The organism is Saccharopolyspora rhizosphaerae (assembly GCF_003931915.1).
In the GTDB taxonomy this organism is placed as follows: Bacteria; Actinomycetota; Actinomycetes; order Mycobacteriales; family Pseudonocardiaceae; genus Saccharopolyspora; species Saccharopolyspora rhizosphaerae.
The window spans coordinates 226983-283311 of the sequence record NZ_RSAA01000015.1 but is presented as its reverse complement, the minus strand read 5'-3'; the positions used below and the strand labels follow the sequence as shown (position 1 = coordinate 283311).

Sequence of the window (56329 nt, the reverse complement as noted above, 5' to 3'; positions counted from 1 at the left end):
AGCCGCTGCCGGTCGTCCTCGTCGAAGCGCGCGACGGTCTCGGGGTCGAACCCGGCGAAGGCCTTCCGGAAGGCGGGCCGCTTGCGCAGGATCGTCAGCCACGACAGGCCGGACTGGAACGACTCGAGGGTGATCCGCTCGTAGAGCTCCGGGATGCCGCGCAGCGGGACGCCCCACTCCTGGTCGTGGTACTCGGCGTAGTCGGGCTGGCCGGCGCCCCACGGGCACCGGGCGCGGCCGTCCTCGCCGACGACCACCGCGCCGTCACCCATCCTCGGCACCACCCTGGGCGCGAGCCTTCTCCAGCTCCTGACCGGCGACGTCGAGCTGGCGCTCCAGGACCGCGATCCGGCCGTGCAGCTCGTCGAGCTCGCCGGCCAAGCGGTCCAGCACCCAGTCCACCTCGGTGGCCTTGTAGCCCCGCAGGACCTGCTGGAACCGGACCGCGCGCACGTCGGAGCCCTCGACGTCCGAGGCGGGCAGCCGAGTGGGCGTGGAGCCCGGCGGCAGCGGCGCGAGCTGCTCGCCCCGCCCGAAGACCAGCGAAGCCAGCAGGTACACGACGGCCGCGACCACCAGCACCACGAACAGGTAGATCAGCGCACTAGCCACGGCTCAATCGTGGCACGCCGCACCGACCGGACGACCGCGGACGGCCGATCAGGCCTTGGCGGGGGCGGTGAGCACACCTTCGATGGCGTGGGTGAACTCCCGCCAGGCGCGCCGTTCCGCCTGGAGGGTCTGGGTGCCGGCCTGGGTGAGCTGGTACGTGCGCCGCTGGCGGCCGCCAACGGTGCTCCAGGAGCTCTGCACGAACCCGGCTCGCTCGAGCCTGCGCAGCGCCGGGTAGACCGTGCCCGTGGGCAGGTCCAGGGCGCCACCACTGCGTTCTTGCAAAGCCTCGATGATCGCGTACCCGTGCAACGCCCTGCCGTCGAGCGTGGCGAGGAGCAGGGCGTCCAGGTGGCCGCGGAGCGCATCAGCCTTCACAGGTAGTGACTCTACGGATATTTCCGGGCAGTGTCACCGGCTGCGCACAAGAGGACCAAGGTCCTTTCTGGATCCTGACTCCCATGATGTGAATCACAGCGGCGTGAGTCGGCCGTTCGGGTGGCACGAACCCGAACGGACGCTCCCGATCGGCTGATCCGAGCACACTCGGAGATCGGGAAGCGGAGGCCCCCTCCCCTCCGGCCGGACCAGACCAGGAGCCGATACCCGTGCGTGACAGCCAGACCGACACGACCAGCGGCACCGACCCGCTCACCAGGGACGCGCCGCAACCACGAGCCACCTCCGGGCAGGAGGAGCGGCTGGCCGCCCTCGACCAGATCCGCGTCTACCTGAACTCGCTGGTCGAGGTCCTCGACCAGCACCCCGAGCCGAGCCTGGACCTGGAGGAGTCGAAGTGGCGGCTCGCCGAGCTCGTCGACGAGCTGGCCGTCGAGCAGCCCAGCCCGCCGCGGGTGCAGTCCCGCTGGATCCGGTTCGCCCCGGTGTTGCGCCAGGTCCGCCCGGACGTCCCGATCCCGGCGCTCACGCACCTGGTCCGCACCGCGGTCGGCGCGGCCTGATCAGGCCAGGCCGCGCAGCACCTGGTCCGGCTCCCGGGTCCCGGCGATGCTCGCGACCATGTCGAGCACCCGGCGCGTCTCGCGCACCTGGTGCGCACGGAACACCCGGGCGCCCTGCCACGCCGCCACGGCGGTCGCGGCCAACGTGCCTTCCAACCGCTCGGTGACCTCGGTGCCGAGCGTCTCGCCGACGAAGTCCTTGTTCGACAGCGCCATCAGCACCGGCCAGCCGGTGGCGGCCAGCTCACCGGCGTGGCGCAGCAGCGCCAGCCCGTGCCAGGTGTTCTTGCCGAAGTCGTGCGTCGGGTCGATGAGCACCCCCTCGGCCGGCACGCCCAGCGCCACCACCCGCTCGGCCCGCGCGACCAGCTCCTCGGTCACCTCGGAGACGACGTCGGCGTAGCGGGAGCGGTAGGCGTCGGTGCGCGGCTCCAGCCCGCCGGTGTGCGAGCAGACCACCCCGACTCGGTGCTCGGCGGCGACCTCGGCCAGCCGCGGGTCAGCACCGGCCCAGGTGTCGTTGACCAGGTCGGCACCGGCCGCGCAGACCCGGTCGGCGACCTCGTGCCGCCAGGTGTCGACGCTGATCACCAGGCCCGGGTGCCGTTCGCGCACGGCCGCCACGAACGGCACCACGCGCGCGGCTTCACTCTCGGCGTCGACACGTTCGCCCTGCGCACCGGCTCGCACTCCACCGATGTCGACGATGTCGGCCCCGTCCGCCACGGCCCGGTCGACCGCGGCGAACGCCGCCTCGGCGGTGAAGGTGCGGCCGCGGTCGTAGAAGGAGTCGCGGGTGCGGTTGACGATGGCCATCACCAGCGGCCGGTCCGCGGGCATCTCCTTGTCCCGGAACCGCAGTGGTCGTGCGCTCATGGGACCAGTGCGTCCAACGCCTCGTCGATGTCCGAGGTCACCGTGAGCACGTCCACCGAGTGCTGCGACGCGAACCCGCTCTCCACCAGGCCGCGGAGCCAGTCCAGCAGTCCCTTGAAGTGTTCGTCCGGGTCGAGCAGCACCACCGGCTTGTCGTGCATCCCCAGGTAGCGGGCGGTCCAGATCTCGAAGAGCTCCTCGCACGTGCCGATGCCGCCGGGCAGCGTCAGGAACGCGTTGGCGTGGGCGTCCATCAGGCCCTTGCGCTCGCGCATGGTGTCGACGACCAGCAGCTCGTCGGAGTCGGTGTCACCGACCTCCCGGTCCACCAGCGCGCGCGGGATGACGCCGATGGTGCGACCACCGTCGGCCCGGACCGCGCGGCCGATCTCGCCCATCATCGAGACCTTGCCGCCACCGGAGACCAGCGTCCACCCGCGCTTGCCGATCTTGCTGCCGACCGCTGCGGCCAGCTCCAGGTAGTGCTGCGGCACCGGCCCGGACGCGCAGTAGACGCACACCGACACGTTGCTCAATGGGTCGCCTCCCACGCTTCGTACGCCTCCGCCACGACCGACACCGCGTCGTCGATGTCGTCGGTGACGTGCAGCAGCGCCATGTCCTTCTCGCCGATCTTGCCGCCGGCGAGCATGTTGTCCCGGATCCAGTCGTAGAGGCCTTGCCAGTAGTCCTTGCCGAACAGCACGACCGGGAACTTGGTGACCTTCTTCGTCTGCACCAGGGTCAGGGACTCGAACAGCTCGTCCATGGTCCCGAACCCGCCGGGCAGGCAGATGAACGCCTGCGCGTACTTCATGAACATCGTCTTGCGGACGAAGAAGTACCGGAAGTTGACGCCGAGGTCCACCCACGGGTTCAGACCCTGCTCGAAGGGCAGCTCGATGCCCAGTCCGATCGACAGCCCGCCGGCCTCCGAGGCGCCGCGGTTGACCGCCTCCATCGTGCCGGGCCCACCACCGGTGATGGCCGCGCAGCCGATGCCCGCGAGGGCACGCCCGAGGGCCACGCCGGTGGCGTACTCGGGGTGCTCCCGCGGGGTGCGCGCGGAGCCGAACACGGTGACCGCCCGCGGCACCTCGGCCAGCGCGCCGAAGCCCTCGACGAACTCGGCCTGGATGCGCAGCACCCGCCACGGGTCGGTGTGCACCCAGTCCGAAGGTCCTCTGGAGTCCAGCAACCGCTGGTCGGTGGTGGTCGGCTCGCTCAGCCGCGAACGACGCAGCACCACGGGGCCGCGTTGCTTCTCGTGCGGTCGCTCCGCACCGTTGGGTTCACCCCACTGACCGTCGACTGTCATAGCGACGAGCGTACGCAGTTGCAGATCGCCGTCCGAGCCGCCCCGCCGCTGCGCACGCGGGACGAAAGGCCTGTTCACCTGGGATTCACAGGACGGCCTCGCGGCGTACGATACGAAGAAAAGATCTAGCGGCGCCGGCGACGCGAGCCGGGCGCGACACGCAGGTCTGCTCCACGATCTACGGAGGCGCTCCAGCGCCGTCGGGCCGTGTTCCTCCGCGAGCCCGGGAGCCGGTCATGCTCATCGAACTGCTCATCGCAATCCTCGTGCTCGGTGTCGTCTACGCCGCCTCCAGCGTCAAGATCATCAAGCAGTACGAGCGGGGCGTGGTGTTCCGCTTCGGCAAGTTGCAGGAACTCACCCGCGGCCCGGGCATCACCACGATCATCCCGGTCGTGGACAAGTTGCAGAAGGTCAACCTGCAGATCGTCACGATGCCGGTGCCCGCGCAAGAGGGCATCACCCGCGACAACGTCACGGTCCGGGTGGACGCGGTCGTCTACTTCCGGGTCCAGGACGCGGCACGTGCCGTGGTCAACGTCGAGGACTACCTGTTCGCCGTGGGCCAGGTCGCGCAGACCTCGCTGCGGTCGATCATCGGCAAGAGCGACCTCGACGACCTGCTGTCCAACCGCGAACGGCTCAACCAGGGCCTCGAGCTGATGCTCGACAGCCCGGCGCTGGGCTGGGGCGTGCACATCGACCGGGTGGAGATCAAGGACGTCTCGCTGCCGGAGTCGATGAAGCGCTCCATCGCCCGCCAGGCCGAGGCCGAGCGCGAACGCCGGTCGCGGGTCATCTCCGCCGACGGCGAGTTCCAGGCGTCCCGCAAGCTCTCCGACGCGGCCCGCGTCATGTCCGACACCCCGGCCGCGCTGCAGCTGCGGCTGCTGGAGACCGTCGTGGAGGTCGCGGCCGAGAAGAACTCGACCCTGGTCCTGCCGTTCCCGGTGGAGCTGCTGCAGTTCGTGGACAAGATCCAGGAGAAGACGGGCTCGGAGCAGCCCAGCGAGGAGCCCGAAGAACCCGAGGCGCCGGAACTCACCGAAGCCGAGCGCCACGCCGCCGAACTGCCGGAGGAGTCCACCCCGACCCCGGCACTCCCCAACCAACGCGCCCCGCACACCACGCAGGAGGCCACCGACACGGGAATCCTCGGCACGGCCTGACCTCCCCGGGCGGGCGGCCTCGGTGCTCGGGGTAGCGGATTGCCGGGGGGCGGGTTCGAAGACGGATCAGGCTGCCCGAGTACCGGGGTACTCCCGGATACCGCGGTGTCCAGGTCGGTCCGACCGAAGTCGCGCGGGACACCCGACCACCGCAGAGCTCCACTCCTGGACTGCTGGCCCGAGCACTCGACAACTCCACGCTTCCCCCAGCACCACACCGCAGAGCAGGACGGACAACCGCGGTGATCGGGGCTCGGCTCCAGGGACCTCGCGGTCAGCTGAGGAAGCGTTGGAGGGTTTCGGCGCAGTGGCGGATCTCGGGAGTGCGGACGTGCTCCTGCTGGGTGTGGGCCAGGGTGGGGTCGCCGGGGCCGAAGTTGACCGCGGGCAGGCCGCGGGCGGCGAAGCGGGCGACGTCGGTCCAACCGAGCTTGGCGACCGGCTCGGACTGCGAGGCCTCGACCAGTTCCGCCGCCGCCGGGGACGTCAGCCCGGGCAGGGCACCCGCCGACAGGTCGGTGACGGTGACCTCGTACCCCGCGAAGATCTCCCGCAGCTCCGCTTCGGCCTGCTCGGCCGACTTGTCCGGGGCGAAGCGGTGGTTGACGGTGACCACGCACGAGTCGGGCACGACGTTGCCGGCGACTCCGCCGGAGATCTTCACGGCCTGCAGGCCTTCCCGGTACTGGAGGCCGTCGATCACCGGGTTGCGCGGCGTGTGCTCCACCAGCCGCTGGAGGATCGGCTGCACGGCGTGGATCGCGTTCTCCCCCATCCACGCCCGCGCGGTGTGGGCGCGGGTGCCGGTGGTGCGGACCTCGACGCGGATCGTGCCCTGGCAGCCCGCCTCGATCGCGCCGTTGGACGGCTCGCACACCACCGCCAGATCGCCCTCGAGCCACTCCGGGAGCTCGCGCTCGATGCGCCCCAGCCCGTTGCGCTCGGCCTCGATCTCCTCGCAGTCGTAGAACACGAACGTGAGGTCGTGCCGCGGTTCGCCCAGCGTGGCGGCGAGGTTCAGCATCACCGCGTCGCCGCTCTTCATGTCGGTGGTGCCGCAGCCGTGCAGCAGTTCGTCCTCGCCGGAACCGGTGCGCCGGGACGGGAGGTTGTCGTTGACCGGCACGGTGTCGAGGTGCCCGGCCAGCACGACCCGGGTGCCGCGGCCGAGGTGGGTGCGCGCCAGCACGGCTTCGCCGTTGCGGACCACCTCCAGGTGCGGTGCCTGCGCGCGCAGCGCCTGCTCCACGGCGTCCGCGATGGTCTTCTCCGAGCCGGACACGCTGGGGATGTCCACCAGCGCGGCGGTCAGCTCGACGGGGTCCGAGGTGAGGTCCAACGAAGCGGTCACGCCCGGCAGGCTACCGCGCTGACCTGCAGGACAGGCATCGGCGGGACCGGATCACGACAGCCGCCACCACGGCCGAGATCATCGGACTAGGCTCGTGAACCGGTGGTGGCGGAGGCGACATGGGGTGCGGAGCGGGTCCGCGAGCGTGGCGCGCAGCCGGAGCGCAGGCCGAGCAGGTGCGCCTCCCGGGGGTTCTCCACGCCATCAACAGCTTCCGCGAAACCGGTTGCACGGTCCCGAGCGCGTGCACCCGCCACCACCTGCCTTCCGCGGACGGGATCGGGTCGTGGACGACGACGCCGACACCAGCGGCCGCACCGCCGCTGTGGTTCGCGGCTCTCGCGACGGTCGTGGCGGTGCCGCTGGCCGCGTTCACCGCGTTCGCGGGGGTCTGGAGCGCTGTGGTGCCCCGCCATCCCGGCGGGCACGGCGGCTGCACCCCGGCCGGGGTCGTCACGGGGCTCCGTGCTGGTGCTGCTGGCCGGGCCGGTCTTCCTGCGGTTCCGGGTCCGACGACCGAGGTCGACGGTCACGCGGTGGTCGTGGGCCTGCTCGCCCTGGGCATCGGGCCGGTGGTCGCCTTCGGCCTGATGAGCTTCGCGCTGAACCTGTTCGGCTGAGCATCGGTACTCGCACGGGTGCTCCCGCGGGTGCCGCGTCCGGGTCGCCTCGAGCGGTCCGGCATCATCTCTTGACGTCCGGAACGACGTCCGACTCTGACGGGGGTAGCAGTGTTGGACCCGCGAAGCGCGCTCCAGCAGCGCCCGAGCATCGAGCAGATCAGCGCGCAGTACGCGCAGATGCAGCAGCGCCTCCGGGACCTGCTGGACCACCTGGTCGGCCCGCTGAAGTGGGCGGTGTCCGCACCGGAGAGCAGGGTCGACTGCTCGGAGTTCGCCGGTGCCGACGCCGAGAGCAGGGTGCTGGAGTCGTGGCGGGGTGCCCAGCCGATCACCGACGCCGACTGGCCGGTCGCGGTGTCCATCGTCCGCTCGATCACGGCCGAGTACGGCTTCGGCGAGCCGGAGATCATCATCAACCGCACCCGCGACCACGAGATCACCGGCAACGACGCCTACGGCGCCGTCTACACCTTCGGCACGGCGGGGACCACGATCCTGACGTTGACCACCGGTTGTCACCTCCCGAGCGCCCTCAAGAGCTGACCCCCGTGCAGGCCGGGTGCGGCGTTGCCGATTACCGTTCCAAGGATGAGCGCGAACATCCCCGACCCGCAGACCACGGGCGCCCACGGCGTGGGCCTGGCGACCGTGACCGACGACGGCACGGTGCTCGACACCTGGTTCCCGACCGTCAAGCTCAGCGATTCCGGCGAGTCCGGTACGACGAAGCTGACCGCGGAGCAGGCCGCCGAATCGCTCGGCGAGGCCGGTGTCGCGCTGCTCGGGCGGGATGACGCCCGGGGTGTCGAGGTCATCGCGGTCCGCGTCGACATCGCCAAGCTGTCCGATGCGCCGGCTGACGCGCACGACGTCTACCTGCGGCTCCACCTGCTGTCGCACCGGCTGGTGCGCCCGCACGGGGTGAGCCTGGACGGCCAGTTCGGACTGCTCGCCAACGTCGTGTGGACCAACCACGGCCCGTGCCCGGTGGAGGGCTTCGAGGCGACCCGGCTGCGGCTGCGGGCGCGCGGCCCGGTCACCGTCTACAGCGTCGACAAGTTCCCGCGCATGGTCGACTACGTGGTGCCCTCCGGCGTGCGCATCGGCGACGCCGACCGGGTCCGGCTGGGGGCGCACCTGGCCAGCGGCACCACCGTGATGCACGAGGGCTTCGTGAACTTCAACGCCGGGACGCTGGGCGCGTCCATGGTGGAGGGCCGCATCTCGGCGGGCGTCGTGGTCGGTGACGGCTCCGACGTCGGCGGCGGTGCGTCGATCATGGGCACGCTGTCCGGCGGCGGCAAGGAGGTCATCTCCATCGGTGAGCGCTGCTTGATCGGCGCCAACGGTGGCATCGGCATCTCGCTCGGCGACGACTGCGTGGTCGAGGCGGGCCTGTACGTCACCGCGGGCACCAAGATCACGCTGCCGGACGGCACGATCACCAAGGCATCCGAGGTCTCGGGCAACGACGGCCTGCTGTTCCGCCGCAACTCCACCACCGGCGCGGTCGAGGTCGTCAACCGCACCGGCGGCAAGGTCGAGCTGAACGCGGCGCTGCACGCCAACGACTGACCCCAGCGCACTCGACGGGCCCCTCCCGCTCCCGGCGGGAGGGGCCCTTCGCTGCCTAGACGTGCCTGTGCGCGGCGACGGTGGCGGCCCTGGGCCGTCTTAGCATGGGGGGATGGCTGCATCCCGGCTGCTCGAAGACGTGCTGGCCTCCGAGCCGGTCGAGGTGGACCGCGAGGCCACGATCACGGCGCACGTCCGCGCCGCGCTGGACGCGCGGCTGCGGGCGCTGCTCGCCCACGAGGCCGGTGCGCGCCGCGGTGACGATCCGGAAGACCTCCACCAGATGCGGGTGCCGGTGCGCCGGATGCGGGCGATGCTGCGCTCGGCCCGGCCGTTCCTGGACCGCGAGGAGTCCGAGCCGCTGCGCGCGGAACTCGGTTGGCTGGGGCGGGCCCTCGGCCCGGTCCGCGACCTGGACGTGCTGCGGGAACGGCTCCGCTCGGAGTGCGCCGGCCTTCCCGACGCCGAGCGCAGCGCCGCGGAGCAGCTGATCTCCGGCCTGGACGCCGAGCACCGGAAAGCCAGGGCCGAGATGCTGGCGGCCCTGGACAGCGAGCGGTACCGGAAGCTGCTGGAGCGGTTGGCCTGGGCGACGCGGGAACTGCCCGGCGTGGACTCCGATGTGGACGCCGAGCCGCTGCTCCGCGGGCTCGTGCGGCGTCAGATCGCGAAGCTGCGGAGGGCCGTAGAGCGGCTTCCGGCCGAACCGACCGACGACGAACTGCACTCGCTCCGCATCGACGGCAAGAAGGTCCGCTACACCGCCGAGCTCGCCGAACCGCTGCTGGGTGCGCCGGTGACCCGGCTGATCAAAGCGGCCAAGGGGTTCCAGGACGTCCTCGGCGAGCACCAGGACGCCTGCTTCGCCGCGGAGCGCCTCCGAGCGCTGCTCGACGGCTTCGGACCGCGTCCGGAGGCCGGAACCGCTTTCGCCGCAGGGCGTCTCGTGGAACGCGAGGAAGTCCGCAAGGCGCACCGGCGAGCCCAGTGGCCCGCCGCCTGGGAAACCCTCACCACCGCCGCTAGCGCGGTTTGAGCACCAGCCGAGGAAGTTCCCCTGGAACCGCGGAACCGGCGACGGAGCCGCCGGTTCCGGGTGTGGGACTCAACCCGCCGCAGGTCCTGCTGCCCGCACCGCTGCGCAGCAGGAGTCCTCACCCCAGGCGCTTGGCGGCTTCCGCGACGCGTTCGTCGGTGGCGGTCAACGCGATGCGCACGTGCTCGGCTCCGTCCGGGCCGTAGAACGTGCCCGGCGCGACGAGGACACCTCGCTGCGCGAGCCGCTCCACCGTCGCCCACGCGTCCTCGCCCCGGGTCGACCACAGGTACAGCCCGGCCTGCGAGTGCTCGATGGTGAAGCCGGCGGACTCCAGCGCGGGCCGCAGCACCGCACGGCGAGCGGCGTAGAGCTCGCGCTGCTCGGCGACGTGCTCGTCGTCGCGCAGCGCGGCGGTGACCGCCTCCTGCACGGGGCGCGGCACGATCATGCCGGCGTGCTTGCGCAGCTCCAGCAGCCGCGCGACAAGCACCGGATCACCGGTGACGAACCCGGCGCGGTAGCCGGCCAGGTTCGACGACTTCGACAGCGAGTGCACCGCCAGCAGGCCGTCGCGCGCGGCGCCGACCGAGGGGTGCAGCACCGAGACCGGCTCGGCGTCCCAGCCCAGCGCCAGGTAGCACTCGTCGGAGGCGACCACCGCGCCCATGTCCTGGGCGGCGCGCACCATCCGGCCGAGCTCGTCGGCGGTGAGCACGCGGCCGGTCGGGTTGGACGGCGAGTTCAGCCAGAGCAGCTTGGTCCCGCCGGGCGGCAGCTCACCGGGGGCGAGCCGCACGACCTCGGCGCCGGCGATCTTGGCCCCGACCTCGTAGGTCGGGTACGCCAGGTCCGGGATCGCCACGACGTCGCCGGGGCCCACGCCCAGCAGCGTGGGCAGCCACGCCACGAGCTCCTTGGAACCGATGGTGGGCAGCACGGCGTCCGGTTCGAGACCGGTGATGCCGTACCGCCTGCGCAGCGACTCCACGGCCGCTTCGCGCAGGGCAGGCGTGCCGTGCGTGGCCGGGTAGCCCGGCACCTCCGCCACGGCGGCCAAGGCCTCCCGGAGCTGCGCGGGAACCGGGTCGACCGGGGTGCCCACGGACAGGTCGACGATGCCGTCCGGGTGGGCGTTCGCGGTCGCCTTGTGCGGTGCCAGCGAGTCCCAGGGGAAGTCAGGGAGCCGGGGCCCGGACGCCACCGCGCCCGGGCCGGTCGGGGAGCTCATTCGCCCTGAGGCGGCAGGCTCGTGATGGGCTCGACGTCCTTGTTGACCTTGCCCACCTTCGCGGCGCCACCCGGCGAACCGAGATCGTCGAAGAAGTCCACGTTCGCCTTCGTGTAGGCGGCCCACTCGTCCGGCACGTCGTCTTCGTAGTAGATGGCCTCGACCGGGCAGACCGGCTCGCAGGCACCGCAGTCGACGCACTCATCGGGGTGGATGTAGAGCATCCGCCCGCCCTCGTAGATGCAGTCGACAGGGCACTCCTCGATGCAGGCCTTGTCGAGCACGTCCACGCAGGGCTCGGCGATCACGTAGGTCACGGTTGCACTCCTGCTCGAAGCGTTGTCCAACGCGCGCGCAGGAATCTCCTGGCGCGACTGCTGACAGTATCTCTCGCACCCCCCTGCGCGCGTAACTGGTCCCACGGCTCGGGAGGTGTGACGACTCTACGTCGGTCCGGTTAACGGCGTAAACCGTTCCGCCGCACCCACTCCGCCCCCTTCCGGCCGATGCGCTTCAGGGCGGAACGTTCTCCCAGGTAACCCCCCACGACACCCACCACGGGGACGTTCCCCAGCAGCTGGTGGTGGAGCCGTCCCTGCGGCCTCTTGTCGAGCTCCGAGTCGATCTCCCAGAGCGCACGTGCCATCCGCCACACCGTGCGCACCACGGACTTCAGCGTCGCCTTGCCGTGCTTCCGCGTCGAGGCGTCGAGGTCCTCGGTGAGCTCCTGCGAGCGCGCCTCGTCCTCGACCCGGCCCGCGGCCAGCTCCGGGCTGATCTCGCGCCCGAGCAGCACCGAGGCGATCAGCTGGACCTGCACCGCCCGATCGGTCACCCCGTGCTCCCCGGCGATCGCGCACAGCACCAGGCTCTGCCCGGTGATGCCCAGCGCGTTGCGCAGCGGCAACCGTGAAGTGATCGCGCCGCCGAAGCGCGGCAGGCCCGCGGCGAGCGCGAGGAACCGGCCGACGCGCAGCGTCCACCAGTCGCAGCGCTCGTCGACGCTCATCGCGTCCCAGGTGGAGCTGCCCGGCACCTGCATCGAGTCGAGCTGCCGCAGGAGCTTGTGCAGCGTCCCGTCGCCGAGGGCGTCGATCTCCCGGCCCCGCAACCGGACCGGGTCGGCCTCCCGCAAGGCGGCCAGCACGGGCGTGGCGGCCCGGACGAACGGCCGCAGCACTCCGGCCACCCGCTCGTCGGTCAACACTTCAGCCATGGGTCCTCCCGGGCGCCCATTCTGCCGACCTCGAGGCAGGAGCCCCAGCAGAACTCGTCAGCGGCCCGGTTTGGCGAGGACCATGCCGAGCATCATCGCGCTGGGCAGGGCTCCGCCCCCGATGAGCAGCAGCGTCCGCCAGTCGCTGCCGAGCAGCACGACGTCACCGCCGGGGCCGAAGACGCCGAAGACGAGCACGACCGCGAACCACAGCACCAGCGGGGCGCCGGCGACGCGGCGGCTCCTCGAGATCCGGCCGGCCTCGGCGACCAGCAGCGGGGTCGTCACCGCGGCCACCGCTGCGGAGATCGGGAACTGCACCGAGCCGATGTAGAGCGGCAGGTACAACAGCTCGAGGATCGCCAGCAGCACCGTGTTGAGCAGCAGGAACCCGAACACCGCAGCGTCGGCGCGGCTCACCGGGCCCCCACCGGCTCGGTACCGCACACCCCGAGGCCGCCGAACAGGTCCGTCTCGCACCCGTCCGCGGGCCCCTCGGCCAGCACGTAGTGCTCGGTGGGCTGGATCGGGTGCGCCACGCCGTTGGACAGCGCGTACGCGGCGACGCCGTCGCCGTTGCGCCACTGCTCCACCCAGACCTTGACCTGGGTGCCGTGCGCCCGCAGCGCGCTGATCTTGGCGGGCAGGTGCTCGGCGATGTCGATGACCGTGGTGATCGACTCGTCGGGCACGCTCGCGAGCTCGTGCAGCTCGGGCAGGTGGAAGGGCAGGTCCTCCGAGCGAGCGAGGTCAGCGAGCCCGGCGGCCAGCGAGTCCCGCGAGGGCACCGCGTAGAACAGCCGGTCCACCTCCGGCACGCGCTCGACCGCCGCGCGGGTGATCTCGTGGGCGCGGACGTGGTCGGGGTGGCCGTAGCCGCCGTCTTCCGCGTAGGTCACGACGACCTGCGGTTTCACCTCGTCGAGGACGTCCACCAGGGCTTGGGTCTGCGGCTCGGGCTCGCCGAGGGCGAAGGCGCGCGGGTGCGCGTCGGGTCGAGCGGTGGCCTGACCGGGCTGCTCCCAGAGCATCCCGGAATCGCGCCACCGGCCGACACCGCCCAGGAACCGCTGGTCGGCGACTCGCAGCGCGGCGCAGGCAGAACGGAGTTCACCGACGCGGTAGCCGCCGAGCTGGTCGGCCTGGTCGGCCACCAGCTCCTGCAAGCCCTCCGGGATGACCTCGCCTTCCTCGCCGAGCGTGCAGGTCACCACGGTGACCTGCACCCCGCGAGCGGCGTAGCGGGCAATCGTCCCGCCGGTCCACAAGGTCTCGTCGTCTGGATGCGCGTGTACCAGCAGCAACCGCGGTGGGGCCGTCAGCGTCACCGGTCCAGACTAATCTCCGCCCACCCCCGGACGACCAACGGCCGCCCACCCCCGACCGGACCAACGGAATCCCACGTCGGGTTCACCGCCCCGGGCTGCCCGCGGAGACCACGGCCATCGCGGCAGCACCCCCACGCACGCTCCACCTCCACCAGGCACGGACGACATGGCCGCGGTGCGCCCCGAGGTAGAACCCACCGCCCACTCGTCCGGGTGAGGGGATGACACCTCGCGCGAGACGTCATCCCGGAGGCCTCGAGGGGACCCAGGTTGTCTGCGCTGGTCAGAGGGCCGGCGCGGGCGGAAGAGGCCTGGTGTTAATAGCCGTCGTTCTCAGCCGGTGTTCCGAGCCACTGGGCGGCCGTGGAGAACGGCCCGGCGAAGCCGAAGCCCGGCTGGACGCCTCTGGCCTCCTTGCTCAGCGCCAGGACCTGCGCCTGCTGGTACAGCGGCAGCGCGATCGCGTCCCGCCACAGCACCGACTCGACGTTGGCGGAGGCCTGCTGGAAGGGCAGCCGCCCGCCCAGCGCCGCGTCGATCGTCGGTTGCAGGAGCTGGTCGCAGAACCCGGCCGCGTTGTAGGGCAGCGGCTGCTCGCTGTCCGGGTCAACGCCCGGGCAGCCGTACGACGAGGCCATCGTGGCCGCCGGGTCGCCGCCGGCCGGTCGCGGCGCGACGGCCATGTCGACGGTGCCCGCGGTCCCGGCCTCCGCGGAGTGCGGGTTGGTGGCGAGCATCTCGCGGAAGAGCTGGTCCCCGGTCGGTGTCACCACGGTGGCCTGGATGCCCAGGTCGCGGAGCTGCCGGGCGGCGGCCTCGGCGATGCTGATGTAGCTCTCGTGCTCGAACGGCGCGGCGATCACCAGGTTCAGCGGGCGCCCGTCGCGGAGCCACGTGCCGCCCGCGCGCTGGTACCCGGCCTCGGTCAGCAACCGCTCGACCTGCGACCGGTCCGGCTGCTTCGGCAACGCCCCGGCCGGTTCGGTCGGGGTGTACCCGCGCTCGGAGGGGGCGAGGACCTGCGCGTGCGCCTGCAGCTGGTCACCGGGCGCACCGCCGCCGGTTCCGGCCTCGATCAGCGCGGGCCGGTCCAGGGCGGCCAGCACGGCCTGCCGGACCCTGACGTCGGCGAGGGCCCGGCTGTCCTGCCGCAGCAGCAGCTCCATGGTCGCCGGGCGAGGAACGGTCATCAGCTGCACCTGGTCGCCCAGGCTGCGCAGCGACTGGAGGGTGGTGGCGTCCGGGCTGAACAGGGCCAGGTGGCTGTCGCCGCTGCGCAGCGCCTCGACCTGCCTCGGCTTGTCGAGCGCGCGCAGCACGACCCGGTCGGACTGCGCGGGGGGACCCCAGTACCGGTCGTTGCGCTCCAGGATGATCTCGCCGCGGTCCAGGTCGATCTGCCGGATCGCGAACGGTCCGCCCGACGCCGGGTAGCCGTCGTCGAGGACGGTCGCCCAACCCCGCGGGGCGGCGCGCAGCAGGTGCGCGGGCAGCAGGTTGGTGAACAGCGACTGCCAGCCCGCGAAGGGTTCGCGGAAGGTGACGTCGACGGTCTTGCCGCCCTGCCGGGAGGCGACGTCCTCGATCAGCCGGTAGCCGGCCGGGTCGGCGACACCGGGCTGCGAGCGCAGCTGCTCCCACAGGTAGACGAAGTCCTCGGCGGCGATGGGGGCTCCGTCGGACCAGCTGGCCTGCCGCTTGATCCGGTACCGCACGGTGAACTTCTCCGCGTCCGGGACGACCTCGGCGGACTCCACCAGGTTGGTGTCGAGCTGCGGCGCGCCGTCCGGGCCGGGCCGGAACACCGAGGGCAGCATCAGGCCGGCGAGCGCGGAGCTCGTCGGGGACAGGTCGGCCAGGGTGTGCGGGTTGAAACCGCCCTCGAGCTCGTCAACGCCGGCGACGACTTCGATCGGCATCGGCTGCGACGGTGTGCTCGTGGTGGGCGGGCTGGTCGTCTCGTTCGGCGCCACGAGCTGCGGCGGCGGTGCGTCGGTGCAACTCGCCACCAGGCTGACGATCGCCACCAGCAGGGGAACCGCAACACGTGCGCGGCGTCGACCCTGGGACACGCCGAACCTCCCTCACATCGAGCCGCCGGAGGATCCTCCCCGGGGCGGGCGCCCGCCGCTCGGTGTCACCCGAACGCAGGACGCGCGAGAGCCCCCCATCGTTCCCGAAACGATCCGATCATCGTCATCGGGGTCGACGACCCGTGCCGCCAGGAGGCGGCAAGAACGTCTCCTCCTTACCCCACGCGACCAGCTCGCGCCGCCGGGAGATCGAGCCGTCGAGGGCAGCGGAACGGGACTTCACCCACCGGAGAAGCCGGCCAGGTCCAGGGATTGCTGCGTGGCGAGCACTGCGGCTCCGCGGACTCCGCGCGCTGGGCCGGCGCACGGCGTGCTCACCACGAAGCCGCTCGAAACGGCGGCGGCGCCGGCTGAGCCCCCCCACCGGGGACGAGCCGGCGCCGCCGCCTCCTCGGTCCAGCTGTCAGGCGTTGTCGCGGGCCTTCTGCCGCGAGCGCTCGCGACCGCGGGTGGTGCTGTCGAGGATGATCTTGCGGACGCGGATGGCCTCCGGTCCGATCTCGACGCACTCGTCACCGGAGCAGAACTCCAGCGCCTCCTCCAGCGAGAGGGTGCGCGGCTTGGCCAGCTTCTCGAGCTCATCGGCGGTCGAGGACCGCATGTTGGTGAGCTTCTTCTCCTTGGTGATGTTCACGTCGAGGTCCTCGGCACGCGGGTTCTCGCCCACGACCATGCCCTCGTAGACCTCGTTGCCCGGCTGCACGAAGAACGAACCGCGGTCGGCCAGCTGCAGCAGCGCGTAGTTGGTGGCCGGACCGGAACGGTCGGCGACCAAGGAGCCGCTGTGCCGGGTGCGCAGTTCGCCCACCCACGGGAAGTAGCCCTCGAAGACGTGGTTGGCGATGCCCGTACCGCGGGTCTCGGTGAGGAACTCGGTGCGGAAGCCGATCAGCCCGCGGGCGGGGATCACATACACCAGCTTGATGCGACCGGTGCCGTGCCCGTCCATCGTCTCCATGCGGCCCTTGCGGCTGGCCAGCAGCTGGGTGACGGCGCCGAGGTGCTCCTCGGGGGTGTCGATGGTCAGCCGCTCGAACGGCTCGCACAGCTTGCCGTCGATGGTCTTGGTGACCACCTGCGGCTTGCCGACGGTCAGCTCGAAGCCCTCGCGGCGCATGTTCTCGACCAGGATCGCCAACGCCAGCTCACCTCGGCCCTGCACCTCCCAGGCGTCGGGCTTCTCGGTCGGCAGCACCTTCATGCTGACGTTGCCGATCAGCTCGCTGTCCAGCCGGGCCTTGACCTGCCGGGCGGTGATCTTGGAACCGCCGTTGCGGCCGGTCAGCGGCGAGGTGTTGACACCGATGGTCATCGAGATCGCCGGGTCGTCCACCGTGATCCGCGGCAGCGGCTTCGGGTCGTCCGGGTCGGTGAGGGTGTCGCCGATGGTGATGTCCGGGACGCCGGCGATGGCGACCAGGTCGCCCGCGGAGGCCTGCTCGGCCGGCACGCGGGTGAGGTTCTCGGTGATCAGCAGCTCGGTCAGGCGGACCTTCTCGACGCTGCCGTCCTCGCGGCACCAGCCGACGGTCTGGCCCTTGCGGATCGTGCCGGAGTGGATCCGGCACAAGCCGATGCGGCCGAGGAAGGACGAGGCGTCGAGGTTGGTGACCAGGGCGCTCAGCGGCGAGTCGTAGTCGGCGACCGGCGCGGGCACGTGCTCGAGCAGCACCTCGAACAGCGGGTCGAGGTTCTCCTCGGCGGGCAGCTCGCCCTCCTCCGGCTGCTCCAACGAGGCGCGGCCGGCGCGGGCGGAGGCGTAGACGACCGGCAGGTCGAGGATGGACTCCATGTCCAGGTCGACCTCGCCGTCGAGCTCGCTGGCGAGCTCCAGCAGCAGGTCGTGGGCCTCTTCGACGACCTCGGCGCAGCGGGCGTCGGGGCGGTCGACCTTGTTGACGACCAGGATCACGGGCAGCTTCGCCGCCAGCGCCTTGCGCAGCACGAAGCGGGTCTGCGGCAGCGGCCCCTCGCTGGCGTCGACCAGCAGGGTCACGCCGTCGACCATCGACAGCGCTCGCTCGACCTCGCCGCCGAAGTCGGCGTGGCCGGGGGTGTCGACGACGTTGATGGTGACCGGACCGTCTTCGGTCTCACGGCGGATCGCCGTGTTCTTGGCCAGGATCGTGATGCCCTTCTCACGCTCCAGGTCGTTGGAGTCCATCACGCGGTCGACGAGCTCGGCGCGCTCGGAGAAGGCACCGGACTGGCGCAGCATCGCATCGACCAGGGTGGTCTTGCCGTGGTCGACGTGCGCGACGATGGCTACGTTGCGCAGATCACTGCGCGTGGGGGCGGCGACGCTGGTGGCGGACACGCGGGTACTCCATGGCTCGGCGCGGAAAGGACGCGGCGGTTCGTCGATGTGATGCACCGCTGTGCGATGGCACCGGATGCGGGTCTCCCGCATGGTGCCTGCTGAGTGCCAGGCACCGGCCGCGGCTCCACTGCGCCGCTGCTGCGGAGCTCATTTCGGCGTCACCCCGCGGGTCCGCGGGGGCGCTACGTCGACACGCGGCCGACTCCAGCGTAGTGCAAGCACATCACCGACCGGCGCGCACGTGGGCCGTGCAACATCCACCGGTGCGGGCGAACATCAAGTTCGCCAGACCGGGTTAGGTTCGCCTACCCTCGGCCGCACCCCCGAACCCGTCTGAGGAAGAAGCACCGTGGGCAAAGGCACCATCAAGGTCAAGAAGGAATGTTGCCATTCGCAACCACCGTGCAAGAGCTGCCCCATCGTGGTCCTGAAGACCTTGCTCCGCGAATCCAAGGAGGAAGAGGTCAAGAAGGCGAAGAAGAAAGCCGCGAAGAAGGACGGCAAGAAGAGCGGGAAGAAGGAAGGCAAGAAGGACGGGAAGAAGAGCGGCAAGAAGGCCGAGGAGAAGAGCACGACGTGATCTGACCGCGGCGCCTGCACCGCGGCGGAATCATGCGTTCCGCTATCGCTGCGCGGTCGTGGGCAACGGGTCCGCGTAGGCCGCCAGCTCCGGGATCGTGCGCAGCGCGTGGAACTCGATGACCTCGTAGCGGGCCAGTTTGTGCAGCGCGAACGGGTCGGTCGCCAGGATCGCGTCCAGCCGGCCGCGGGACATCGCCCGAGCGATGATCACCGCCCCGTTGCGGGGGTGCCGGTGCCCGGCGGCGATGAAGTCGCCTGCGTCGTAATGCTGGGAGACCCATTCGTAGTGATCTACGAGGTTGGCGTCGATGTCCGATTCGGGCGCGGTGTAGTTCAACAGCACTACAAACATCCTCTCAATGTAGCTCGCCTGACCAGCCCTTGCTTCCGATCAATTCTGTGGCTCTCTCCGCTCGGAAGAAGATCGTTCTCCGAGAACTGCGGGCGCGGCTCGCCTGCCGAACGTGCTCACCGGTGGTGTCCGCTTCCTCGGAAGTGGGTCACCGGAGCCGGTGAATCCTCCTCCCTCTTCGGTTGCCAGGTACCTAGCTCAGCAGTGCGCGGAGGGAGTGCAGCAGGACCCGGTCGGTCTCGAGCCAGTCGAGGGCGGGCAGCTCCGCTGCGTTCACCCAGCGAACCTCGCGGTGCTCGACCGCTGCGGGCTCCTCGGGACCCGTGAGCTCCCCGGTGTGGACGCGCAGCAGCATCCCGTTGTCCAGCGGCACGTCGGTGCCGAGCCGACCGGTGGGCCTGACCTCCACGCCGAGCTCTTCGCGGCACTCGCGGACCACGGCCTCGTCCTCGTCCTCGCCGGGCTCCACGCGTCCGCCGGGCAGTTCCCACTGGCCTGCGTGCGAGGCGGGGTAGCTGCGCTGCTGGGCGAGCAGCCGTCCGCCGCGCACGATCGCGGTTCCCACCACCACCTCCCGGTCCGCCCAGGCTTCGGCGAGTGCGCGGACGGCGCGGATGCGGGCCGCCTGCACGCCGAGCACCAGGCGACGCCCGAGGGCGACGTCGCCGATCCTGCCCAGCGGCCCGAGCGGACTGGTCCACCGCACGGAGTCGGTGAGCAGGGTGCGCGGCCCGACCTGCGCGAGGACGGTGTCGTGCTGCAACCGGCTCAACGGGCCGGAGACCAGGACCGAGCTCAACCCGTCGACGTCGGCACGCACGACCCGGGTGGTCAGGGTCAACCCGGCGATGCGGAACGCGAGCTCGTCGCCGGGCACCAGCAGCGAATCAGCGCTCGTGAGCCTCCTGGCTCGCACGCCGAGCCCGGCGAGACCGGTCTCCGCCGTGCGGGTGTGCCGCAGCGCGGCCCCCACCGTGGCCAGGGGTGCCTCGATCAGACCAGTGCTCCGCAGGACCGCCACGCCCGGCAATCTTGCCGCACGTCAGGGTGCGGCTGGCCAGCGGACCTCGATGCGCGCACCACCCACCGGTGACTCCGCCGCGTGCACGGTCCCGCCGCGCCTGCGCACCGCCTCGGCCGCCAGCGCGAGGCCGAGCCCGGCACCACCGGTCGCCCGAGCACGGTCGGGCTCGACCCGGTAGAAGCGGTCGAACACGCGCGGCCGGTGCTCCGGCGGGATGCCCGGGCCGTCGTCGTCGACGACCACGCGCACGCCCATCCCCGGCTCGGCCTGCACCGACACCCGCACCAGCGTCCGGGTGTAGCGCAGGGCGTTGCCGATGATGTTCTCCAGCACGGTCGTGACCTCGGCCGGCGCGGCGAGCACGAGCACCGGCTCCGCCGGCACGTCCAGCTCGACGTCGTTGCCGAGGCGTTCGGCGACCTCCCGCACGGCCGCCGCCAGGTCCACCGGCTGGGTGGGCTCGGCTTCCCGCTCGGCGCGGGCGAGCGCGAGCAGGCTCTCCACCAGCGTGGACAACCGCTGCGCTTCGAGGGCGATGTCCTGCAGCGTCTCGTGCGCGATGTCCGGATCGGGGTGCATGACCGCGACCTCGGCCTGAGCGCGGATCGAGGCGACGGGGTTGCGCAGCTCGTGCGCGGCGTCCCCGGTGAACCTGCGCAGCCGCTCGGTGTCGGCGTCGCGGCGGGCGAGCATCGTGTTGAGCTCCTCGGCCAGGGCCCGGATCTCGTCGGCGGCCTCGGGCACCGGCAACCGCTCACCCTCGGGCAGGCCGGCGGCGGCGCTGCGGATCCGGTCCACCGGCCGCAGCGAGCGGTGCACGACGAGCCAGGTCGCGAACCCGACGAGGGCCGCTGCCACCACCGATCCGAAGCTGAGCAGCTTGCCGGTGCGCCCGGCCGTGTCGGCGAAGCCGACCAGGCGTGCTTCAGCGGCCACCAGCAGGTGCCGGCCTGCGGGATCGGTGACCGGGACGCCGCGCCAGCGGTGCAGCTCGGCGGGCGCCACGAAGTCGAGGACCCCGCTGCCCGCGCTGAGCTCGACGATCTGCCACTCGCTCAGGTTCGCGCTGGGCAACCCGTCCACCGGAGCGCCGGTGCCCTCCTCCAGCACCCGCACGTCGGGCCTGCCGACGATCGGCGTGCCCGCGGCGACCTGGTCGGCGGCGCCGCCCGCGATGCGCTTGAGGTCGGCGTCGACGGAGTCGATCAAGAGCCAGCTGACGATGCCGGCTCCGGCGTGGGCGACGACCCCGAGGCCGATCAGCGCGACGGCGGCGGCCACGACGCTGGTGCGGAACTGGATGGTGCGGCGCTGCCACCACCCGCGCATTCCCCTGATCATGCGTCGCAGCAGACCCGGTAGCCCTGCCCGCGCACGGTCTGCACGAGCTCACCGGCACCGACCGCGGACAGCTTGCGCCGCAAGTAGCCGACGTAGACCTCGACGACGTTGCGGGTGACGAACTGCTCCTCGCCCCACACCATGCGCCGCAGGTCGTCCTTGGGAACCACGGATTCCGGGTGGCTGGCCAGCGCGACGAGCAACCCGTACTCGCGCGGTGAGAGCGTCACCGGTTGGCCGTTCCAGTGCACCTCGCGGTTGCTGCGGTCGATCTCCAGCGCCCCCACCCGCAGGCACGCCTGCTGACCGGCGTTGTCCCGCCGCCGCAGCAACGCCCGCACCTGGGCGACGAGCACGAGGAAGGAGAAGGGTTTGACCAGGTAGCCGTCGGCGCCGAGGTCGAGCCCGTCGGCCTGGTCGACCTCGCCGCTCTTGGCCGAGATGAGCAGCACCGGGGTGGTCACGTCCTGCTCGCGCATCCGCTCCAGCACCCGGTAACCGGACATGCCGGGCAGCATGACGTCGAGCAGCACGACGTCGAAGGCGCCGGTCATGGTCAGGCGCAGCGCCTCGGGACCGTCGGCGGCGACGCTGACCTCCATGCCTTCCGCGGTCAACCCGCGGCGCAGCGCAGCGCGCACTCCCGGCTCGTCGTCGACCACCAGCACCCGAGGCAACATGATGACCAGGATGCCGACCTCCACCCTGCTCGGGCACCAGGTCTCAGTCCCTTCTCACAGTGATCGGCGAGATTCTCAGCTCGATCTCAGACTGGACGGTCGATCCGCTCCACCTCGGGCACCATGTGGTCATGACCGAACTGCTCACCGACGCGCAGATCTCCGAGGCCCTGCAGCACCTGCCGACGTGGCGCCACGAGGGCGCCGCGCTCGTCCGGGAGGTCGAGTTCGCGGGATTTCCGCAGGCTGTCCAGGCTGTCACGCGGGTCGCCGAGATCGCGGAGAACGAGAACCACCACCCCGACATCGACATCCGCTACACGACGGTGACGTTCTCCCTGTCCACGCACTTCAAGGGCGGCATCACCGGCAACGACACCTCGATGGCCCAGGAGATCGACGACGTCGTGGAGCAGTTCGACTAGGCCGCACTTCGCTCCGCGGTGCGGGGAGCAGAACCCTCGGGCGGGAAGAACGCAGCGGCTCCGCGATGCTGCACGACCACGGGTGCGGGAACCGCAGACGCGGGTCTCTCGGGCGCCACTTGCTGCTGGTGCACGCCGGTGCAGGGCGTCGGGCGCGGGACAGCGGCTGCGCCGCGGAACTCACTCGGTCTTGCCCTCGACGAGCTCGGCCACCTCGAACGCGCAGCCCCACGAGAGGCCGACACCGCACGCACCGTGGCCGTAGTCGTGGATGAGGCGGGCTCCTCGGTAGTGCTCGACGTCGACGCGCACCGACTCGCGGCCGGGCCGCAGACCGACGGTCTCCTCGAGGACCTCGGCGTCGGCCAGCCGCGGTTCGAGGCGGGCGGCGCGGCGGAGGATGCCCTCGCTGATCTCGCGCCGCGGAGTGCGCCGCCAGTCGTCGGCCAGCGAGATCCCGCCGAGCACGACGCGATCGCCGTGCGGCATCCACGAGGTGAACTCACCGCCGTCGCTGAGCTCGATGAAGTACTCCTCCAGGCCCGGGTTGCGCACCACGACGTGCTGGCCGAAGACCGCGTGCACGCTGGGGTCGCCGACGAGTTCGTGCGCTCCCACGCCGGTGCAGTTGACGATGGTGTCGCACTCGGCGGCGGCGTCGGCCAACGTCTGCACGGGACCCAGCCGGATCTCGCCGCCTGCGGCGAGGAAGCGGTCGAGCAGGTGGTCGAGGTAGCGGGGCATGTCGATCAGCGGCACGGTCCCCCGGTAGCCCCAGACGAACCCGTCGGGCAGCTCCTGCTCGTCACAACGCTGCAGGTCGGGGATCAGCTTGGTCTCCGGAGGCACGACGTCGCCGAGGTCGAACCGCGCGGCCATCCGCCCGGAGGCCAGGTGCACGCCGGAGTTCTCGACACGCGCCAGCGAGGTGAACTCGGCGTGCGACAGCGTGGCCCAGTACAGGACGCGTTCCGGTGGTTTGAGCCGCGCCGGTCCCCACATCGCGCCGGCCACGGCCGAGGTCGTCTCGCGCGGCCGCTCAGCAGTTCGGATCAGCACCTGGCGACCTGCCTCGGCGAGCACAACGCCGCAGGTCAAGCCGTGCACACCCGCACCGATCACGAGCACCGGACTCACCCGTCCGACGCTAGCAGCCCAACGGTCGGGCGGAACTCCGAGAAGTCCCAGGTTCACCCGTCGTCGCGGAGCCGCTGGAGCGGGTCAGACCGACGCCTGCTGCGACCACGCTCGGAGCAGATCAGCCGGGCCGCACGAGGCGTCGAGACCCGTGCACTCGACGCCGCTGCGCGACACGGCCAGGACCGGGAGGGGTTGGTCGGTGAGCGCGGCGCGGTGCCGGTGCAGGGCGGCCAGGTCGTGCTGGTCGAAGGGGGAGTTCTCCAGCCACTTGATCGAGCCGACGAAGCGGAGCTCCTTGGCGATGGGCGCTCGGTCCGCCCCGACGATGTCGATCTCGACGTTGTTGCTGCGGGTCCAGTACCCGCCCACCGCTGGGGCGTGCGGCAGCCCGTTGCCGGGCAGGATCCGGACGAGCGCCTCGCGGACGAGCGGTTCGACGGCTCGACCGCGCCAGCTGGTCCAGTTCTCCCGGATCCGGGCCAGGGTCAGGTCACCACGCCCCCTCTCGACCTCCCCGATGTAGGGCCCGACGAGGTGCAGCCAGAACCGGAGGTAGGGGTCCGCCACCCGGTACCGGCGTTCCCTCGACGGGCGGGTCGACAGGGGCAGGTCCACCGCGACGATCCGCTTGTCGACGAGGACTTCCAGCGACCGCTGCAGGGAGGTGGCCGCGAGCCCTCCGGCTGCTCGGGCGATGTTGCTGAAGGTCCGCTCGCCGCTGCCGATCGCCGACAGCACCTTGCGCGGCTGAGCGCTGGGCGGGAACTCCGCGGCCAGCGACCTCTCCGCCGACACGAGCAGGGGCGAGACGGGATCGTTCAGCGCCTCGCCGAGGAAGTCCCACACACAGGCGCCGCGCGGCCAGTCGGCGCAGATCAGCGGCAGTCCGCCGGTGACCAGCGCGGCGTCGAACGCGTCCGCTGCGTCCAGCCCCAGCATGCTGCCGACTTCGGCGGGGTTCAACGGCCCCAGCACCATCTCCCGGCCGCGTTGGTGGAAGGGACGGCCGTAGTTGTTGAGCGCCTCCATCATCGACAGGTCCGAGCCGATCAAGATCAGCAGCACCGGTTTCGCTTCCAGCGCCCGGTCCCAAGCCCGCTGCAGCACGCCTTCGAACGCGCCGCTGTCGTCCATGAGGTACGGGACCTCGTCGATGACCAGCACACTCGGCCGGTCCGCCGGCAGCGCGGCGGCGAGCACGTCGAACGCGGCGTCCCAGTTCTGCGGCTGCGCGGAGGCCAGCAGGTGCGCCAGCGGGAGGTTCGACACCTGGGCGTCGCGAGCGAGTCGGGCGAGCTCGTCCGCGTTCGGCGCACCCGTGGCCGCGTAGAACAGGAACGGCACTCCGGAACGCTCGGCGAAGCGCTCGACCAGGCGTGACTTGCCCACCCGGCGCCGCCCGCGCAGCATCACGCACCGGCCCGGCCGCTCACCCCCCACGCCGGAGGCGACCCTCTGCAGCTCGCGCTCCAGCGTGGCCAGCTCCTCCCGCCGACCGACGAAGTCCACCAACGCCAAGCCCTCCCACCGGGAACGCAGCAGATACTAACGCCAGCGATACTATCACCGAAGATAGCTTCTTCGAGTCACGAACCGCGCACCTCGCCTCGCCAGCTCCCACCTCGCCAGCTCCCGCCTTCCCGCTCCTCGACCAAGCTCGCCGTCGAAGAGCTTCCGCTCGTGCACACCCCGCCAGGGCTCGAAGTTCGCGCGAAATTCGACCACGGCCTTCAGGGGCCGAACTCCGTGAGAAGTGCGAAGGGGAACGGCAGCAGGTCAAGCACACCTGGAGGAGTGGCCCTCCCCCGCCCCAGCCTCCGAGCCGGAGCTTTCGGTTCAGGATTGTCAACCAACGTTGACACCCGACCGAGACGTCAACTACGGTTGACATCATGACGCAGCAGGACCTGACGGCCACCGCCGCCGGCGACGACCCGGTCACCGGACTGCGCGCGGTGCGCTCGCTCCGCGAGCTGGCGGAGCGGTGGGAGACGCTCCAGGTGGCCCGCGCCCGCGAGCTGGGGATGTCGTGGCAGGAGATCGCCGACGCACTGGGGGTCAGCCGTCAGGCCGTCCACAAGAAGCACGGCAGGAGGAAGTGATGTTCGAGCGGTTCACCCGAGAAGCCAGGGAGTCCGTGATCGTGGCGCAGGAGACTTCCCGGTCACTGCAGTCCCCGCACATCGACACCCGCCACCTGCTCGCCGGGCTGGCGTCCGGAGGCGTGGCCGCACGAGCGCTGCGCTCGTGCGGAGTGGAACCCGCCGAGCTCAACGCGCGCATCCGCGACGACCTCACCCGCCCGGACCTGGACGCGGAAGCCCTCGCAGCGCTGGGGATCGACCTCGACGCGGTGAGCGCTCGCGCGGACGAGATCTTCGGTGCCGGGGCGCTCCGCCGCGCGGGAGGACGCAAGGGCCGAGGCCACGTCCCGTTCACCAAGGACGCCAAGAAGGCACTGGAACTCGCCCTCCGCGAAGCCATCAGGCTCAAGCACCGCGCGATCGACAGCCGCCACGTGCTCCTCGGCCTCCTGCGCGCCGACTGTCCAGGCCGAACCGTCCTGGGCACCACCGGGATCGACCTGGACGACCTGCGAGCAGCCCTCGAGATCCCGGAAGCCAAGTCCGCCTGATCGACGTCGGCTCAGGGGTCAGAGCGGCGCCTTGAGCCCGATCCGGTACCCGTCGGGATCGAGGACGATGGCGAGGCGCTGCCCCCAGGGCATGTCCGTCGGTGTCTTGACGACGGTCGTGTCGAGCGCTTCGACCACCGCGTCGAGGGCCTCCGCCGAATCGAGGTCCAGGTCCACCTGCGGACCACCCGGCGAAGGCCGAGGAGCGGACTCGTCCCACCACGACGCGAACTCCGTCGAGTGCAGCACGACGGTGATGCCGACGTTCGTCGACACCCACGCCTCAGCCGGCCCGTCGCCATGCCGGTTCCGCGCGCGGAAGGCGAGTCCCAGCCGCTCGTAGAACACCCGGCTGCGCTCGAGGTCCGCAACGATGACGTTGACCTGCACCACAGCGGTCATGCCCACCCCTCCTCGGGCCACCCACCCACGACAACAGTTCCCACGGGAACTCCCCTCCGCAACGCCGGCCAGAGCCGCTCGTCATGGGGCAAGACGTCGCGAAACGCAGCCAACCGAACTGATCAATGCCCCACGCACTGTCGTCAGTCCCGTTCTGGTCGCCCGAGGTGACGGATCGCCCTGGAATGGACCTCACGACTTCCGCGGTGCCAAGGTGATCCACCCGAGATCCCCGGTGAATGCCTGATCACCCAGGTGTTCCGGCTCAGAGCCAGTCACAGCCAGGGCTCGGTGTTCTTCGAGATCGGTGTACCGCGGCTTGAGCCCGACACTCGGGTCGGGGCGAGTCGCTTCCGGCCTACGCGGTCCGTTGAAGGTCAGGCCACCTGTCCGGCGAGTGGGTGAGCGCTCGAGTCGTCGAGCAAGCGCCGAGACGTGCGGGTAGGCGATCTCGACGTTGCGATCGACGCCCCTCCGGCACCGCACTGCGCGGGCGGAGGCGATGACCGGCCGGACCCGCCTGCGCGGTCCCGACCGGTCACATGCCGACGGAAGACTCCGCTCGTGCGAACGAGCGGTCAGGCGACGGCGGCGCGCACGATTTCCGCGACTCGGCGTTCGGTCGTGTCGTCGAGCGCGTCGAAGTACCAGGCGCACGGGATGAGCAGGCCGTCGTTGCCGCCGGCGGGTGACAACGACGCCTTCTCGCTGATCCCGAGCGACATCAGCTCGTCGTTCCGGAAGAACACCAGGACCGGCGTGCTCGCGGCCTTCGCGTAGCCGGGCATGCCGTACCAGATCCGCGGCTTGAGGTCCGGAGCTGCCTCGAGGATCACCTCGTGCATCCGCTGCATCGCGGAACGCCGGGGCTCCTCCGTCTTGGCGATCTTGTCGAGGACCTGCTTGAGGTTCTTCTCGTCCTTGGAAGACATGACCATGTCCTTTCGCGAACCGACCCGAGGTCGGCACTGCAGGTTCACGCGCATGAGAAGCGCAGCACCCCACCGGGACATGGCCTGATCGTCTCAGGCCTCTCCGCAGAGATTCAGGCTTTCCGCCTGGAAGTGCACCAACGGCGACAACCGCCGCCGAGAGGAGAGTACCAAGCGCTGGAGGCAGCGGTCACCGTCAAGCGAGGAAGCGACCGCACGCCCCGCTGGTCAGACGTTGAAGCGGAACTCCACGACGTCTCCGTCGGCCATGACGTAGTCCTTGCCCTCCATGCGGACCTTGCCCGCCGACTTCGCCTCGGCCATGGATCCCGCGGCCACGAGGTCGTCGAAGGAGACGACCTCCGCCTTGATGAACCCGCGTTCGAAGTCGGTGTGGATGACGCCGGCGGCCTGCGGGGCGGTCGCGCCCTGCGGGATGGTCCAGGCGCGGGCTTCCTTCGGGCCTGCCGTGAGGTAGGTCTGCAGGCCGAGCGTGTGGAAGCCGGCGCGGGCGAGGGCGTTGAGACCCGGCTCCTCCTGGCCGATCGACTCCAGCAGCTCCCGCTGGGACTCCTCGTCGAGCTCCTGCAGCTCGGCCTCCACCTTCGCGTCCAGGAACACCGCGTCGGCGGGGGCGACCAGCTCGCGCAGCTCCTTCTGCTTGGCCTCGTCGGCCAGCACGCCCTCGTCGGCGTTGAACACGTACAGGAACGGCTTCGTCGTGAGCAGGTTGAGCTCGCGCAGGTCCGGGTCGTCCTTGCCGATGCCCGCGGCGAACAGGGTCTTGCCCTCCTCGAGGATCGTCTGCGCCTTCTTGACGGCCTCGAGCGCGGGACGCTTGTCCTTGTTCGTGCGAGCTTCCTTCTCCATCCGCGGCAGCGCCTTCTCGAGCGTCTGCAGGTCGGCGAGGATCAGCTCGGTGTTGATCGTCTCGATGTCGCTGGACGGGTCGATCCGGCCGTCGACGTGCACCACGTCCGGGTCGTCGAAGACCCGGATGACCTGGCAGATCGCGTCGGCCTCGCGGATGTTGGCGAGGAACTTGTTGCCCAGGCCCTGGCCCTCGGAGGCCCCCTTGACCAAGCCGGCGATGTCGACGAACGACACGGTGGCCGGCACCGTCTTGGCGGAGCTGAACACCTCGGCCAGCTTGTCCAGCCGGGCGTCCGGCAACGGCACCACGCCGACGTTGGGCTCGATCGTGGCGAACGGGTAGTTCGCCGCGAGCGCCTCGTTGCTGGTCAGCGCGTTGAACAGGGTGGACTTGCCGACGTTGGGCAGACCGACGATTCCGAGGGTGAGACTCACGTCTGCGAAGTCTAGGCGTTGCACCCGCAGCTCATCGGGCCCGGTGGTCCTCGCCATGTCCGATTCCCGCTAGTAACCGCTCCCGCGCGCTGGGAACATCGAGGTCGTGCTGGTGGGAACAGAGGATGCGTTCAGAGCCGTGGCCGCGCGCGACGCGCGGTTCGACGGCACCTTCATCCACGCCGTGCGGTCGACCGGCATCTACTGCCGACCGTCCTGCCCGGCACGCACGCCCAAGCGCAGCAACAGCGAGTTCTTCCCGACGGCCGCTGCAGCGCAAGCCGCCGGTTACCGGGCGTGCCGCCGCTGCCTGCCCGACGCCGTGCCCGGATCTCCCGAGTGGGACCTGCGGGCCGACCTGGCCGGGCGGGCGATGCGGTTGATCAGCGACGGGGTCGTGGACCGGTGCGGGGTGCAGGGGCTGGCCGACCAGCTCGGCTACTCGGAACGGCACCTGACCAGGGTGCTCACCGCCGAGCTCGGCGCCGGTCCGCTGGGACTGGCCCGGGCCAACCGGGCGCACTCCGCACGGGTGCTGATCGAGACGACCGACATCCCGTTCAGCGACGTCGCGTTCGCCGCCGGCTTCGCCAGCCTGCGGCAGTTCAACGACACCATGCAGGAGATCTTCGGCCGCACCCCCACCGAGCTGCGCGGGCAGCGGCGCGGTGCACGCGGCGGGCACGGGACGGTGCAGCTGCGGTTGCCGTTCCGGGCACCCTGCGACACGGCCGGCGTGCTGCGGTTCCTGAAGCTGCGGGCGCTGGACGGGATCGAGGAGTGCGGTGACGGGAGCTACTCGCGGTCGCTGCGGCTCCCGCACGGCACCGGGATCGCGACGCTGCGCCCGGCCGACGGGCACGTCTCCTGCACGGTGCGGCTGACCGACCTGCGTGACCTCGGCAGCGCCGTGGCCAGGCTGCGACGGCTGCTGGACCTCGACGCCGATCCAGTCGCGGTCGGTGACGTGCTCGCCTCCGACCCGCTCCTGCGGTCCTCGGTCGCACGCTCACCCGGAGTCCGCGTGCCGGGGGCGGTCGACGGGCTGGAGATCGTGGTGCGGGCGGTGGTCGGCCAGCAGATCTCGGTCGCGTCCGCGCGGGCGACGACCGAGCGGTTGGTCACTGCGCTCGGCGAGGAGCTGCCGCACCCCGAAGGTGGGGTGACCAGGCTTTTCCCCACCGCCGAGGTGCTCGCCGAGCACGCGGTGGCGGCACTGCCGGGACCGCGGCGACGTGCGGAGACCGTGCGGGACCTGGCGGCAGCGGCCGCCGAGGGACGGTTGGCGCTGCACCCCGGGCGTGACGAAGCGGAGCTGCGCGCGGACCTGGAGCGGATCCGTGGCGTGGGCCCGTGGACCTCGAACTACGTCGCGATGCGCGTGCTCGGGGCGCCCGATGTGCTGCTTTCCGGTGATCTCGCGCTGAGGCGGGGTGCGGGACTGCTAGGAATCCCGGAAGAACCCGCCGCTCTGCTAGCGCACTCCAGGCGCTGGAGCCCGTGGCGGTCCTACGCCGGTGTGCTGCTGTGGGAAACCGCGAGCAGCGGGCCACTTGCGCGGCCCGTCGACGTGACGCGGCAGGAATCCTTCGAAGACTTGGAGACATCGTGATCAAGTGGTCCACTGTGGAAACTCCGGCCGGCCCGTTCTGCGCGGTGGTCGACGCCGACGGCGTCGTGCTCGCCTCCGGATGGACGGCCTGGACCGACGACCTGCTGCCGCAGGTGGCGCCGTCGTTGATGTTCGAGGACTTGGTGCAGGTCGACGACCTCGGTCCCGTCACCAAGGCGATCACCGCCTACCACGAGGGTGACCTGGAGGCCATCGACGACGTGCCGGTGCACCAGCACTCCGGCCCGTTCCTGCAGCACGCGTGGAAGGTGCTGCGGACGGTGCCGTCCGGGAAACTGGTCAGCTACTCCGAATTCGCCGGTCTCACCGGCAAACCCAGGGCCGTCCGCGCGGCCGCGTCGGCCTGCTCCCGCAACGCGGTGGCCTTGTTCGTGCCCTGCCACCGCATCGTCCGCAGCGACGGTTCCGCGGGTGAGTTCCGCTGGGGCTCAGACCGCAAGAAGTGGCTCCTGGAACACGAACGCCACAACTCCTGAAGGGTGGAGGGTGGCCCGGGCCGTGTGGGGCGCCTCGGCGTGACCGGCGCGGAGCGCCCCTCCCCTCCCGCCCCCCCGGTTCACATGCCGCGCGAAGTTCGCCCGCGGCCCTCGAACGTCGACATTCGCGCGAACTTCGAACGGCCCCTTCGAGGCCCAGGCGTGAGGCGGGAAAGCACCGCGGGTGGAGGTGCACGGGTGGTCGGTCAGGCCGTCACCTCCCGCTGTCGCTCACCCGGCTGCCGGGTGGATGTCCGCGCAGTCCTGGCCGGAAACCCCCTCCGCGCGACCGACATGCACCGCACTCACGCCCTGTACCCAACACGCCAGAACGATCCGGGGCCTGTCGGGGCGTTGTACCTGGTCAGCGCAGTGCCGCTCGCATGTCGTGCGAGATTCGAACGGGGTCCTCAGACGTCGAAACACGCGCGAACTTCGAAGCTCCTCTTGAGACTCGGGTTGAGGTGGAGAAGCACCGCGGGTGGAAGTGCACTGGTGGTCGGCCTGGTCCTCGTCTCCCGCTGTCGCGGGTGGCCCTCGCCCGGCTGCGGGGTGGGACGTCCGCGCAGTCTCGGCGGGGAATCACCCCGCAACAACGACGCACACTCACACCTGGAGTCCGACACGCCAGGACGATTCGCTACGTGGCGAGTGTTGTACCTGGTCAGCACGGGCCGTTCACACTTCGCGCGCCATGTGAGCGGGGTCCTCAACCGTCGACGTCGCGCGAGAGGTGAGCGGGCCGGTGGGGAGGCGCAACGGGGTCGGTTCTCGTGCATCGCGCGACGTCGGGAACCGCGGAGTCGGTGACGTCACCCGCTGGGTGTCGTCGTTGCTGGGGTCGGGCGCAGTCGCCGTCGACGCCTGCTCGGCCATGTGCTGCTGCTGTGGTGGGCGGGTGCGGGCAGGTCGTCCACCGCGGCCGGGATGCCGTGCCTGGCTGGGCTGCGCCGGGGTTAGGAGGTCGAGACTTCCAGTGTTGACCCTTGGCGGGACTTGCGGACCCGCAGGCGGACGCCGATGCGTTGACGCATCTCCTCGACGTGGGACACCAGGCCGACGACGCGACCCCCCGCTCGCAGGTCGTCGAGGGTGTCCATGACCAGGTCCAGGGTGTCGGCGTCGAGCGTGCCGAAGCCCTCGTCGATGAACAGCGTGTCCAGCAGCGCGCCACCGGTCTCGGCCGCGACGACGTCGGCCAGGCCCAGCGCCAGGGACAACGACGCCAAGAACGACTCGCCGCCCGAGAGCGTCTTGGCCGGGCGGACCTTGCCCGAGTAGTCGTCGAGCACGTCCAGTCCGAGACCGCCGCGCGTGCCGCGCGCCCCTGCGGCGTCGGAGTGCACGAACGAGTAGCGTCCGTCGCTCATCCGCTGCAGGCGTCGGGTGGCCGCGATCGCGACCTCCTCCAGCCGGGCGGCCAGGACGTAGGCGCGCAGCGACATCTTGCGCGCGTTCTGCCCTCGCCCGTTGACCACGTCGGCCAGGGCCTCCAGCTCGGCGTGCGCAGCCATCGCCGGCCCCAGCTCCGCCCAAGCGGCGCGGAGGCGTTCGCCGAGGTCGGCGATCTCGGTGTGCCGCTGCTCCGCGCGGTGGGAGAGCGCGGCGGCGCGTTCGGCGGCTTCGCGTGCCGTGGTCGCCGCTTCCGACGCGCGCTCCAGGCCGACCTCGGTGTCCGGGTCGACGCCGAACAGGTCCGCGCTGGCCAGGGCGTCGCGGGCGCCCGCTGCGCGGCGGTCGACCTCGGCGAGGGCCTCCTCCAGCTCTGCGAGGCGCTCCTCGTCGCGTTCGGCGGCCACGGCTTCGTCGACGCCGGCGAAGCCCGCTGCGGTGGCGGCTTCGGTGAGCGCGGTACGCGCCTCGGTGAGTCGCTGGGCGGCGTCGTCGCGGGCAGTGCGGGCGGCGAGGAGCTGCTCGAACTTCTCCGCGGTGTCGAGCAGGTGCGCGCGGCGGTCGGCGATGCTGTCGAAATCGCCGCGCCCGTCCCGCAACCGGGCCTCGCGCTCGTCGATCGCCTTGCTGAGCGCGGTGTTCTCGGTGCGGGCAGCGGTGATGGCGTTGCGCAACGCGGAGAGCTGCTCACCCAGTTCGTCGGTGGCCGACTCCAGCTCGGCGAGCGCGGTCTCCCGCTGCGGCAGTTCCGCGGCGGTGGCGCTGAGCCGGTCCTGCTCGGAGCGCAGCTGCTCCAGCTCCTCGGCGAGCGCGGCTTCGGTGTGTTGACCGAGCCGTTCGAGCAGGTTGTTGACCTGCTGCTCGGCCCGCTGGGCAGCGGTGGTGGCCCGCTCCCGCGCGGCTTGTGCGCGCTGCTCGGCCGCGTGCGCGGCTTCTTCGTCCTCGGCGCGCACCTGGTCGTCGACGGGTCGTCCCGGCTCGGGGTGCTCCGCCGACCCGCAGACCGGGCAGGGTTCTCCGTCGGTCAGGCGGGCGGCGAGCTCGGCGGCCATGCCGGCCAACCGGCGGGCGCGGAGGTCCTGCAGCCGGTCGCGGGCCTGCTGGTGCTCGTCGACGGCTTGCTGCGCACGCGCTGTGGTGGACTCCAGCTCCCGCCGGGCGCCGGGCACTTCGCGCGCGGCGGTGAGCAGTGCGTCGACCTCGGTGAGGCGGGTGCGCGTGGTCTCCAGGCGCAGTTCGGCGTGCTTGGCCTCCTCGACGCGCCTCCGGGCTTCGGTGATGCGGTCGGGCAGTCCGTCGAGCTGCGCGACGAGTTCGGCCTCGCGGCGCTCGCCTGCGGTGATCTTCTCGGCCAGCTCGCTGAGCGTGCGGCGGTCGGTTTCCTGCTGCTGCGCTTCGGGGATCAGCTGCGCGAGCGCTCCCGCCTGTTCGCGCTCGGCACCGGCGCGGGTGCGCAGCTCCTCCGCGGGCGTCGCGGGGTCGACCTGGCAGCGCGCGGCCCAGGTGACGACTTCGGCCTCGGCGCGGTCGCGGTCCTGCTCCGCGCGTTCGGCGGTGCGGCGGGCGGAGATGACCGGGATCGCGCGGGTCGCGGCGGCGCGTTCGGCTCGCCACGCCTCGTGTTCGGCCTGCTTGGCGTCGATCTCGGCGAGCGTGGCGCGGGCTTGGCGGACCCGGCGGACCTTCTCGGCGAGTTCGCGGCGTTCGGCCAGCACCGTCTCGGCCTGGTCGCGTTCGCGGCGGAGGCGGCTGTGCTCGGCGGCGGTGTTCTCCAGGTCGCGCAACGCCTGCTTCTCGATGTCCTCCAACCAGTTCGGCTCCCCGAGGTCGGAGACCTGCGGCACGCCGGAGACCTGGGAGAGGCGAGCGATGAGCTCGCGGACCTGCTGCGACCGGGCCTCAACCGCGCGCCCGCGTTCCCGGCGGCGGTCGACGAACCACCTCTCGACCTCGCCGAACCGCTCGGTGCCGAACAGCCGCTCCAGCAGCTTCTCCCGCTCGCCGGTGTCGGCGCGCAGGAACCTCGCGAACTCGCCCTGCGGGAGCATGACGACTTGGAAGAACTGGTCGACGCTCATGCCGAGCAACCGCTGCACGGTGCGGCCGACCTCGTCGATGCGGGTCAGCGGCTCGGGCGTGTGCCCTTCCGGAGCTCCGCCGACCCAGGTCAGCGACGCCTTGGCCTGCTGGGTGGTGTAGCCCTCGCCGCGCTTCTTCGGGCGCTGGTACTCGGGGCTGCGCTCCAGCCGCAGCCGTTGGCCCTGGATCGTCAGCTCCAGCACGACCTTGGTGGTCACCTCGTCGTCGGCGGTGTCGCAGCGCAGGCGCTTGGCGTCGTTGCGCGCGCCCGGGACCTGGCCGTAGAGGGCGAAGGCGATGGCGTCGAGCAGCGTGGTCTTGCCCGCGCCGGTGTCACCGTGCAGCAGGAACAGGCCGTCGGCACCGAGCTGGTCGAAGTCCACGACCTGGTGGTCGCAGTACGGGCCGAAGGCCGTGAGTTCCAGGCGGTGCAGCCTCATCCGGCCCCCTCGGCCGCGGTGACCGCGTGCAGCGCCTCGTCGAGCAGCGCGCGTTCGGACTCGTTGGGCTCGGCGCCGCGGCAGTCCTCGACGAAGCGGGCGGCCACGGAGTTGTCGTCCCGGCCTTTGACGATCTCGGCGTAGCGCAGCGGGGCCGTGGCCTTGCCCGATGCTGGCTTCCACTCCAGGTGCACAGCGTGCGGGAAGCGTTCTTGCAGGCGGCGCATGGCTTCCAGCGGGCGGACCTCGTCGGTCAGCGTGGCTGAGACGTAGCAGCCCTCCGCCTCGGTGTGCTCGGGGTTCTGCAGCAGGTCGTCGAGCTCGCCCTCGATGGTGGCCAGCCGCCGGGGGACGGGAAGCTCCTGGCGCCGGACCTCGGCGAGGCCTTCGGCGTCGAGGTCGACCAGCCACACCGATTTGCGCTGCCTCGCCTCGGAGAACGAGTAGGCCAGCGGGCTTCCGGAGTAACGCAGGTGCTCGGCGAGCGTCTGCGGGCCGTGCAGGTGGCCGAGGGCGACGTAGTCGGCGCCGTCGAAGACCGAGCCCGGCACCTGCTCGACGCCGCCGACGGCGATGGTGCGCTCGGACTCGCTGCCCTCACCGCCGGTGACGAAGGCGTGCGCGAGCACGACCGAGCGCGTGCCCGGTGGGCGTTCCGCGAGGTCGGCGCGAACGCGGTTCATCGCCTCGCCGAGAACCGCCGTGTGGCCGCGGCTTTCGATGCTGGCGCTCGCCCCGGGCAGGTCCGCGCTGGCCTGCAGGACGTGCTTGGCTGGGTCGGGTTCGAGGTAGGGGATGCCGTAGAAGGCGACCGGGCCGTGCTCGTCGTCGAGGAGCACCGGCTCGTGCAGCCGGTCGATGCGGGTGCGCAGGTGCAGGCCACCGGCGGCGGCGAAGTCGGCGAACGCGCCGACGCGCGGCGCGGAGTCGTGGTTGCCCGAGGTGATCACCAACTGCGCGCCGGTCTCGCGGATGCGGGAGAGCACGCGCACGCACGTCTGGACCGCCTCGCCGGAGGGCACCGCCCGGTCGTAGAGGTCACCGGCCACCACCACGACGTCGACCTGCTCCTCGGTGACCAGCTCGGCCAGTCCACCGAGCACGGCTTCTTGATCTTCGAGCAGGTCACGGCCGTGGAACGTCCTCCCCACGTGCCAGTCCGAGGTGTGCAGTACCCGCATGGCCCCCAAGCTAGCGGCGCCCCGATCAAGCCGGGTGAACCCCCCAGGACACTTCGGCGTGTCGCAGTCCTTCACCCCGAAGCGTGACACCGGGATCACCACCCGCGATCACGGACCTGCGTGCCGGAGTGATCTTGTCGGGCCGGTCCGGGATGATGGCGGTGTCCGCTCGTCGAGAGGGAGGTCGTGTGGGGACTGGGGTGCTGGTCGCGTTCGTCGTCGTGCTGATCCTGCTGGTCGCGGCGGCACTGATGCTGCTCTGGCGGCTCTACAGCGACAGCGCCCGCCGAGCCGACGACGCGCTGCGCATGGTGGAGGCGGAACGCGCCCGCAGCACCGCGCAGCAAGCCGCGCTGCGGCGCTACGAGGTCGCGTTCGCGTCGATCACCGGTCGCGGTGAGCTGGGCGAGCAGGTGCTGGTGGAGACCGCGCGGTCGCTGGGCCTGCGCGAAGGCATCCACTTCACGCTGCAGACCGACCTCGCCGGTGGCGGCGCCGCGCGACCGGACATGGTGCTCGAAGTCGGCGGCGGCAGGCAGGTCCCGGTCGACTCCAAGGCGAGCCTGGCGGTGTGGGCCGAGGCGATGGAGACCGACGACCCCGAGGAGCGCGCTGAAGCGCTGCGGGTGCACGTGCGCAACATCCGCTCCCGCGCGACCGAGCTGGCGAGCAAGGGCTACCAGCGCTGGGCGGACGCGATCTACGGCTCCATCATGTTCGTCCCCTCCGACGCCGCCGTCATCGCCGCTCTGGACACCGACCCGCAACTGCTGTCCTGGCTGCTGAGCAAGCGTGTGTTCCTCTGCGGCCCCACGGGTTTCGCGGTGCTGGGCTCGGCGGCGATGTTCGCCTCGACCGAGCGCACGCTCGCCGAGGACATCGAGCAGGTCCGCAGCCAGGCGGTCCGCTCGCAGCGTGCGGCCACCAACGCGGTCGAAGCGGTCAACCTCTCCAGCACGCACCTGCAGCGCTTCGTCTCGGCGCGACGCCGGGAACTCGACGCCCTGGAGGCGTTCCGCAACTCCGTCCAACCCCTCGCCGAGACAGCGGGTTCCGGCGAGGTCGCCGAGGTCCGCCGCGAAGACGACGTCTCCCTCAACGGCGCCGACGCCACTCACAACTGACCCGCAGCTCCGAGCTTCCAGCCGGGCGAGCCGCGTGTCCAGCGGGAACTTCGTCAGACGTGGGTGCGGACGAAGATGTCGAGGGTGTCGACGACGAGGGCGGTCTGGGGTCCAACGCCGAAGCCGTGGTCGAGGCCCTGGTAGGGGTGCACCTCGGCGGTGACACCGGAGCTGCGCAGCGTTTCGGCGAAGTCGAGGCTCTGGTCCAGCGGTACGAGCGAGTCGGCGGTCCCCTGCTGGATCAGGAACGGCGGTTCGTCACCGGAGACGTTGCGCACCGGATACCGGCCTGGCCTGCGAAGTCCAGGGCGGCGGTGCGCGCTGGGCGACCACCACCCGCAGGCTCCGGCGCTACTGGCGGCGTCGGCGACGTCGGGGCAGTCGACCGGCAGGCAGCCGAGCAGACCGGCCACGGCCCGACGCACGTAGTCCTGCAGCCGAGGGTGCTCGTGCTGCGCCTCGGCGCTGAGATCGCTCGGCCCGAACCAGTCGACGACCGCCCGAATCCCGGTCAACCCGCCACCCGGCTCGGCAGGATCGCCGGCGACCATCCCGAGCTGCGAGACCAGGTGTCCGCCCGCCGACGCTCCCCAGAGCGCCCGGTCCGGGTCCAGCCCCCAGCGCGCGGAGCGCGCCTGCAACCAGCGCACCGCATCGGCGACGTCGACGACCTGCGCGGGCGACCGCGCGACCCCGCTCAGCCGGTAGTCCACTGTGGCTACCGCGTACCCGCGCTCCCACAGCCGTTGCGCTGCAGGGGCTTCCGGTGCGGACGCGTCGGCGTCGAGGGTGCGCACGCCGGCGTCCCACCCGCCACCGTGCACGTACACCACCAGCGGGGTCGCGACGCCTCGGCGCGGCGGCACGAACAGGTCCAGGCGCAGGGCCCCGGTGTCGCGCTGGGCGTAGACCTGGTGCCGGAACACCTGCTGCGCGCCCAGGTCTCGCACCGGCCCAGCGGGCACGTCGTCAGCCTCGGGCCGGGAGCAGCCGGTCGCCACCAACACGACCAGGACCAACCCGGGCGCGAGAACACGCCGTGCCACGACGACCTCCCACGACCTCGCACCTCATCACTCGAAGGCGTGAGCTCAACAAGATCGCAAGGCCCCTGACCTGAAACCACGAGAACTCCCGCGACCAGGCCTGAGCACCGAAATTCCGACCGCCGCGAGCTCCGAATTCCCGCGCACGAACCTCACGCCGTCACCGCCAAGACAGCCATCCCTGGGCCGTCACCTCCTGCGAGGGACGAGAGTGCACATCGCGGCTCCGCGCGAAGAGGGTGGCAGTCTCCTCCCGCTCACGCGGGTTCATCCACGCGTGGTCGTAGAGTGCGGGGCATGCGGGCTGTGGTGATCACCTCCGGCGGGAGCTTCCGCCTGGAGGATCGGCCGGACCCGGCGGCAGGGCCCGGAGAAGTGGTCGTTCGCGTGCGCGCCGCGGGTCTCAACGCTGCCGATCTCCAGCAGGCGCGTGGTGACTACCCGGCGCCGCCGGGATGGGCCGCCGACGTACCCGGCCTGGAGGTCGCTGGAGAAGTCGAGCGCGTGGGAAGCGCCGTGAGCGGGTTCTCCACCGGAGACCGCGTCATGGCGCTGGTCGGAGGCGGCGGTCACGCGGAGCGGATCACCGTCCCGGCCGATCTCCTGCTCGCAGTGCCCGATGGCCTGTCGTGGCAGGAGGCCGGCGGCTTCCCAGAAGCCTTCAGCACCGCCTGGGACGCCCTGATCACCCAAGCGCAGGTCCACGCAGGCGACCGCGTGCTGATCACCGGTGCCGCAGGCGGCGTGGGAACGGCCATGGTGCAGGTGGCCGCGATTTCCGGAGCGCACACCGTGGCGAGCGTGCGCCGTCCCGAGCTCCACGACGAGGTGACGGCGCTAGCCCCGGACGGCACGCACGTGGACGTCGTCACTCCCGCGGACGAAGCGCGGCACGGGCCCTACGACGTGATCGTGGAACTCGTAGGCGGGCAGGACTGCCTCGACCGGGTCAGCCTGCTGCGCAGCGGCGGCACGGTCCTCGTCGTCGGTGTTCAGGCCGGCGCCACGGTTCCCCTGCGGATGTTCGACCTCATGCTGGTTCGAGGCCATCTGATCGGAACGACCATCCGAGGCCGGCCGCCCGCGGAGAAAGCACTGCTCGCCGACCAGGTTCGCACCGCGGTGCTCCCCTCCTCGCCCACCGCCGCCTGCGGGTCCCCGTGGACGCGTCCTTCGCCCTCGAGCAGCACGCCAGGGGACATGCCCGGCTCGCAGGCCCGGGGAAGTTCGGCAAGGTCGTCTTCACCTGCGGATGACATCGCGCTCCCACGCGAAACCCGCTGCACAGCCCGGAACGCCCGTCCCGGTCCGGATCATCGCGGTGTTCCGGACCGGGACCTGGGAAGGCGGTCAGCGTTGCTGGTCGGCTGCGTGTTGTTCGGCGGCGAGGAAGTGGGCGATGCGGGACGTTGATTCGTAGAGGTCGCGGTAGTGGCCGTAGTAGGCCTCGTAGCGCTCGGTGTTGGCGGGGTTCGGGCGGACCGTGTCCACGATCGGGTTCCAGTTGTCCGGGTCGACCGCCTCACCCGTGCCGATGCCCGCGAGCAGGGCGTTGCCGTAGGCGGCGCCGACCGTCTCCGCGGGGAGCTGCTGTTCCTTGCCGGTGATGTCGGAGACGACCTGCGTCCACAGACCGCCCTGCGTACCACCGCCGACCGCGACCAGGCGGCGTGCGGAACCACCCGCCTGCCCCATCGCCTCGAGGTTGTGCCGGACGCCGAAGGAGATGCCCTCCAGCGCTGCCCGGTACAGCTCGGCGCGACCGTGGTCCAAGGTCAGGCCGGCCAGCACACCCCGGGCCGAGGGGTCGAAGATCGGCGTGCGCTCCCCGGCGAAGTAGGGCAGCAGCAGCAGACCTCGCGACCCGGCCGGGACCGTGGCCGCTTCGGAGACCAGCTGGGCGAAGTCCCCCTCGACGAGCCCGCGCAGCCAGTCGGTGACCGCTCCGGAGGTCGCCATGCCCGCCGCCAGCGTGTACGTGTCCGGGAAGGCTCCGCAGGTAGCCCACAGCGCCGGGTGCGGCGTGACCTCGTCGAGGACCTCGACGAAGAACATCGTGGTCCCGTACATCAGCATCACGTCACCGGGCGCGCGCACGCCGACGCTGGTCGCCTCGGCCCAGGCGTCGACCGTGCCCGCGGTGACCGGAAGTCCTTCCGGCAGACCGGTTTCGGCCGCCGCTTCGGCACCGACGCGCCCGACGACCTCGGTCGGCCACGCCAGCTCCGGCAGCGGTAGGTCGGGGGCCACGCGCGCGGCCCACTCCGCCGACCAGTCCCTGGCCTGCAGGTCGTAGATCGGGTCGCACTGGCTGGCCGAGTGGTGGTCGAGCACGTACCGCCCGGTGAGCCGGTGCACCAGGTAGGAGCTGCACATCAGCAGCATCTCGGAGCGCCGGTAGACCTCGGGTTCGTGCTTGGCCAGCCAGCGGATCTTCGGCCCGACCGCCTGGCTGGACAGCGCCGAACCGCCGCGCCGCAGGACCTCCTCAGCGCCGAGTTCGGCGGTCAGCTCGTCGATCTCCTCGGTCGCCCGGGTGTCGACGCCGTAGAGGATCGCCTGGCGCAACGGTTTTCCGCTGCCGTCGGCGGGCAGCAGCACCGGGCCGATGCCGCTCACGCCCAGCCCGGCGAGCTGGTAGCCCTCGGCGGCGGGCAGCAGCTCCCTGGTCAGCTCCAGGAAGTCGGCCCACCACACCGATTCCGGGTCGTGCTCGACCCAGCCCGGGTGCGGGTGCGCGGTCGTGTGCGGCCGACTGGCCCGCGCGACGATCGTGCCCGAGGTGTCCACCAGCACGCCCTTGGAGCTGGAGGTGCCGATGTCGATGCCGAGCAGGACCGCGCGCGAGTGCTGAGCACTCACGACCCCGACCCCCGGCTCCACTCGTCCACCCGGACGTCCAGCTGCTCGGCCACGGCCCGCAGCGCGGCCCGGTGGTCACCGGGCACGGCGTGGATGTGGTTGGCACCGAACTTCGAGAGGAACACCTCGCCCGGCGCGTCCAGCCGCGCGAACGCGTGCGGCCACTCCGGGGTGGACTGGTCGACCAGCGTCTTGTTCGTCGCCTCGTCGTAGTTCTCGAACTCGCCCAGCATCAGCTGCAGCCGGTAGTCGCCGTTCTCCCTGGTCAACCGGCCGAGGGTCATCTGGCCCGGAGCGGCGATGTGCTGGACCGAGGCTCCGCCGGCCGGGAAGAAGAACACCTCCGGGTAGAAGTTGACCTTCGACAGGTTCTCCGCCGGGTCGTCGCTGCGCGCGGCGTACCAGGTGGCGTGCTGACCGGAGTTGCAGAGGTCCCAGATGTCGCGGTCGGCGTGGTAGTGGCGGACGTCGGCGAACAGCACCGGGGTGCCGGAGATCGCCTTGAACAGCTGCATCGTCAGCGCGCCGTCCATGTCGGCCTCGGTGGCGCAGACGTGCGGCTCCTTGGGGCCGTTCCAGTCGTAGGGGTCGTTGAGGAACGCCTCCGTCACGTCCATCGTCGCGAAGTTCTCGGTGAGCTCGGGCTGCGCCTTGATCCCCGAGAAGTCCAGGTTGCGCTCGTCGATGATGTCCCGGATCGCCAGGTAGGAGCGGATCTGGCGCTCCAGCAGCTCAGGCGTGAGCTTGTCGCCGTCGTAGTGCACCCCGGCCGCGTGCTGCTCGATCCACTCGCGGGCCTTCTTCGCCTCGGCCCCGTCGGCCTGCTCGGCGCGCAGCACGAGCTCGTACTGGTCGATCTCCTCGACGTCGACGCCGAACTTGCGCATCCACTGGTCGGTGTTGGCCACCGCGGTGTTCATGCCCATGGGGCGGCCGCCGAAGCGGCCGAAGGTGGAGCCGTGCAGCGAGCTCACCGCCGCCGAGGCCTGCGCCTGCACGCCGATCTTGGCGACCAGCTCGGCGTCGTCGGGCGCGCCCCAGGCGCGGGTGTGCCGGCGGCCGATCTGGTCCAGCGCGCCACCGGCGGCGAGCATCCCGACCAGGCCCGGCTCGGTCGGGTCGGTGCTGGCCACCAGCACCAGCGGGCTGCGGGTGGCGTCCGCGGCCAGCATCGTGAAGTGCGGGAACGACCAGACCGCGTAGTAGAAGACCGTGACGTCCACATCGGCGGCCGCGACCTCGCGGGCGACCGACACGGCCAGGGAGTTGGTGGCGACGAGGTCGGAGCCCACGACGACCTCGTGCCCGGCCGCCCGCAGCGAGGCGACCAGGGCATCCTGTTTGGACTGGATGAAATCCGCATTGCGGGCGTGCACGTGACCACGCCCGTCCGAGATGCTGACGACCCCGATGCGAGCCACAGTTCCTCCAAGTTCGCTTCACAGGCGGCGTTGACTGCTTGCAGAACCGGCGTGCGCAGGTGCCAGGCCGAATCGCTTCCACAATCTCGCGAATCAACGTGAGCAATCGTTTTCTCGGACGCTATTCTTGCCTGATACGGGCTGTCAAGGCGGGTGGCGCACCGTCACTCGCCCAGCGGTGAGGGAGGAAGCCGTGGCGACCATCAGCGACGTGGCGACCCGCGCGGGAGTGTCCACGGCGACCGTCTCCCGCGCCCTCAACGGCAAGGCGACCGTTGACCCGGAACTGGCGGCGCGCGTGCTCGCCGCCGCCGAGGAGCTCGGCTACCGCCCCAACGGCCCCGCCCGCAACTTGCGCAAGCAGGAGACCGCGGTGCTGGCGCTGATCATCTCCGACGTCGAGAACCCGTTCTTCACCGCGATCGCCCGCGGCGTGGAGGACGTGGCGCACGAGGCCGGCTACTCGCTGGTGCTGTGCAACTCCGACGACACCCCGGAGAAGGAGCGCGAGTACGTCGACGTCGCGCTGCAGGAGCGCGTCGCCGGGGTGCTGCTCTCCCCCACCGGCAACGAGGACACCGCGACGCTGCTGGCCCGGCACAGCACCCCGGTGGTGGCGGTGGACCGGCCGCTCCCGGAGCGCGCGAGCGACGCCGTGCTGGTGGACAACCGGCTGGCGGCCAAGCACGCGACGCTGCACCTGGCCGGGCAGGGCTACGGCCGCATCGGCTGCCTCACCGGCCCCAGCGGGGTGCCCACGGCCGACGACCGCCTCACCGGCTACCGCGACGGGCTGCGCGCGGCGAAGGTCGCCGCCTCGAGCTCGCTGGTGCGGCGTTCCCGGTTCAAGGCCGAGGGTGCGCAGCAAGCCGCGCACGCCCTGCTCACCCAGGACGACCCGCCGGACGCGCTGCTGGTCGGCAACAGCACGATGGCCGTCGGCGTGCTGGAGGCGTTAGCCGCGCTGCACCTCAAGCCCGGCCGCGACGTGGGGCTGGTCGCCTTCGACGACGCCCCCTGGACCACCCTGCTGGACCCGCCGCTGTCGGTGGTGGCCCAGCCCGCCTACGACATCGGCGCCCTGGCAGCCCGGCTCCTGCTGGAGCGCATCACCGGCGAGCGCACCGACACGTCCACCACGACCCTCTCCGCCCACCTGGTCGTCCGGGGCAGCTCCTCCTGCTGACCGCCCACCGCGCAGAAGAGCGGTCCCCGGATCGCGCAGACCCGGAGACCGCTCCCGGGGGAGCTCAGTCCCAGTTAGGCAGGAGGCCTGCCATGCCGCCGCTGGTCGGCGCGGGTTCCGACGGTTCCGGTTCCGCCGGTGCCGACTCGGTCGGTGACTCCTGGCCCGGGTCCTGCGGAGCCGTGGGAGCAGGCTGGGACGGAGGCTGCGTCGGCGCCGGGGATGTCGGCGGCAGGGACGGCGGGACCTCCGGAGGCGGCGGTCCCACCGGCAGGCTGCGACCGGCCGGAGCTCCGTACCAGTAGGCCGTGGAGCTGTAGTCGCCCGGCTCGTCGTTGGCCGGGCCGTGCTCGATGCCCGCGACCAGCCCGTTCCGGAAGGACACCGCGTCACCGACCATCAGCCGGTAGGCACCGGTGCAGTCGAACTCGCAACCGTCCTGGTTCACCTCGTGACCGGGGTTGCCGGCCTGCGGCATGGAGAAGGTGGTGCCGAACCGGAAGTACCAGCCGGACTCGTAGAAGTCCTCGGTGCCAGTGCCGTGCCAGGCCGGTTCCTGCGCCCCGTCGACGTAGAACCGCTCGTCACCCTCCAGGTAGTTGCGCGGGTTGGACTCGGCGCGCGCCGTGGAGTGCGGCAGCACGCTGGACTTGGTCTCGTTGAGCGGGATCAGCCCGCGCATGGTGTGCGAGACCCCGTAGAAGGTGCCCGCTCCCGGGGCGTCCAGGAAGTTCCAGTCCTGGCCCGGAGTCGTCGTGCCGCGCTTGTGGGTGGCGTGGAAGTGGCCGCTGCCCTCGTCGACCCCGCCGGGGCCGGTGACGATCTCGGCGGTGGCGCCCTGGATCGGGACCCCGCTGCCGTTGACGATCTCCACCTCGGCGCTCTCGTTGAACGGCATCGGCCACCAGGAGGTGTACCAGCCGTCCATGCCGGGGTCGACGGAGCTCATCATGGTGCGCACGTCGTGCTCGCCGAGCCCGGTGCCGAAGAACTCCCCGATCGGGGCGTCCACTGTGGTCTTCCCGTCGAAGGTGATGCGCAGCCGCGCGCCTTCCAGCAGCGCGTCCGAGGCCGCCACCTCCTCCCGCGGAGTCGTGTACCGGCCGTGCAGCTTCGAGCGCTCGAAGACCGGGTTGTCGATCTGGTACCCGTGCGCGCCCTCTTCGCCCGGGTGCCCGGGTCCGAGGTCGAGGACGTCGGTGCGCACCCACTCGCCGTTGACCAGGCTCTGCACGTCGTAGCGGAACTCGTTGACGTCCAAGGAGGACGAGACGAAGCGGTTCTCGACGTCGATCGAGGAACGGCCGGCGGTGATCTGCCCGGGGACCTCGATCGCCTCCACGCCCCACAGGCCGGGCGCTGCGGCGCCGCTGCGCCATTCGCCGACGGGCTGGCCGTTGACCGCGACGCTCGCCACCTGGTCGGCGACCTGCGGGTCGAACCGGCGGATCAGGCGGACACCTTCGTTGTTCGGGGCCACCCGCATCCGGAACCGGCTGCCGCCGCCCTGGCCGAAGGCCATGCCGTCGTCGACGACCTGCGGTGCCGCGGCGACCTGGGGCAGTCGCACCCGCAGCTGGTTGATCCGGGCCGGGCCGGACACCTCGGCGACGGTGTGCGCAGCGCCGGGCGCGAGGTCGAAGTCGCTGCGCTCCGCGTCACCGCCGGTGGCGTTCTTCGGGTCGGACACGCCGAAGCCCTGCATCCTGGTGATGACGTCGGTGGCCGGGTCCGCGGGGTCGAAGGTCTGCACGCCTTCCGCGTCGGGGAAGCTCCGGTAGTTCACGTGGTAGAAGTTCGGGTTGTTCTGCACGGTCACGCGCATCGACTCGCGGAACGGCATCGGCACCTTGCTGACGACGCCGCCGGCGGCGTCGTCGGCGTTGCCGACCAGCGGCCACACGAACGGAGCTCCGACCCTGCCGCTGACGACGTCGATGAACGGCGCGTCGAGGACGGTGCGCCCGTCGAGCTCGACGATGATGTTGCCGGTCGCGGTGACGTCGCCGCCCGGTTCCCGGGTGCTCCACAACCCGGAGATCTCACCCGGTCCGGTGTGCTCGGCGATCACGCAACCGCGCTCGGACTCGTGCAGGCACGAGTAGGTGCCCTCGAAACCGTCGTTGTTGCCGCCGGACCGGTCGAAGCTGGAGTGCTGCAACGACTGCTCGGCGCCGCGCAGCCGCGGCATGTCGTCGAAGTTCCGGTAGGACTCCCAGCCGACCTGCCCCTTGCTGGGTGGTGGCGCGGGTTGCTGGGCGTGTGCCCGGACGGTCGCGAACCCGGCGTCGGCCACCACCGCTGCAGCGGCGAGCGAGAAGACACCTAGGTAGGCGGCGAGCCGGCGGGACCGCCGGCGGGCGTCGCTGCGCGACGGTGCGGAGCGTTCTGTCATCGTGCTCGCCCTCCCTGCGGACAGCACTGTCCACAGCAGACAGTTCTGCCTGATTCCGGTTCCGGAGAATCGTGATGCGCTCGTACTAGGTGGTGGTTTCCAACCGATGCGGATCCGGCAAGATCTCAAAGCGCGATCAAGCGCAGCGTAAGAAATGGCCTCCCGGACGGCAACAAGAAGCGGACACGGAATAGTCATCGATGCGCGAATTCACTCAATAAGATGGTCTCCGGTGTGTCGCTGTAACGACAGCCGCCAACCAGGTGTTTCTGCTTGCCGGGCAGTGGAATTCAGCTGGCCGCGCGGCGCGTCGAACCAGTTGTGAAGCATTGTCGCAGCACGAAAAAGCCGCAGCGCTGACCACAGCGCTGCGGCGGGATGGAGTGGGGTCGCGGGCCTTTCGGCGGCATCACCCGGAAAGGCCCGCGTCCGCTTGTCTAACCCTGGTTGAGCCGGTTGTAGACCTCGTTCGCGTTCTCCTTCGTGATCAGCTCCGTTTGCAGGGTTTGCGTCTTGGGCACCTGCTGGCAGTCCACGAGCAGCTTCTTGGCGGCCTCGACGGCTTCCGCACCACCGGTCGGGTAGAGGTTGGTGGCCTGCAACCGGCCTTCCTCCACGGCCTTGATGCCGCCGGACGGGATCGGCAGTCCGTCGATGCCCACGAACTTCAGGTCCTGGCGGTTGGCGGCCTGCGCGGCCAGCCAGGCACCTTCGGCCATCGGGTCGTTCTGCGCGTAGACGGCCTTGATGTCCGGGTGGGCCTTGAGCAGCGCGTCCATCTTCTGCTGGCCCACCGAGCGCTCCCACTCGCCGTCGGCGGTGGCCACGACCTCGATCTTGGAGCCGGCGATGCCCTGCTTGAAACCCTCTTCGCGTTCAGCGGCCGGGGTCGAGCCGGACAGGCCCTTGATCTGCACGATCTTGCCGCCCTCCGGCAGCAGCGTGTTCTTGAAGAACTCGCCCGCCTGCCGACCGATGGCGACGTTGTCCGCGCCGATGTAGGTCGTGTAGGCGTCGCCGTCGACCTTGCGGTCCAGCACCACCACGGGGATGCCCTGGTTGTAGGCCTTGCGCACCACGTCGGTCAGCGGGGCCGCTTCGTTCGGCGAGATCATCAGCAGGTCCACCTGCTTCGTGATGAAGTTCTCGACGTCCGTGACCTGCTTGGAGTTGTCCTTCGCGGCGTCGGAGAACTGCACCTCCTCGAACTGCGGGACCTTCTCCGCTGCCTTGCGGATGTCGTCGTCCATCCGCACCCGGTAGGGCTCGGCGAGGTTCGCCTGGCTCATCCCGATGGTGTACTTGCCGTCCGGTCCCTTGCAGTTCTGCGTCGGGTTCTGAGGCTGGACCTGCCCGGTGTTCTCGCTGGTGGTCCCGCAACCGGCGGCGGCGAACGCGACCGCGGCGCACGTGATCGCGACCAAGGACCCCGTTGTCTTGCGCATCGTGCTCCCTTCGGTAGATCTCCCTCACGCCGTGGGACGCAGGCGCTGCAGCGCCGCCGCCGCGACGATCACCAGTCCTTTGATGAGCAATTGCAGATCGGTGTTGACGCTGTTCAGGCTCAAGATGTTGTTGAGGATGCCCAGCAGCAGGGCGCCGGCGATGGTGCCGATCACCGAGCCGCGGCCACCGGCCAGGCTGGTGCCGCCGACGACCACCGCGGCGATCCCGTCCAGCTCGTAAGCGGTTCCGTCGTTGGGGCTGCCCGCGTTGAGCTGCCCGGCGTGCACGATGCCGGCCAGCGCGGCGCAGAACCCCGCGATGACGAAAGCGATGATCTTGACCCGGTTGACCGGCACACCCGAGAGCCGAGCCGCCTTCTCGTTGCCGCCGATCGCGTACAGGTGCCGGGAGTAGGCGCTGGAGCGCAGGAACAGGATGGCCAGCACGGCCACAGCGGCGAAGATGAGCGCGGGGATCGGCACCACGCCGCCGAAAGTCCGCTCCCCCAGCAGCGAGAACAGCATCGGCGCCTGTCCGGGGCCGTCGCCGTAGGAGATCTGCACGGTCTCCCCGCCGGACCACATGCGCGCCAGCCCGCGCGCGATCTGCAGCCCGGCCAGGGTGACGATGAACGCCTGCACCCCCAGCAACGCCACTGCGGCGCCTTGCAGGAACCCGAAGGCGATCCCGGCCAGCAGCACCACGGCGACCGTGGTCCACACGCCGTACCCGCTGTCGACCATGAGCACGGCCGAGCCGACCGCGGCCAAGCCCAGCACCGAACCGACCGACAGGTCGATCCCGCCGATGAGGATGACGAAGGTCAGCCCGATCGCGATGATCCCGATCTCGGAGACCGCGCGCACGATGTTGAACAGGTTGTCGCTGCTCAGGAACAGGATCTGACCGTCGTTGCGCGGCGAGAAGATCACCGCCGCGATGAACACCGCGACCAGGCCGAAGAAACTCTGGAACTTGAACAGGGTCTCGACGGTGTCGGCCCGCTTGGAGCGCTGCGCGGGCAGGTCCCCGGGCGCGGGCCGCTGCTCCGTCTGGTTGCTCAATTCGCACCTCCCCCGGTGCTCTGCCCGGTGCCGACGGCCGGCCCCGGTCGATTCCCGTTGCGCTCGCCCATCGCGGCCGCCAGGAGTTCCGCCTCCCCGGTTCGGTCGGTGTCGAACTCGGCGACGCTGCGACCGGCGCGCAGCACGACCACCCGGTGGCACACCCCGACCAGCTCGGGGAGTTCCGAGGACGCCAGCAGCACGCCGATGCCACGACCGGCGATCTCAGAGAGCAGTTGGTAGATCTCGGCCTTCGCGCCGATGTCCACACCCCGCGTCGGGTCGTCGAGCAGCAGCAGCTTGGGCTCGGTGAGCAGCATGCGCCCGAAGACGACCTTCTGCTGGTTACCACCGGAAAGGGTGCCCACCGCGTCGGTGATGCGGTCGAGCTTGACCTTGAGCTGCTCGACGCTGCGCTGGGTGGCGGTCACCTCGGACTTGCGGCGCACCAGACCGGCGACGCCGATCCGGTCGAGCACCGAGACCACGGTGTTGGCCAGGACCGAGTGCCCGAGCACCAGACCGGAACTGCGCCGGTCCTCGGGGACGAAGGCGATTCCCGAGCGCAGCGCACGGCGCGGACCCCCAGGCCGCACCGGACGCCCCTCGAGCGTGACCTCACCTTCCCACGTGCCCGGCGAACCTGCGCCGTAGAGCGACTCCAGCAACTCGGTCCGGCCGGCTCCCAGCAACCCGCACAGACCCACGATCTCGCCGCGCCGCACGGTCAGGTCGATGCCGTCGGGCTCGCGCCTGCCGACCCGCGCCCGCTTGGGGTGGACGGTGAAACCCTTGACGTGCAGCAGTTCTTCGCCGACCTCGGTGGTGTGGGAGTGGAACCGGGTCTGCACCGAGCGACCCACCATCGCCTCGGCCGCTTGCTCGGCGGTCATCTCCCGCGCGTCGAACTCGGCGACCTTGCGGCCGTTGCGCAGCACGGTGGCGCGGTCGGCGACCTGGCCGATCTCGTCCATCCGGTGCGAGATGTAGACGACGCCGGTCCCGGCGCGGCGCATCTCGCCGATGACGGCGAACAGCCGCTCGACCTCCGTTGTGGACAGTGCCGAGGTCGGCTCGTCCATGATGAGGACCTTCGCCTCCAGCGACAGCGCGCGGGCGATGGTGACCAGCTGCTGCTCACCGACCCGCAGTTCACCCACCGGGCGGTCCGGGTCGAGGTCGATGCCGGTGCGGCGCAGCAGCTCCCGGGTCCGCTCGGACATCGCCCGCCGGTCCACGACCCCCAGCCTGGTGCGCGGTTCGCGTCCCAGGTGGAGGTTCTCCGCGACGCTCAACGCGGGCACCAGGTCGAGTTCCTGGTGGATCATCGCGATGCCCGCGTGCTGGGCGTCCGCGGGTTTGGAGAACTGGACCGGGTGACCCTCGATCGCGATCTGGCCGCTGTGGTCGGTGACGTCTCCGGAGAGGACCTTCATCAGAGTGCTCTTGCCGGCCCCGTTCTCGCCGAGCAGGGCGTGCACCTCGCCGCCGCGGACCGCGAGGTCGACCGCGTCGCAGGCGAGCACACCGCCGTAACGCTTGGTGATGCCGGTCATCTCGACCAGCGGTGGCGCCGTGTTCATCCCGACCCCCGTCTCGTCGCTCACCCTGACGAGAAAACGATTGCTCGGACGCTAAGGTGGTCCCGCTCCTTGTGTCAAGGCTCACACGCTCTACCGTGCGATACGGCATCCATTTGGCTGCGCGAAGATCACGTGCTGGTCACGCCGCGTTGTGCTCTGCTCATCACCCGACGTGGGATGACGCGTCTGTTCTTCGAGACCGCTCTCGCGCTGAGGTACTGGACCGTTACCGTTGGGGGTTGTGACCGCGATCCGCGAGAGCCAGAGCGCTTCGACTGCCGGTAATGGCGCGCCCGAGTGGGCTGCGCGCTCCGCTTTCAGCACCCGAGGGGTGCCGCTGTGGGGCGCCGTGCTGCTGGCTGCCGTCCCGACCGCGCTCGGCACCCTGCTGGACACCCTGATCTGGGGACAACCCGGGTTCATCTTCAAGACGGCCTTCTTCCTCGGTTCCCTCGCCGCGGTCCTGCTGGTGCAGCGGCGCAGCGTCTTCGGTCCGATGGTGCAGCCGCCGCTCGTCCTCGGCATCGTGATGCCGGTCCTCGTCCTGCTTTCCGGTGCAGGCAGCACCTCGGGCGCGGGACTGGCGGGCAAGGCGTTGTCGGTCGCGCGTCCGCTGATCACCAGCTTCCCGATCATGGCCGGAGCCACCGCGGTTGCGCTCGGCATCGGGCTGCTCCGGATGTTCGTCACGCAGAAGGCCGAGACCGAGGACGACTTCGACCTGGGCGTCGACCCGGACGCCAAGACCAAGAAGGCCCGGCCGGTCGCACCGCCCCGCAAGAGGCCTGCCCGCGACGAAGCCCCGCGCAAGCGCCCCTCCGGCGAGCGCAAGCCGCGCGGAGAGGGGCGCACGTCCCGCGACGGTCGTGGCGACGACCGGCGTGCTGAGGGCAGGCAGCCCCGGGGCACCGGCCCGCGCGAGGCCCAAGGCCGCCCCAAGGGCGACCCCCGGCGTCGCGACGCGCCACCGGGCGGACGCCCCCGCCCCGCCAACGACCCGCGCGCGGGAGGCCCCCGTCCGCCTCGCCAAGGCGGCCCGGGACGGCCTCGTCCGCCGGAACCGCCGCCCGGCCCCGGCGGCCGTCCCCGCCGCCCGGGACCGTGAACGCCCCTTCAGGTCTCGCCTTCTCAGCGGTGCGTGCTGAGTCCCGCAGCTGGAACGACACCTCCTCGCACGACGACGCCGCCCGGCTCCGGATTCCGGAGCCGGGCGGCGTCGTCTGCGGTGGAGTTCCCCGGAGTCAGCGCACCGACTTGGGGTTGTCCTTGTTCTCGTCGAGGTCCTTGCGCAGCTCGCGCGGCAGCGCGAAGGTGACCTTCTCGTTGGCCGTGGTGACCTCTTCGACGTCGCCCCAGCCGCGCTCGGCGAGGTGGTCGAGGACCTGCAGCACCAGCACGTCCGGGACCGACGCACCGCTGGTGACGCCGACCGTTTCGACGCCCTCCAGCCAGGCGTCGTCGATCTGCGACGCGTAGTCGACGAGGTGCGAGGCGGAGGCGCCGGCCTGCAGCGCCACCTCGACCAGGCGCTTGGAGTTCGAGGAGTTCTGCGAGCCGACCACGATCACCAGGTCGCACTGCGGGGCCATCACCTTGACCGCCTGCTGGCGGTTGGAGGTGGCGTAGCAGATGTCGTCGCTGGGCGGGGCCTGCAGCGTCGGGTACTTCTCGCTGAGCTGGTCGACCCGCTCCATGGTCTCGTCGACGCTGAGGGTGGTCTGCGACAGCCAGACGACCTTGCTCGGGTCGCGGACCTGCACCTTGTCGACGTCCTCGGGCTTGTCCACCAGCTGCACGCGCTCGGGCGCCTCACCCGCGGTGCCCTCGACCTCCTCGTGGCCCTCGTGGCCGATCAGCAGGATGTCGTAGTCGTCGCGCGCGAAGCGGTTGACCTCCTTGTGCACCTTCGTCACCAGCGGGCAGGTGGCGTCGATGGTGCGCAGGTTGCGCTCCTCGGCCTCCTTGTGGACGGCCGGGGACACGCCGTGCGCGGAGAACACCACGAGGGCTCCCTCGGGCACCTCGTCGGTCTCGTCCACGAAGATGACGCCGCGCTCGGTCAGGGTGTCCACGACGTGCCGGTTGTGCACGATCTCCTTGCGGACGTAGACCGGCGGGCCGTAGGTCTCCAGGGCCTTCTCGACGGTGATGACAGCTCGGTCGACACCCGCGCAGTACCCACGGGGCTTGGCCAGCAGGACCCGCTTGGTCCGGCCGGCGTCGTCAACGGGGTCGGTTTCGAGGTCGCGGGCCTCGGGCGTGGTCGTCATGCCATCAAGGGTACGGATCCACGACCGCCCGCTCCGCCGCCGGTGGGTGCTCGCTGTCACTCCGTCGAGGGGTGCATCCGCACTCCGCCGGACGCCGGGTTCCGGTCACATTCCGCCCTCGAACTGATGGCCCGGCGACCGGTTGTGCGGCAGGCTGGGCGCATGTCAGGTTTCCCCCTTCCGGTGCGGGTGGCCGCCGGGCTCGCGGCCACCGCCGTCGAACAGGCCCGCAGCCTCCCGACCACGCTCCTGGGCCTGCCCGTGACCGTGGCCAGCCAGACGTTGCAAGCGTCGATGCGCGTCCAGCAGCACATCACCGAACTCGCGATCAAGGGCGATGAGGCGCTCTCGGCGCTGCGCACGCCCGAGGAGCAGCCGTCCTGGGCGACGTTCGACGAGGACGTCGTCCCGGAACCGGCACCCGCACCGGTGGCGGAGCCGAAGCCGGAAGGGACCTCGCTGCTCGCCGAGTACGACGAGATGAGCCTGCCCCAGCTGCGCGGTCGCCTGCGCTCGTTCAGCGAAGCCGACCTCGTCGAGCTGCTCGCGCACGAGGAGCGCACCGCCCAGCGCCCGGAGCACGTCCGGATGCTCACCAACCGCCTCACCCGCCTGCGCGAGCAGTAGGCGCTGACCTCCTCACCAGGCCCGGCACCCGCCCTGCGGGGCGGACCGCTGGGGCCGACGTGCTCCGGCGGCCCCGGTTCCGCCACTTGCAACGCCGAGCAGAATGGGCCCCGGAGCAATCACCGAGGAGGAACGCTGACTTCGCCGACTAGTCCCGAGGAGCCGTGGCCGGTACGGACGGTGGCCCGCAAGATCGCCGAGTGGATCAACCGGCTCGGCCAGATCTGGGTCGAAGGGCAGATCACCCAGATCTCGATGCGGCCCGGCGCGCAGACGGCGTTCCTGACGCTGCGCGACCCCTCCGCCGACGTGTCGCTGACCCTGACCTGCTCGGCCTCGCTGCTGCGGGCGATGGACCCGCCGCTGACCGACGGCAGCCGGGTCGTGGTGCACGGCAAACCGACGTTCTTCGTCGGCCGCGGCACGCTGAGCCTGCGGGTCGACGAGATCAGGGCGGTGGGCATCGGTGAGCTGCTGGCCCGCATCGAACGGCTCCGCCAGCTGCTCAAGACCGAAGGGCTGTTCGACCCGGCGCGCAAGCGGCCGCTGCCGTTCCTGCCGAACCGGGTCGGGCTGATCACCGGTCGCGCCTCGGCCGCCGAGCACGACGTGCTGACCAACGCCCAGCTGCGCTGGCCCGCCGTGCAGTTCGAGATCCGCAACGTCGCCGTGCAGGGCACCAACGCCGTGCCGCAGATCCTGCCCGCGCTGCAGGAGCTCGACCGGCTGCCCGAGGTCGACGTCATCGTGATGGCACGCGGCGGCGGCAGCGTGGAGGACCTGCTGCCGTTCTCCGACGAAGCGCTGTGCCGGGCGGTCGCGGCCTGCCGGACCCCCGTGGTCAGCGCGATCGGGCACGAACCGGACTCGCCGCTGCTCGACCACGTGGCCGACGTGCGCTGCTCCACCCCGACCGGTGCGGGCAAGCGCGTGGTGCCGGACGTGGCCGAGGAGGGCCAGCGCATCCACCAGCTGCGCGACCGGGCGCGGCGTGCGCTGCACGGATGGGTGGACCGGGAGCGCAGGCTGCTCGACCAGCTGCGCAGCCGACCGGTGCTCGCCGACCCGCACGGCCCGCTGCAGCAGCGCTCCGAGCAGGTCGCGATGCTGCGCGAGCGCTCCCGCCGGGCCATGAGCGCGGTGCTCACCGCGGAGGGGCATGCGGTGAACGCCACTCGATCACGCTTGACGACCCTGGGCCCTGCGGCCACGCTGGCTCGTGGATACGCGATCGTGCAGCGCATCGAGGAGACCGACGAGGTCGACGGCGTGCTGCGCTCCGTCGACGACGCGCCCGCGGGCACCCGGCTGCGGGTCCGGCTCGCCGACGGCGCGGTCCACGCCGTCGTACCTGACTGACCAAGGACGTCCACCGTGCACCCGAAGCAGGAGCCCTCGTTCCTCCCCCTCACCGTGGGCGCGGCGCGCACCGCGGAGCGGGCGGGCGAGGTCCGGCGCTGCGCCGAGGCCGCCGACGCCACGGCCGCGGGCACGTGGGCCGCGCTGCTCGGCGGGTGCGACTCGGCGGAGCGCAAGGACCTGCCCGGACGCCTGCGCGCCCTGGTCGACGCGACCTCGGGGTACGTGGGCCCCGCCTGGTGGGAGGCGTCAGCCCACCGACGTAGGGTCGCGGAAGCGCAGTTGCGCATCAACGACGCGGTGCGCGAAGGCGACGGCGCCGAGTTCGCCGAGGCGTTCGTCGGCTACGACCAGGCGATCGCCACCGCGGTGGTGTCCGTGCGAACGAATGTGGAGAGCCCTACCCCGTGACCGAGAACCAGCAGGACGAGCACTTCGACCCGATCGCCGAGCACCCGGAGGTCGCCGAGCTCGGGTACGAAGCGGCCCGCGACCAGCTGGCCGAGGTCGTCAAGCAGCTCGAGGCGGGCGGGTTGTCCCTGGAGGACTCGCTGGCCCTGTGGGAGAAGGGCGAAGCCCTGGCCGCGGTCTGCGAACGCCACCTCGCCGGCGCCCGCGAACGCGTCGAACGCGCCCTCGCCTCCGTCGAAGACGACGGCTGACCTCGGCTCACAGCAACGGTCACGTCTCGCGTTCGACCCGAAGTCCAAGCCTCGAACTTCGCGAGAACTTCGACGACGACGCCGCGGCGCACCACCACGCACGGACCCTCGTGACGAGGTCCCGCCAAGGCCCGTGGGGTAGCGGTGGCCTGTGAGGTCGCGTGCCCTGTGGGGTCACGGTGGTGTGCGAGGACGCGTGGCCTGTGAGTCGCGTGCCCTGTGGGGTCACGGTGGTCAGCGGGGATGTGGAGACTGGCGTGCGGCTCCATCCTGAAGGCTCCGACCAGCAACGTTCGAACTTCGCGCGAAACTCGACCGCGACGTCCGAGCCTCGAACTTCGCGCGAACTCCGAAGACGTCGACGAGGCGCGTGACCACGCGGTGGGTCTCGCGGCGGGGTGCGCCAAGGTTCGTGGAGTCGCGTGGCCTGGGGAAGCACGGTGGTCTGCGGGGACGCGAAGACGTGGGGACTGGCGTGCGGTCTCGCCGCTCCTCGAGGCCCCGACTCGCAACGTTCGAACTTCGCGCGAAGTTCGACCTCGAAGTTCGGGCCTCGAACTTCGCGCGAAGTTCGAGGGGGTCGCCCTGGCGCGTGTCCACGGACGGAGGGCCCGTGCCGGGGTGGCCCGAGGTTCACGTGGTGGCGTCGAGACTTGAGCGTCACGTGGGTCTGGACGGGTCCAGATCCCCCGCCACAGGAGGTCAGCGGACTTCGGGGGCCCTCAGCGCTGCCTCGGCGAGCTGGGCGAACTCCGGTGCTGCGCCGTTGCCGGTGATCAGCAGTCGCACGCCGTCCTTGTCGGTCACCCAGGCCTGCTCGTCGCGGACGCCCTGGTAGCGGACCCACTGGCGGCCTCCGGCCTCGATGGTGCCCAGCGCCTGCGGCGGCACCTCCGTCTCGCCGGTGACCAGCTCCTCCTCGGCGGCGGTCGACTGCGCCAGCCGCAGGTAGTGCCCGCCGCCGGTCAGCCAGCCAACGCGCACCACCTCGGTGTGCGAAGGCAGCGTCGTGCTGTTGCTGGAGTTGGCCCGCCAGTCCGCGGGCAGCTGCGGTTCCACGACCGGGAAGTCGACCCCGGCGGCAGCGCCCTCGAGCTCGGCGCGGACGTCGACGGTCGGCACCGACCCGCTGTCGATGGTCGGGCCGGTCGGGGTGAACGAGCACTGCGTGAACAGACCGGCGACGCCGAACGAGACCAGCACCAGCGGAAGGATGGCGAACAGCATCGCCGACATCGTCCGGGGTGGACGGGACGGAGCCGGTTGCTGGTTGCGGGGTTCAGCCACGACACCCATGCTCTCACCGGGCGCACCGCAGCTCAGCGGGCAGGGCCGGGGGGAGTGGGCTGCCCCACGCGAATGATCCCCCAACCCCGATGATCTGGGAAGATCGCAGGCAATCAGCCTGAGCGCGGGGTGTTTCCCGCCGGTCTCGGGCGGTACCGACGATGCCTCACAACGGGGAGGGCGCGATGACGCAACGACACCCGGAAGCACCCGATCGCAACCTGGCCATGGAACTCGTCCGCGTGACCGAGGCCGCCGCCATGGC

Annotated in this window: 55 protein-coding genes (2 of these 55 only partly in view); 21 read left to right on the top strand and 34 right to left on the bottom strand. The window is 71.1% G+C overall.

Features of this window, described 5'->3' with window-relative positions; genetic code table 11:
• The 3 genes in view from EIL87_RS16225 to EIL87_RS16215 are tightly spaced (at most 48 nt apart) and all read right to left on the bottom strand, a layout consistent with a single transcriptional unit that may run on beyond the window.
• Positions 1-272, bottom strand: partial view of a DNA-3-methyladenine glycosylase I gene (locus EIL87_RS16225; RefSeq protein WP_125091375.1) — the start only. 307 nt of this gene lie to the left of the window's left edge; 272 of the gene's 579 nt are visible here — the first part of the coding sequence; its start codon is at positions 270-272; the stop codon falls past the left edge of the window.
• The gene (locus EIL87_RS16220) at positions 265-612 is read right to left on the bottom strand and encodes a DivIVA domain-containing protein (RefSeq protein WP_125091374.1); all 348 of its coding nucleotides are present in this window, start codon (positions 610-612) and stop codon (positions 265-267) included. Before EIL87_RS16220 ends, EIL87_RS16225 begins: the two co-directional genes overlap by 8 nt.
• Before the next feature lie 48 nt (positions 613-660).
• A complete protein-coding gene (locus tag EIL87_RS16215) occupies positions 661-990 on the bottom strand; it encodes a PadR family transcriptional regulator (protein WP_125091373.1) in 330 nt (109 codons plus the stop codon).
• A gap of 230 nt (positions 991-1220) precedes the next feature.
• On the opposite strand from EIL87_RS16215, the gene EIL87_RS16210 reads away from it, so the two are divergent.
• Positions 1221-1574, top strand: a complete 354-nt coding sequence (locus EIL87_RS16210; RefSeq protein ID WP_233576294.1) for a hypothetical protein — start codon at positions 1221-1223, stop codon at positions 1572-1574.
• On the opposite strand, the gene folP is transcribed toward EIL87_RS16210, so the two are convergent.
• The 3 genes from folP to EIL87_RS16195 are packed head-to-tail and all read right to left on the bottom strand — an operon-like array spanning position 1575 to position 3768.
• On the bottom strand, positions 1575-2450 hold the full coding sequence (gene folP / locus EIL87_RS16205; protein ID WP_125091371.1) for a dihydropteroate synthase: 876 nt from the start codon (positions 2448-2450) through the stop codon (positions 1575-1577).
• Entirely contained in the window at positions 2447-2977 is a 531-nt protein-coding gene (locus tag EIL87_RS16200; RefSeq protein WP_456114900.1) for an LOG family protein, read from the bottom strand. The genes folP and EIL87_RS16200 overlap by 4 nt, the downstream gene beginning before the upstream one ends.
• A gap of 5 nt (positions 2978-2982) precedes the next feature.
• Positions 2983-3768 carry an LOG family protein gene (locus EIL87_RS16195; RefSeq protein ID WP_125091369.1) on the bottom strand — a complete coding sequence of 262 codons (786 nt, stop codon included), beginning with the start codon at positions 3766-3768 and terminating at the stop codon, positions 2983-2985.
• Positions 3769-4004: 236 nt separating this feature from the next.
• Between EIL87_RS16195 and EIL87_RS16190 the strand changes: the two genes are divergently transcribed.
• Positions 4005-4937, top strand: coding sequence for a slipin family protein (locus EIL87_RS16190; protein WP_125091368.1), 933 nt, complete (start codon positions 4005-4007; stop codon positions 4935-4937).
• 274 nt (positions 4938-5211) lie between these two features.
• Here the strand turns inward: EIL87_RS16190 and dapE are convergent, their stop codons facing one another.
• Positions 5212-6288, bottom strand: a complete 1077-nt coding sequence (gene dapE, locus EIL87_RS16185; protein ID WP_125091367.1) for a succinyl-diaminopimelate desuccinylase — start codon at positions 6286-6288, stop codon at positions 5212-5214.
• A gap of 119 nt (positions 6289-6407) precedes the next feature.
• On the opposite strand from dapE, the gene EIL87_RS16180 reads away from it, so the two are divergent.
• From EIL87_RS16180 to EIL87_RS16165, 4 genes are all read left to right on the top strand, one after another.
• Positions 6408-6908: a hypothetical protein gene (locus EIL87_RS16180; protein WP_125091366.1), complete on the top strand. Its 501-nt coding sequence runs from the start codon at positions 6408-6410 to the stop codon at positions 6906-6908.
• A gap of 111 nt (positions 6909-7019) precedes the next feature.
• A complete protein-coding gene (locus tag EIL87_RS16175) occupies positions 7020-7454 on the top strand; it encodes an LppA family lipoprotein (protein ID WP_125091365.1) in 435 nt (144 codons plus the stop codon).
• A gap of 45 nt (positions 7455-7499) precedes the next feature.
• A complete protein-coding gene (dapD, locus tag EIL87_RS16170) occupies positions 7500-8486 on the top strand; it encodes a 2,3,4,5-tetrahydropyridine-2,6-dicarboxylate N-succinyltransferase (RefSeq protein WP_125091364.1) in 987 nt (328 codons plus the stop codon).
• 112 nt (positions 8487-8598) lie between these two features.
• The gene (locus tag EIL87_RS16165; RefSeq protein WP_125091363.1) at positions 8599-9522 is read left to right on the top strand and encodes a CHAD domain-containing protein; all 924 of its coding nucleotides are present in this window, start codon (positions 8599-8601) and stop codon (positions 9520-9522) included.
• A 118-nt stretch (positions 9523-9640) separates the two neighbouring features.
• Here the strand turns inward: EIL87_RS16165 and dapC are convergent, their stop codons facing one another.
• From dapC to typA, 7 genes are all read right to left on the bottom strand, one after another.
• The gene (gene dapC / locus EIL87_RS16160) at positions 9641-10753 is read right to left on the bottom strand and encodes a succinyldiaminopimelate transaminase (protein ID WP_125091362.1); all 1113 of its coding nucleotides are present in this window, start codon (positions 10751-10753) and stop codon (positions 9641-9643) included.
• The gene (gene fdxA, locus EIL87_RS16155) at positions 10750-11070 is read right to left on the bottom strand and encodes a ferredoxin (protein WP_125091361.1); all 321 of its coding nucleotides are present in this window, start codon (positions 11068-11070) and stop codon (positions 10750-10752) included. Before fdxA ends, dapC begins: the two co-directional genes overlap by 4 nt.
• Positions 11071-11210: 140 nt before the next feature.
• A complete protein-coding gene (locus EIL87_RS16150; RefSeq protein ID WP_125091360.1) occupies positions 11211-11969 on the bottom strand; it encodes a hypothetical protein in 759 nt (252 codons plus the stop codon).
• A gap of 57 nt (positions 11970-12026) precedes the next feature.
• Positions 12027-12389: a hypothetical protein gene (locus EIL87_RS16145; RefSeq protein ID WP_125091359.1), complete on the bottom strand. Its 363-nt coding sequence runs from the start codon at positions 12387-12389 to the stop codon at positions 12027-12029.
• A complete protein-coding gene (gene mshB / locus EIL87_RS16140; protein ID WP_125091358.1) occupies positions 12386-13297 on the bottom strand; it encodes an N-acetyl-1-D-myo-inositol-2-amino-2-deoxy-alpha-D-glucopyranoside deacetylase in 912 nt (303 codons plus the stop codon). Before mshB ends, EIL87_RS16145 begins: the two co-directional genes overlap by 4 nt.
• 317 nt (positions 13298-13614) lie before the next feature.
• Positions 13615-15369 (bottom strand): ABC transporter family substrate-binding protein, encoded by a 1755-nt coding sequence (locus EIL87_RS16135; RefSeq protein ID WP_199740440.1) that lies wholly within the window; start codon positions 15367-15369, stop codon positions 13615-13617.
• Positions 15370-15793: 424 nt separating this feature from the next.
• Positions 15794-17707: a translational GTPase TypA gene (gene typA, locus EIL87_RS16130; protein WP_125091357.1), complete on the bottom strand. Its 1914-nt coding sequence runs from the start codon at positions 17705-17707 to the stop codon at positions 15794-15796.
• A gap of 424 nt (positions 17708-18131) precedes the next feature.
• Between typA and EIL87_RS16125 the strand changes: the two genes are divergently transcribed.
• The gene (locus tag EIL87_RS16125) at positions 18132-18290 is read left to right on the top strand and encodes a hypothetical protein (protein WP_199740475.1); all 159 of its coding nucleotides are present in this window, start codon (positions 18132-18134) and stop codon (positions 18288-18290) included.
• Positions 18291-18332: 42 nt separating this feature from the next.
• Here EIL87_RS16125 and EIL87_RS16120 read toward each other — a convergent pair whose 3' ends face one another.
• From EIL87_RS16120 to EIL87_RS16105, 4 genes are all read right to left on the bottom strand, one after another.
• Complete coding sequence (locus tag EIL87_RS16120) at positions 18333-18644, bottom strand: YciI family protein (protein ID WP_125091355.1); 312 nt, start codon at positions 18642-18644, stop codon at positions 18333-18335.
• Between the two features lie 193 nt (positions 18645-18837).
• The gene (locus tag EIL87_RS16115; protein ID WP_233576292.1) at positions 18838-19665 is read right to left on the bottom strand and encodes an NUDIX domain-containing protein; all 828 of its coding nucleotides are present in this window, start codon (positions 19663-19665) and stop codon (positions 18838-18840) included.
• Between the two features lie 21 nt (positions 19666-19686).
• Entirely contained in the window at positions 19687-21009 is a 1323-nt protein-coding gene (locus tag EIL87_RS16110) for a sensor histidine kinase (RefSeq protein WP_125091354.1), read from the bottom strand.
• Positions 21006-21689 (bottom strand): response regulator transcription factor, encoded by a 684-nt coding sequence (locus EIL87_RS16105; RefSeq protein WP_125091353.1) that lies wholly within the window; start codon positions 21687-21689, stop codon positions 21006-21008. Before EIL87_RS16105 ends, EIL87_RS16110 begins: the two co-directional genes overlap by 4 nt.
• A 131-nt stretch (positions 21690-21820) precedes the next feature.
• Here EIL87_RS16105 and EIL87_RS16100 point away from each other — a divergent pair, with 131 nt between their 5' ends.
• Positions 21821-22114, top strand: a complete 294-nt coding sequence (locus EIL87_RS16100; protein ID WP_125091352.1) for a 4a-hydroxytetrahydrobiopterin dehydratase — start codon at positions 21821-21823, stop codon at positions 22112-22114.
• A 180-nt stretch (positions 22115-22294) separates the two neighbouring features.
• On the opposite strand, the gene EIL87_RS16095 is transcribed toward EIL87_RS16100, so the two are convergent.
• Positions 22295-23251 carry an FAD-dependent oxidoreductase gene (locus EIL87_RS16095; RefSeq protein ID WP_233576291.1) on the bottom strand — a complete coding sequence of 319 codons (957 nt, stop codon included), beginning with the start codon at positions 23249-23251 and terminating at the stop codon, positions 22295-22297.
• Between the two features lie 84 nt (positions 23252-23335).
• A complete protein-coding gene (locus EIL87_RS16090; RefSeq protein ID WP_233576326.1) occupies positions 23336-24763 on the bottom strand; it encodes an ATP-binding protein in 1428 nt (475 codons plus the stop codon).
• Between the two features lie 383 nt (positions 24764-25146).
• On the opposite strand from EIL87_RS16090, the gene EIL87_RS16085 reads away from it, so the two are divergent.
• Together EIL87_RS16085 and EIL87_RS16080 are read left to right on the top strand one after the other, a co-directional pair.
• A complete protein-coding gene (locus EIL87_RS16085) occupies positions 25147-25356 on the top strand; it encodes a helix-turn-helix domain-containing protein (protein ID WP_125091351.1) in 210 nt (69 codons plus the stop codon).
• The gene (locus tag EIL87_RS16080) at positions 25356-25889 is read left to right on the top strand and encodes a Clp protease N-terminal domain-containing protein (protein ID WP_125091350.1); all 534 of its coding nucleotides are present in this window, start codon (positions 25356-25358) and stop codon (positions 25887-25889) included. Before EIL87_RS16085 ends, EIL87_RS16080 begins: the two co-directional genes overlap by 1 nt.
• Before the next feature lie 18 nt (positions 25890-25907).
• On the opposite strand, the gene EIL87_RS16075 is transcribed toward EIL87_RS16080, so the two are convergent.
• From EIL87_RS16075 to ychF, 3 genes are all read right to left on the bottom strand, one after another.
• Positions 25908-26291, bottom strand: coding sequence for a VOC family protein (locus EIL87_RS16075; protein ID WP_125091349.1), 384 nt, complete (start codon positions 26289-26291; stop codon positions 25908-25910).
• Positions 26292-26869: 578 nt separating this feature from the next.
• Positions 26870-27223 carry a DUF1801 domain-containing protein gene (locus EIL87_RS16070; RefSeq protein WP_199740438.1) on the bottom strand — a complete coding sequence of 118 codons (354 nt, stop codon included), beginning with the start codon at positions 27221-27223 and terminating at the stop codon, positions 26870-26872.
• Positions 27224-27451: 228 nt separating this feature from the next.
• Positions 27452-28531, bottom strand: a complete 1080-nt coding sequence (gene ychF / locus EIL87_RS16065) for a redox-regulated ATPase YchF (protein WP_125091347.1) — start codon at positions 28529-28531, stop codon at positions 27452-27454.
• 139 nt (positions 28532-28670) lie between these two features.
• On the opposite strand from ychF, the gene EIL87_RS16060 reads away from it, so the two are divergent.
• Both EIL87_RS16060 and EIL87_RS16055 read left to right on the top strand, forming a co-directional pair.
• The gene (locus tag EIL87_RS16060; protein WP_325049468.1) at positions 28671-30143 is read left to right on the top strand and encodes an AlkA N-terminal domain-containing protein; all 1473 of its coding nucleotides are present in this window, start codon (positions 28671-28673) and stop codon (positions 30141-30143) included.
• Positions 30137-30640: a methylated-DNA--[protein]-cysteine S-methyltransferase gene (locus EIL87_RS16055; protein ID WP_125091589.1), complete on the top strand. Its 504-nt coding sequence runs from the start codon at positions 30137-30139 to the stop codon at positions 30638-30640. The genes EIL87_RS16060 and EIL87_RS16055 overlap by 7 nt, the downstream gene beginning before the upstream one ends.
• 956 nt (positions 30641-31596) lie before the next feature.
• Here the strand turns inward: EIL87_RS16055 and EIL87_RS16050 are convergent.
• Positions 31597-34551 carry an AAA family ATPase gene (locus tag EIL87_RS16050; protein ID WP_125091345.1) on the bottom strand — a complete coding sequence of 985 codons (2955 nt, stop codon included), beginning with the start codon at positions 34549-34551 and terminating at the stop codon, positions 31597-31599.
• Positions 34548-35732: an exonuclease SbcCD subunit D gene (locus EIL87_RS16045; protein WP_125091344.1), complete on the bottom strand. Its 1185-nt coding sequence runs from the start codon at positions 35730-35732 to the stop codon at positions 34548-34550. Before EIL87_RS16045 ends, EIL87_RS16050 begins: the two co-directional genes overlap by 4 nt.
• 155 nt (positions 35733-35887) lie before the next feature.
• On the opposite strand from EIL87_RS16045, the gene EIL87_RS16040 reads away from it, so the two are divergent.
• Positions 35888-36856, top strand: a complete 969-nt coding sequence (locus EIL87_RS16040; protein WP_407690548.1) for a DNA recombination protein RmuC — start codon at positions 35888-35890, stop codon at positions 36854-36856.
• A gap of 53 nt (positions 36857-36909) precedes the next feature.
• Here EIL87_RS16040 and EIL87_RS16035 read toward each other — a convergent pair whose 3' ends face one another.
• Positions 36910-37902 (bottom strand): alpha/beta hydrolase, encoded by a 993-nt coding sequence (locus EIL87_RS16035; protein ID WP_125091342.1) that lies wholly within the window; start codon positions 37900-37902, stop codon positions 36910-36912.
• A 297-nt stretch (positions 37903-38199) separates the two neighbouring features.
• Between EIL87_RS16035 and EIL87_RS16030 the strand changes: the two genes are divergently transcribed.
• A complete protein-coding gene (locus tag EIL87_RS16030; RefSeq protein WP_233576290.1) occupies positions 38200-39315 on the top strand; it encodes an alcohol dehydrogenase catalytic domain-containing protein in 1116 nt (371 codons plus the stop codon).
• Here EIL87_RS16030 and EIL87_RS16025 read toward each other — a convergent pair.
• Both EIL87_RS16025 and EIL87_RS16020 read right to left on the bottom strand, forming a co-directional pair.
• Positions 39253-40764, bottom strand: coding sequence for an FGGY-family carbohydrate kinase (locus EIL87_RS16025; protein ID WP_125091341.1), 1512 nt, complete (start codon positions 40762-40764; stop codon positions 39253-39255). The two genes, EIL87_RS16030 and EIL87_RS16025, sit on opposite strands and share 63 nt — an antisense overlap.
• The gene (locus tag EIL87_RS16020) at positions 40761-42185 is read right to left on the bottom strand and encodes an L-fucose/L-arabinose isomerase family protein (RefSeq protein ID WP_125091340.1); all 1425 of its coding nucleotides are present in this window, start codon (positions 42183-42185) and stop codon (positions 40761-40763) included. Before EIL87_RS16020 ends, EIL87_RS16025 begins: the two co-directional genes overlap by 4 nt.
• Before the next feature lie 193 nt (positions 42186-42378).
• Between EIL87_RS16020 and EIL87_RS16015 the strand changes: the two genes are divergently transcribed.
• Complete coding sequence (locus tag EIL87_RS16015; protein WP_125091339.1) at positions 42379-43371, top strand: LacI family DNA-binding transcriptional regulator; 993 nt, start codon at positions 42379-42381, stop codon at positions 43369-43371.
• Positions 43372-43435: 64 nt separating this feature from the next.
• Here the strand turns inward: EIL87_RS16015 and EIL87_RS16010 are convergent, their stop codons facing one another.
• From EIL87_RS16010 to EIL87_RS15995, 4 genes are all read right to left on the bottom strand, one after another.
• Positions 43436-45766: a glycoside hydrolase family 172 protein gene (locus EIL87_RS16010; protein ID WP_125091338.1), complete on the bottom strand. Its 2331-nt coding sequence runs from the start codon at positions 45764-45766 to the stop codon at positions 43436-43438.
• 437 nt (positions 45767-46203) lie between these two features.
• A complete protein-coding gene (locus EIL87_RS16005) occupies positions 46204-47211 on the bottom strand; it encodes a substrate-binding domain-containing protein (RefSeq protein ID WP_125091337.1) in 1008 nt (335 codons plus the stop codon).
• A 24-nt stretch (positions 47212-47235) separates the two neighbouring features.
• Positions 47236-48276 (bottom strand): ABC transporter permease, encoded by a 1041-nt coding sequence (locus tag EIL87_RS16000; protein WP_407690544.1) that lies wholly within the window; start codon positions 48274-48276, stop codon positions 47236-47238.
• Positions 48273-49859 (bottom strand): sugar ABC transporter ATP-binding protein, encoded by a 1587-nt coding sequence (locus EIL87_RS15995; RefSeq protein WP_125091587.1) that lies wholly within the window; start codon positions 49857-49859, stop codon positions 48273-48275. Before EIL87_RS15995 ends, EIL87_RS16000 begins: the two co-directional genes overlap by 4 nt.
• Before the next feature lie 331 nt (positions 49860-50190).
• Here EIL87_RS15995 and EIL87_RS15990 point away from each other — a divergent pair, with 331 nt between their 5' ends.
• Entirely contained in the window at positions 50191-50964 is a 774-nt protein-coding gene (locus tag EIL87_RS15990) for a DUF6542 domain-containing protein (protein ID WP_125091336.1), read from the top strand.
• Between the two features lie 136 nt (positions 50965-51100).
• Here the strand turns inward: EIL87_RS15990 and EIL87_RS15985 are convergent, their stop codons facing one another.
• Positions 51101-52129 carry a 4-hydroxy-3-methylbut-2-enyl diphosphate reductase gene (locus EIL87_RS15985; protein ID WP_125091335.1) on the bottom strand — a complete coding sequence of 343 codons (1029 nt, stop codon included), beginning with the start codon at positions 52127-52129 and terminating at the stop codon, positions 51101-51103.
• Positions 52130-52291: 162 nt separating this feature from the next.
• On the opposite strand from EIL87_RS15985, the gene EIL87_RS15980 reads away from it, so the two are divergent.
• The 4 genes from EIL87_RS15980 to EIL87_RS15965 all read left to right on the top strand — a co-directional run bounded on the left by EIL87_RS15980 (position 52292) and on the right by EIL87_RS15965 (position 54777).
• Entirely contained in the window at positions 52292-52756 is a 465-nt protein-coding gene (locus tag EIL87_RS15980; protein ID WP_125091334.1) for a lipid droplet-associated protein, read from the top strand.
• Positions 52757-52891: 135 nt separating this feature from the next.
• Positions 52892-54115 carry an exodeoxyribonuclease VII large subunit gene (xseA, locus tag EIL87_RS15975; RefSeq protein WP_125091333.1) on the top strand — a complete coding sequence of 408 codons (1224 nt, stop codon included), beginning with the start codon at positions 52892-52894 and terminating at the stop codon, positions 54113-54115.
• Positions 54116-54130: 15 nt separating this feature from the next.
• Positions 54131-54526, top strand: coding sequence for a hypothetical protein (locus tag EIL87_RS15970; protein WP_125091332.1), 396 nt, complete (start codon positions 54131-54133; stop codon positions 54524-54526).
• Positions 54523-54777 carry an exodeoxyribonuclease VII small subunit gene (locus EIL87_RS15965; RefSeq protein ID WP_125091331.1) on the top strand — a complete coding sequence of 85 codons (255 nt, stop codon included), beginning with the start codon at positions 54523-54525 and terminating at the stop codon, positions 54775-54777. The genes EIL87_RS15970 and EIL87_RS15965 overlap by 4 nt, the downstream gene beginning before the upstream one ends.
• A gap of 702 nt (positions 54778-55479) precedes the next feature.
• Here EIL87_RS15965 and EIL87_RS15960 read toward each other — a convergent pair.
• Positions 55480-56073 (bottom strand): DUF4245 domain-containing protein, encoded by a 594-nt coding sequence (locus tag EIL87_RS15960; RefSeq protein WP_125091330.1) that lies wholly within the window; start codon positions 56071-56073, stop codon positions 55480-55482.
• A gap of 176 nt (positions 56074-56249) precedes the next feature.
• Here EIL87_RS15960 and glpX point away from each other — a divergent pair, with 176 nt between their 5' ends.
• A protein-coding gene (glpX, locus tag EIL87_RS15955) for a class II fructose-bisphosphatase (protein ID WP_233576289.1) crosses the window boundary here: on the top strand, positions 56250-56329 show its 5' portion. Its footprint extends 931 nt past the window's final position; the window shows 80 of its 1011 coding nt (coding positions 1-80); it begins with the start codon at positions 56250-56252; its stop codon lies beyond the right edge, outside the window.

Coding starts and splice junctions, on each gene's coding strand:
- folP (WP_125091371.1), bottom strand. CDS start 2,450: ATGAGCGCACGACCACTGCGGTTCCGGGACAAGGAGATGCCCGCGGAC.
- EIL87_RS16195 (WP_125091369.1), bottom strand. CDS start 3,768: ATGACAGTCGACGGTCAGTGGGGTGAACCCAACGGTGCGGAGCGACCG.
- EIL87_RS16190 (WP_125091368.1), top strand. CDS start 4,005: ATGCTCATCGAACTGCTCATCGCAATCCTCGTGCTCGGTGTCGTCTAC.
- EIL87_RS16180 (WP_125091366.1), top strand. CDS start 6,408: ATGGGGTGCGGAGCGGGTCCGCGAGCGTGGCGCGCAGCCGGAGCGCAG.
- dapD (WP_125091364.1), top strand. CDS start 7,500: ATGAGCGCGAACATCCCCGACCCGCAGACCACGGGCGCCCACGGCGTG.
- EIL87_RS16165 (WP_125091363.1), top strand. CDS start 8,599: ATGGCTGCATCCCGGCTGCTCGAAGACGTGCTGGCCTCCGAGCCGGTC.
- dapC (WP_125091362.1), bottom strand. CDS start 10,753: ATGAGCTCCCCGACCGGCCCGGGCGCGGTGGCGTCCGGGCCCCGGCTC.
- EIL87_RS16150 (WP_125091360.1), bottom strand. CDS start 11,969: ATGGCTGAAGTGTTGACCGACGAGCGGGTGGCCGGAGTGCTGCGGCCG.
- EIL87_RS16120 (WP_125091355.1), bottom strand. CDS start 18,644: ATGTTTGTAGTGCTGTTGAACTACACCGCGCCCGAATCGGACATCGAC.
- EIL87_RS16110 (WP_125091354.1), bottom strand. CDS start 21,009: ATGATCAGGGGAATGCGCGGGTGGTGGCAGCGCCGCACCATCCAGTTC.
- EIL87_RS16105 (WP_125091353.1), bottom strand. CDS start 21,689: ATGTTGCCTCGGGTGCTGGTGGTCGACGACGAGCCGGGAGTGCGCGCT.
- EIL87_RS16100 (WP_125091352.1), top strand. CDS start 21,821: ATGACCGAACTGCTCACCGACGCGCAGATCTCCGAGGCCCTGCAGCAC.
- EIL87_RS16085 (WP_125091351.1), top strand. CDS start 25,147: ATGACGCAGCAGGACCTGACGGCCACCGCCGCCGGCGACGACCCGGTC.
- EIL87_RS16080 (WP_125091350.1), top strand. CDS start 25,356: ATGTTCGAGCGGTTCACCCGAGAAGCCAGGGAGTCCGTGATCGTGGCG.
- EIL87_RS16075 (WP_125091349.1), bottom strand. CDS start 26,291: ATGACCGCTGTGGTGCAGGTCAACGTCATCGTTGCGGACCTCGAGCGC.
- EIL87_RS16070 (WP_199740438.1), bottom strand. CDS start 27,223: ATGTCTTCCAAGGACGAGAAGAACCTCAAGCAGGTCCTCGACAAGATC.
- EIL87_RS16050 (WP_125091345.1), bottom strand. CDS start 34,551: ATGAGGCTGCACCGCCTGGAACTCACGGCCTTCGGCCCGTACTGCGAC.
- EIL87_RS16045 (WP_125091344.1), bottom strand. CDS start 35,732: ATGCGGGTACTGCACACCTCGGACTGGCACGTGGGGAGGACGTTCCAC.
- EIL87_RS16040 (WP_407690548.1), top strand. CDS start 35,888: ATGGCGGTGTCCGCTCGTCGAGAGGGAGGTCGTGTGGGGACTGGGGTG.
- EIL87_RS16030 (WP_233576290.1), top strand. CDS start 38,200: ATGCGGGCTGTGGTGATCACCTCCGGCGGGAGCTTCCGCCTGGAGGAT.
- EIL87_RS16010 (WP_125091338.1), bottom strand. CDS start 45,766: ATGACAGAACGCTCCGCACCGTCGCGCAGCGACGCCCGCCGGCGGTCC.
- EIL87_RS16005 (WP_125091337.1), bottom strand. CDS start 47,211: ATGCGCAAGACAACGGGGTCCTTGGTCGCGATCACGTGCGCCGCGGTC.
- EIL87_RS15995 (WP_125091587.1), bottom strand. CDS start 49,859: ATGAACACGGCGCCACCGCTGGTCGAGATGACCGGCATCACCAAGCGT.
- EIL87_RS15985 (WP_125091335.1), bottom strand. CDS start 52,129: ATGACGACCACGCCCGAGGCCCGCGACCTCGAAACCGACCCCGTTGAC.
- EIL87_RS15980 (WP_125091334.1), top strand. CDS start 52,292: ATGTCAGGTTTCCCCCTTCCGGTGCGGGTGGCCGCCGGGCTCGCGGCC.
- EIL87_RS15960 (WP_125091330.1), bottom strand. CDS start 56,073: ATGGGTGTCGTGGCTGAACCCCGCAACCAGCAACCGGCTCCGTCCCGT.